At 50.3% G+C, this 57,671-nt stretch carries 54 protein-coding genes and 1 tRNA gene (2 of these 55 running past the window's edge); 39 read left to right on the top strand and 16 right to left on the bottom strand.

From position 1 onward, the window contains the following. The 7 genes from cydC to glpK all read left to right on the top strand — a co-directional run. Positions 1 to 872 carry the 3' portion of a thiol reductant ABC exporter subunit CydC gene (gene cydC, locus GOB58_RS08700; RefSeq protein ID WP_173559926.1) on the top strand. The gene continues 814 nt to the left of window position 1, outside the view, so 872 of the gene's 1,686 nt are visible here — the last part of the coding sequence; its start codon lies off the left edge, out of view; it ends in the stop codon at positions 870 to 872. Positions 873 to 980: 108 nt separating this feature from the next. Next, a complete protein-coding gene (locus tag GOB58_RS08695; protein ID WP_086555533.1) occupies positions 981 to 1,358 on the top strand; it encodes an OmpA family protein in 378 nt (125 codons plus the stop codon). 32 nt (positions 1,359 to 1,390) lie between these two features. Further along, positions 1,391 to 2,938, top strand: a complete 1,548-nt coding sequence (locus GOB58_RS08690) for a RecQ family ATP-dependent DNA helicase (RefSeq protein ID WP_242005279.1) — start codon at positions 1,391 to 1,393, stop codon at positions 2,936 to 2,938. After that, entirely contained in the window at positions 2,938 to 3,729 is a 792-nt protein-coding gene (locus tag GOB58_RS08685) for a DeoR/GlpR family DNA-binding transcription regulator (protein WP_086555532.1), read from the top strand. Before GOB58_RS08690 ends, GOB58_RS08685 begins: the two co-directional genes overlap by 1 nt. Positions 3,730 to 3,838: 109 nt before the next feature. Further along, entirely contained in the window at positions 3,839 to 5,359 is a 1,521-nt protein-coding gene (gene glpD / locus GOB58_RS08680) for a glycerol-3-phosphate dehydrogenase (RefSeq protein WP_173559925.1), read from the top strand. Between the two features lie 54 nt (positions 5,360 to 5,413). Further along, the gene (locus GOB58_RS08675; RefSeq protein WP_173559924.1) at positions 5,414 to 6,217 is read left to right on the top strand and encodes an MIP/aquaporin family protein; all 804 of its coding nucleotides are present in this window, start codon (positions 5,414 to 5,416) and stop codon (positions 6,215 to 6,217) included. Positions 6,218 to 6,261: 44 nt separating this feature from the next. Further along, entirely contained in the window at positions 6,262 to 7,752 is a 1,491-nt protein-coding gene (glpK, locus tag GOB58_RS08670) for a glycerol kinase GlpK (RefSeq protein WP_086555530.1), read from the top strand. A 52-nt stretch (positions 7,753 to 7,804) separates the two neighbouring features. Here glpK and GOB58_RS08665 read toward each other — a convergent pair whose 3' ends face one another. Further along, positions 7,805 to 8,293: a copper chaperone PCu(A)C gene (locus GOB58_RS08665; RefSeq protein ID WP_086555529.1), complete on the bottom strand. Its 489-nt coding sequence runs from the start codon at positions 8,291 to 8,293 to the stop codon at positions 7,805 to 7,807. Positions 8,294 to 8,423: 130 nt separating this feature from the next. Between GOB58_RS08665 and nrdR the strand changes: the two genes are divergently transcribed. From nrdR to thiL, 3 genes are read left to right on the top strand one after another with little or no spacing between them, the layout of a single operon-like run. Then, positions 8,424 to 8,900: a transcriptional regulator NrdR gene (gene nrdR, locus GOB58_RS08660; protein WP_086555528.1), complete on the top strand. Its 477-nt coding sequence runs from the start codon at positions 8,424 to 8,426 to the stop codon at positions 8,898 to 8,900. 55 nt (positions 8,901 to 8,955) lie between these two features. Then, a complete protein-coding gene (gene nusB / locus GOB58_RS08655) occupies positions 8,956 to 9,450 on the top strand; it encodes a transcription antitermination factor NusB (RefSeq protein WP_086555527.1) in 495 nt (164 codons plus the stop codon). Next, on the top strand, positions 9,425 to 10,408 hold the full coding sequence (gene thiL, locus GOB58_RS08650) for a thiamine-phosphate kinase (protein WP_407651747.1): 984 nt from the start codon (positions 9,425 to 9,427) through the stop codon (positions 10,406 to 10,408). The genes nusB and thiL overlap by 26 nt, the downstream gene beginning before the upstream one ends. Before the next feature lie 7 nt (positions 10,409 to 10,415). On the opposite strand, the gene GOB58_RS08645 is transcribed toward thiL, so the two are convergent. Next, positions 10,416 to 11,567: a hypothetical protein gene (locus GOB58_RS08645; RefSeq protein WP_173559922.1), complete on the bottom strand. Its 1,152-nt coding sequence runs from the start codon at positions 11,565 to 11,567 to the stop codon at positions 10,416 to 10,418. A gap of 93 nt (positions 11,568 to 11,660) precedes the next feature. Between GOB58_RS08645 and GOB58_RS08640 the strand changes: the two genes are divergently transcribed. Next, on the top strand, positions 11,661 to 12,443 hold the full coding sequence (locus tag GOB58_RS08640; RefSeq protein ID WP_233133475.1) for an SDR family NAD(P)-dependent oxidoreductase: 783 nt from the start codon (positions 11,661 to 11,663) through the stop codon (positions 12,441 to 12,443). 123 nt (positions 12,444 to 12,566) lie between these two features. Here the strand turns inward: GOB58_RS08640 and GOB58_RS08635 are convergent. Next, a tRNA-Cys gene (locus GOB58_RS08635) sits at positions 12,567 to 12,640 on the bottom strand. A gap of 237 nt (positions 12,641 to 12,877) precedes the next feature. Here GOB58_RS08635 and GOB58_RS08630 point away from each other — a divergent pair. The 4 genes from GOB58_RS08630 (at position 12,878) to msrA (ending at position 18,936) form a co-directional block, all read left to right on the top strand. Further along, a complete protein-coding gene (locus GOB58_RS08630; protein WP_086555523.1) occupies positions 12,878 to 14,305 on the top strand; it encodes a TolC family outer membrane protein in 1,428 nt (475 codons plus the stop codon). 30 nt (positions 14,306 to 14,335) lie between these two features. Beyond that, positions 14,336 to 15,514: a DUF2497 domain-containing protein gene (locus GOB58_RS13280; RefSeq protein WP_338421274.1), complete on the top strand. Its 1,179-nt coding sequence runs from the start codon at positions 14,336 to 14,338 to the stop codon at positions 15,512 to 15,514. Positions 15,515 to 15,637: 123 nt separating this feature from the next. Next, positions 15,638 to 18,337, top strand: a complete 2,700-nt coding sequence (locus GOB58_RS08620) for a valine--tRNA ligase (RefSeq protein ID WP_173559921.1) — start codon at positions 15,638 to 15,640, stop codon at positions 18,335 to 18,337. Between the two features lie 62 nt (positions 18,338 to 18,399). Beyond that, entirely contained in the window at positions 18,400 to 18,936 is a 537-nt protein-coding gene (msrA, locus tag GOB58_RS08615; protein WP_173559920.1) for a peptide-methionine (S)-S-oxide reductase MsrA, read from the top strand. Positions 18,937 to 18,951: 15 nt separating this feature from the next. Here msrA and GOB58_RS08610 read toward each other — a convergent pair whose 3' ends face one another. From GOB58_RS08610 to GOB58_RS08590, 5 genes are read right to left on the bottom strand one after another with little or no spacing between them, the layout of a single operon-like run. After that, positions 18,952 to 20,310, bottom strand: a complete 1,359-nt coding sequence (locus tag GOB58_RS08610; RefSeq protein WP_086635313.1) for an ABC transporter ATP-binding protein — start codon at positions 20,308 to 20,310, stop codon at positions 18,952 to 18,954. Between the two features lie 16 nt (positions 20,311 to 20,326). Continuing rightward, positions 20,327 to 22,084 (bottom strand): ABC transporter permease family protein, encoded by a 1,758-nt coding sequence (locus tag GOB58_RS08605; RefSeq protein WP_173559919.1) that lies wholly within the window; start codon positions 22,082 to 22,084, stop codon positions 20,327 to 20,329. Continuing rightward, positions 22,081 to 22,560 (bottom strand): dUTP diphosphatase, encoded by a 480-nt coding sequence (gene dut, locus GOB58_RS08600; RefSeq protein WP_173559918.1) that lies wholly within the window; start codon positions 22,558 to 22,560, stop codon positions 22,081 to 22,083. The genes GOB58_RS08605 and dut overlap by 4 nt, the downstream gene beginning before the upstream one ends. Before the next feature lie 21 nt (positions 22,561 to 22,581). Continuing rightward, positions 22,582 to 23,817 (bottom strand): bifunctional phosphopantothenoylcysteine decarboxylase/phosphopantothenate--cysteine ligase CoaBC, encoded by a 1,236-nt coding sequence (coaBC, locus tag GOB58_RS08595; protein WP_173559917.1) that lies wholly within the window; start codon positions 23,815 to 23,817, stop codon positions 22,582 to 22,584. 3 nt (positions 23,818 to 23,820) lie between these two features. Continuing rightward, positions 23,821 to 24,603, bottom strand: coding sequence for a class I SAM-dependent methyltransferase (locus GOB58_RS08590; protein WP_086554075.1), 783 nt, complete (start codon positions 24,601 to 24,603; stop codon positions 23,821 to 23,823). 29 nt (positions 24,604 to 24,632) lie between these two features. Here GOB58_RS08590 and mutM point away from each other — a divergent pair, with 29 nt between their 5' ends. The 6 genes from mutM (at position 24,633) to gyrB (ending at position 32,620) form a co-directional block, all read left to right on the top strand. Further along, on the top strand, positions 24,633 to 25,502 hold the full coding sequence (gene mutM / locus GOB58_RS08585) for a bifunctional DNA-formamidopyrimidine glycosylase/DNA-(apurinic or apyrimidinic site) lyase (protein WP_173559916.1): 870 nt from the start codon (positions 24,633 to 24,635) through the stop codon (positions 25,500 to 25,502). A gap of 99 nt (positions 25,503 to 25,601) precedes the next feature. Further along, positions 25,602 to 25,871 (top strand): 30S ribosomal protein S20, encoded by a 270-nt coding sequence (rpsT, locus tag GOB58_RS08580; protein WP_086554081.1) that lies wholly within the window; start codon positions 25,602 to 25,604, stop codon positions 25,869 to 25,871. A 336-nt stretch (positions 25,872 to 26,207) separates the two neighbouring features. Beyond that, a complete protein-coding gene (gene dnaA, locus GOB58_RS08575; RefSeq protein ID WP_086554073.1) occupies positions 26,208 to 27,656 on the top strand; it encodes a chromosomal replication initiator protein DnaA in 1,449 nt (482 codons plus the stop codon). 120 nt (positions 27,657 to 27,776) lie between these two features. Then, on the top strand, positions 27,777 to 28,901 hold the full coding sequence (gene dnaN, locus GOB58_RS08570; RefSeq protein WP_086554072.1) for a DNA polymerase III subunit beta: 1,125 nt from the start codon (positions 27,777 to 27,779) through the stop codon (positions 28,899 to 28,901). Positions 28,902 to 28,963: 62 nt separating this feature from the next. Continuing rightward, positions 28,964 to 30,073: a DNA replication/repair protein RecF gene (gene recF, locus GOB58_RS08565; protein ID WP_173559915.1), complete on the top strand. Its 1,110-nt coding sequence runs from the start codon at positions 28,964 to 28,966 to the stop codon at positions 30,071 to 30,073. A 105-nt stretch (positions 30,074 to 30,178) separates the two neighbouring features. Beyond that, complete coding sequence (gyrB, locus tag GOB58_RS08560; protein ID WP_173559914.1) at positions 30,179 to 32,620, top strand: DNA topoisomerase (ATP-hydrolyzing) subunit B; 2,442 nt, start codon at positions 30,179 to 30,181, stop codon at positions 32,618 to 32,620. Positions 32,621 to 32,881: 261 nt separating this feature from the next. Here gyrB and kdsA read toward each other — a convergent pair whose 3' ends face one another. From kdsA to tpiA, 4 genes are all read right to left on the bottom strand, one after another. Further along, positions 32,882 to 33,718: a 3-deoxy-8-phosphooctulonate synthase gene (kdsA, locus tag GOB58_RS08555; protein WP_086554070.1), complete on the bottom strand. Its 837-nt coding sequence runs from the start codon at positions 33,716 to 33,718 to the stop codon at positions 32,882 to 32,884. Then, positions 33,718 to 35,349 carry a CTP synthase gene (locus GOB58_RS08550; protein ID WP_086554069.1) on the bottom strand — a complete coding sequence of 544 codons (1,632 nt, stop codon included), beginning with the start codon at positions 35,347 to 35,349 and terminating at the stop codon, positions 33,718 to 33,720. Before GOB58_RS08550 ends, kdsA begins: the two co-directional genes overlap by 1 nt. Before the next feature lie 120 nt (positions 35,350 to 35,469). Continuing rightward, positions 35,470 to 35,835 (bottom strand): preprotein translocase subunit SecG, encoded by a 366-nt coding sequence (gene secG, locus GOB58_RS08545; RefSeq protein WP_086635320.1) that lies wholly within the window; start codon positions 35,833 to 35,835, stop codon positions 35,470 to 35,472. A gap of 26 nt (positions 35,836 to 35,861) precedes the next feature. Next, positions 35,862 to 36,602 carry a triose-phosphate isomerase gene (gene tpiA / locus GOB58_RS08540; protein ID WP_086554067.1) on the bottom strand — a complete coding sequence of 247 codons (741 nt, stop codon included), beginning with the start codon at positions 36,600 to 36,602 and terminating at the stop codon, positions 35,862 to 35,864. A 215-nt stretch (positions 36,603 to 36,817) separates the two neighbouring features. Between tpiA and GOB58_RS08535 the strand changes: the two genes are divergently transcribed. From GOB58_RS08535 to GOB58_RS08475, 13 genes are all read left to right on the top strand, one after another. Beyond that, positions 36,818 to 38,734, top strand: coding sequence for a peptidylprolyl isomerase (locus tag GOB58_RS08535; RefSeq protein WP_173559913.1), 1,917 nt, complete (start codon positions 36,818 to 36,820; stop codon positions 38,732 to 38,734). Between the two features lie 5 nt (positions 38,735 to 38,739). Continuing rightward, positions 38,740 to 40,275, top strand: a complete 1,536-nt coding sequence (gene trpE, locus GOB58_RS08530; RefSeq protein WP_407651746.1) for an anthranilate synthase component I — start codon at positions 38,740 to 38,742, stop codon at positions 40,273 to 40,275. A gap of 37 nt (positions 40,276 to 40,312) precedes the next feature. Beyond that, a complete protein-coding gene (locus GOB58_RS08525; protein WP_173559911.1) occupies positions 40,313 to 40,909 on the top strand; it encodes an anthranilate synthase component II in 597 nt (198 codons plus the stop codon). Between the two features lie 4 nt (positions 40,910 to 40,913). Beyond that, positions 40,914 to 42,023, top strand: coding sequence for an anthranilate phosphoribosyltransferase (gene trpD, locus GOB58_RS08520; RefSeq protein ID WP_173559910.1), 1,110 nt, complete (start codon positions 40,914 to 40,916; stop codon positions 42,021 to 42,023). Positions 42,024 to 42,040: 17 nt separating this feature from the next. After that, the gene (trpC, locus tag GOB58_RS08515) at positions 42,041 to 42,898 is read left to right on the top strand and encodes an indole-3-glycerol phosphate synthase TrpC (protein ID WP_173559909.1); all 858 of its coding nucleotides are present in this window, start codon (positions 42,041 to 42,043) and stop codon (positions 42,896 to 42,898) included. Further along, positions 42,898 to 43,380, top strand: a complete 483-nt coding sequence (gene moaC / locus GOB58_RS08510) for a cyclic pyranopterin monophosphate synthase MoaC (protein WP_173559908.1) — start codon at positions 42,898 to 42,900, stop codon at positions 43,378 to 43,380. The genes trpC and moaC overlap by 1 nt, the downstream gene beginning before the upstream one ends. 112 nt (positions 43,381 to 43,492) lie before the next feature. Then, entirely contained in the window at positions 43,493 to 44,518 is a 1,026-nt protein-coding gene (gene pdhA, locus GOB58_RS08505) for a pyruvate dehydrogenase (acetyl-transferring) E1 component subunit alpha (protein WP_233133302.1), read from the top strand. 6 nt (positions 44,519 to 44,524) lie between these two features. Further along, positions 44,525 to 45,877 (top strand): pyruvate dehydrogenase complex E1 component subunit beta, encoded by a 1,353-nt coding sequence (locus GOB58_RS08500; protein ID WP_086554059.1) that lies wholly within the window; start codon positions 44,525 to 44,527, stop codon positions 45,875 to 45,877. An 11-nt stretch (positions 45,878 to 45,888) separates the two neighbouring features. Then, entirely contained in the window at positions 45,889 to 47,133 is a 1,245-nt protein-coding gene (locus tag GOB58_RS08495) for a pyruvate dehydrogenase complex dihydrolipoamide acetyltransferase (protein ID WP_173559907.1), read from the top strand. A 14-nt stretch (positions 47,134 to 47,147) separates the two neighbouring features. Continuing rightward, the gene (gene lpdA, locus GOB58_RS08490) at positions 47,148 to 48,560 is read left to right on the top strand and encodes a dihydrolipoyl dehydrogenase (RefSeq protein ID WP_173559906.1); all 1,413 of its coding nucleotides are present in this window, start codon (positions 47,148 to 47,150) and stop codon (positions 48,558 to 48,560) included. Between the two features lie 133 nt (positions 48,561 to 48,693). After that, positions 48,694 to 49,674, top strand: a complete 981-nt coding sequence (gene lipA / locus GOB58_RS08485) for a lipoyl synthase (protein WP_086554056.1) — start codon at positions 48,694 to 48,696, stop codon at positions 49,672 to 49,674. Then, positions 49,667 to 50,146 carry a type II toxin-antitoxin system RatA family toxin gene (locus GOB58_RS08480; RefSeq protein ID WP_086554055.1) on the top strand — a complete coding sequence of 160 codons (480 nt, stop codon included), beginning with the start codon at positions 49,667 to 49,669 and terminating at the stop codon, positions 50,144 to 50,146. Before lipA ends, GOB58_RS08480 begins: the two co-directional genes overlap by 8 nt. 58 nt (positions 50,147 to 50,204) lie before the next feature. Further along, entirely contained in the window at positions 50,205 to 50,423 is a 219-nt protein-coding gene (locus GOB58_RS08475; RefSeq protein WP_173559905.1) for a hypothetical protein, read from the top strand. 9 nt (positions 50,424 to 50,432) lie between these two features. Here GOB58_RS08475 and GOB58_RS08470 read toward each other — a convergent pair whose 3' ends face one another. The 4 genes from GOB58_RS08470 to GOB58_RS08455 all read right to left on the bottom strand — a co-directional run bounded on the left by GOB58_RS08470 (position 50,433) and on the right by GOB58_RS08455 (position 54,110). Beyond that, a complete protein-coding gene (locus GOB58_RS08470) occupies positions 50,433 to 50,951 on the bottom strand; it encodes a CinA family protein (RefSeq protein ID WP_173559904.1) in 519 nt (172 codons plus the stop codon). Between the two features lie 6 nt (positions 50,952 to 50,957). Next, on the bottom strand, positions 50,958 to 51,428 hold the full coding sequence (locus GOB58_RS08465; protein ID WP_086554052.1) for a phosphatidylglycerophosphatase A family protein: 471 nt from the start codon (positions 51,426 to 51,428) through the stop codon (positions 50,958 to 50,960). Next, positions 51,425 to 53,404 carry a lytic transglycosylase domain-containing protein gene (locus tag GOB58_RS08460; protein WP_173559903.1) on the bottom strand — a complete coding sequence of 660 codons (1,980 nt, stop codon included), beginning with the start codon at positions 53,402 to 53,404 and terminating at the stop codon, positions 51,425 to 51,427. Before GOB58_RS08460 ends, GOB58_RS08465 begins: the two co-directional genes overlap by 4 nt. Positions 53,405 to 53,489: 85 nt before the next feature. After that, entirely contained in the window at positions 53,490 to 54,110 is a 621-nt protein-coding gene (locus tag GOB58_RS08455) for a YjbE family putative metal transport protein (RefSeq protein ID WP_086554050.1), read from the bottom strand. A 162-nt stretch (positions 54,111 to 54,272) separates the two neighbouring features. On the opposite strand from GOB58_RS08455, the gene purB reads away from it, so the two are divergent. From purB to purQ, 5 genes are all read left to right on the top strand, one after another. Continuing rightward, positions 54,273 to 55,622, top strand: coding sequence for an adenylosuccinate lyase (gene purB, locus GOB58_RS08450; protein ID WP_086554049.1), 1,350 nt, complete (start codon positions 54,273 to 54,275; stop codon positions 55,620 to 55,622). Between the two features lie 120 nt (positions 55,623 to 55,742). After that, a complete protein-coding gene (gene purC / locus GOB58_RS08445; RefSeq protein ID WP_086554048.1) occupies positions 55,743 to 56,495 on the top strand; it encodes a phosphoribosylaminoimidazolesuccinocarboxamide synthase in 753 nt (250 codons plus the stop codon). Between the two features lie 34 nt (positions 56,496 to 56,529). Beyond that, positions 56,530 to 56,772: a phosphoribosylformylglycinamidine synthase subunit PurS gene (gene purS / locus GOB58_RS08440; RefSeq protein ID WP_086554047.1), complete on the top strand. Its 243-nt coding sequence runs from the start codon at positions 56,530 to 56,532 to the stop codon at positions 56,770 to 56,772. Then, the gene (locus GOB58_RS08435) at positions 56,769 to 57,140 is read left to right on the top strand and encodes a Rap1a/Tai family immunity protein (protein WP_086554046.1); all 372 of its coding nucleotides are present in this window, start codon (positions 56,769 to 56,771) and stop codon (positions 57,138 to 57,140) included. The genes purS and GOB58_RS08435 overlap by 4 nt, the downstream gene beginning before the upstream one ends. Further along, positions 57,137 to 57,671, top strand: partial view of a phosphoribosylformylglycinamidine synthase subunit PurQ gene (gene purQ / locus GOB58_RS08430; protein WP_086554045.1) — the 5' portion only. 167 nt of this gene lie beyond the right edge of the window; 535 of the gene's 702 nt are visible here — the first part of the coding sequence; its start codon is at positions 57,137 to 57,139; the stop codon falls past the right edge of the window. The genes GOB58_RS08435 and purQ overlap by 4 nt, the downstream gene beginning before the upstream one ends.

Raw genomic sequence — 57,671 nt, 5'->3', positions numbered from 1 at the left:
CCGGCCTTGTCTTTTTTCATATCCAGCCACTTCCTGGCGTTGTCTGCCTCTTTCTGACCGTAGCCGCTTTTGAAAGTATCAGTGCGTTAACCAGAGCGGGGCTTCAGGCCGGCGCCATGGGAGCTTCAGCGCAGCGTGTTGTCGAAATCGCAGTTGCCCGGCCGGTACAACGGCCTGCACTTCCGCTCGTACCCGCTCCTGTTAATCCTTCAGTGTACATAAACAACCTGAAATTTCGCTGGGCAGAGGACCGGCCCTATATTTTCAATAAGTTAAACTTAACGCTCTCTGCTGGTTCTTACACGGTCCTCCTTGGGCCTTCAGGTATTGGCAAATCAAGCCTTGCAGCCCTGCTTTTAAAGGCGGCTACACCAGAATCAGGAACTCTCAGTCTCGATGACATTCCTTTTTCTGCTATCGACACAGATTCTCTGCGCCGGCAGATCGCCTGGCTGTCACAGGCAACGCATATTTTTGATGATACCATTCGCGCTAATCTGCTACTGGGCCGCCCCGAAGCAACAGAGGATGAGTTGTGGACCGCACTTGAAGAGGCATCCGTAGCTGACGTTGTTCACAGCTTACCTGAAGGGCTTGATACCTGGCTGGGTGAGGGCGGGATGAAACTTTCAGGCGGGCAGGGACGCCGTATAGCGCTCGCACGAACGCTGCTGACAAAGGCACCAATCCTGATTCTGGATGAACCCACAACCGGGCTGGATGCGCAGACAGAGCAAAGCTTTCTGATGACGCTGAATACCCTGGCTGCCAATCACACAATTCTCCTGGTCACTCACAGGCTGACTGGTGTTGAAACGCCAGACCAGATATGGCGTCTTTCAAAGGGGCAGGCTGTTCAGGAAAAAAATTAATAGTCTCAGTAATAAAAGCAATGTCATAATGATGATTGTGCTTATGGCATTAATGAGGCAAAGTTGCGCATTAGTTGATTTAGATTTCCTTTAAAGAGGATTAACTTAATGCGTCGCCTGTTTATTGCACTGGGACTATCTTTGCTTGCCGGGTGCGCAAGCAAGCCTCCTCGTAAATATGTTGTGTTTTTTAGTAACAACTCAGTTGAACTTGACAGCGCTGCTCAGAATGTCGTTTCTGAAGCTGCATCACTTGCCAGACAAAATCCTTCAGGCATTGTCAAAGTCGAAGGATATGCTGGTGTCGGCAATGATTTGTCAGCAGATTCACTTCTCGCTATTCAGCGTGCCAAGCTTGTCAGGCAGCAGATTATAGACGATGGCGTTGATGCACAACGCGTTGTGCAGATGCCTCGCCCCCCTTCAAACACAGAAGCATCAGCCGTAGGTGCACGCCGTGTTGAGATTGAGTTATCTGCTAAATAACGGATGATATCCCGGCATGTCATGACCTGGTCATGCATATGGCTTCCGGTAACTGGCAGAATCGGTTTTGTAATACGTCGCCAGAAACAGTTCTGAAGACTGTTTTTGGCCGCGACTCTTTTCGTGGCTTACAGGCCCAGGCGATTACCTGCCTGATGGAAGGCCATAATCTCCTCCTCCTGATGCCGACAGGAGGAGGGAAGAGCCTGTGTTACCAAATTCCGGCTTTGTGCCGACGTGGTATGGGGCTTGTTATTTCACCCCTCACAGCCCTGATGGACGATCAGGCTGCCAGCCTTAATCATCTGGGCATTCGGGCTGTTGCTCTTCATTCAGGCCTGACAGAAGATGATCTGGCAACCGCTCAGGAAGAAATTGTCTCTGGCCGCATAGATATTCTTTACCTTTCGCCAGAAAAGCTGCTTGCTACGCGCACTCTGTCCTGGTTGCACCAGTGCCATCTTTCCATCATTGCCATAGACGAAGCACACTGCATTTCATCCTGGGGGCATGAATTCAGGCCTGACTATCGACGCCTGTCTTTACTGCAGGAATATTTTCCTGATGTGCCACGTATTGCGCTTACAGCCACGGCTGATCATAAAACCTGTGATGATATTCGTAATATACTGGCTATACCTAAAAAATTTATTTTAAGGTCAATATGTTACCGAGGAAATATTGACCTTAAAATTATAAATGAAAAAATTCATACATCTCAGCTGATATCTGTTTTATCTGATTTTAAAAACATGACAGGCATTATTTACTGTAAAAATCGTGCCCGTACTGCGCGCATTACACATGACCTGAAACTGAAAAATTTACCGGCTCTGGCCTATCATGCCGGTTTATCTCCTCTTGAAAAGCGTGCGGCTCTTTTACGTTTTCGTTCAGGAGAGGCCTTAATTATTGTCGCGACAATTGCCTTTGGTATGGGGATAGACCGACCGGATATCAGATTTATTATTCATCTCGATATGCCGTCCTCTCCTGAAGCTTATTATCAGCAGACAGGTCGGGCAGGGCGCGATGGAAAAAAAGCTTCAGCTCTGCTGTTTTATAAGAAAAATGATATAAAACATGCTGCTTACGGTATTCAGATATCGCGTTTGTCAGAAAACGAAAAAAATAAGGCGATGTACCGTCTGGCCGCAATGCAGAAGATAGCTGAGACATCATCATGTCGTACACAAACGCTTCTGCATTATTTGGGAGAGGATTTTCCTCACCCTTGCGGACATTGTGATAACTGCACGTTTTTGAAAAAAATTTACCATAAAATCAAAAGGTTGATGCATTTTTCTATTCATAGTGTCAGCGCAGATGATTCCACATCAGACCTGTTAACTGACAATGAACCTTTTTTTGAGATACTCCGGCAATGGCGCGCAGATGAAGCCAGAGAGCAGGAGGTTCCGGCTCATGTTATTTTTTCTGACCACGAATTACGCCTCATAGCATCCGCCGCTCCGCGATCACTAACTGAATTAAAACAGATCAGGGGAGTAGAGCCATCGCGACTTTCACGATATGGAAGAGCCTTAACTGCTCTTATTACATCGGATAAAATGGCCTGATGTCGAAGTCACTACAAAGACAAAAGCACATTCTGAAACTGGTTCAAAAGCGAGGCTACGTTACCAACGAAGACCTCGCGACTGAGCTTAATGTAACGGTGCAGACTGTCAGACGTGATGTTAATTTCATGGCGACAGAAAACCTGATTAACAGGCACCATGGCGGTGCGGCGGCACTGTCACCCCTGGAGAACATCGATTATGCCGAGCGTCAGATTCTTAACTTCAAAGAAAAAGACCTTATCGGCAAAAAAGCCGCTCAGCTTATACCTGACGGATCCTCTCTCTTTATAAATATCGGCACAACAACCGAGGCTTTTGCCCGGGCCTTACGCCATCATAAATCTTTAAAAATTATCACTAATAATATTCATGTCGCTTCTCTTCTGACACCGGCTCCTGCATGTAGCCTGACAATTACAGGTGGCGTAGTGCGCCTCAGAGATGGCGGTATTATTGGCCCGGCAGCCACACATATGATTGAACAGTACCGGGCTGATTTTGGTGTCATCGGCATTAGCGGGATAGATGAGGATGGCACCCTGCTTGATTTCGATGCCGAGGAAATCAATGTCGCTCAGGCTATCATTCGCAATGCCCGGACCGTGATCTTACTGGCGGACCACACAAAATTAAAACGGCGGCCCATGGCGCGTGTTGGTCATCTTGCTGATATTGATGTACTTTATACAGACCTGCCTTTGCCGGACCACCTTAACACCATAGCCACTCAGGCCAATGTTTCGGTGCACACGACGCAGGATAAAGCTTCTTCTGAAAAGAAAAAATGAAAATAAATTATTCTTTCTTTCATCATAAGCGAAAAATTGCCTTTTTTATATTTTCGTATACGAATATACAGATGAGGAAGATACTTTAATTTTGGAACTGGATAGAAAAATGGCAAAGTCATCAACGTCCACCTCTGGCCCTTACGATGTCCTGATCATCGGAGGCGGCGTTAACGGAGCAGGGATTGCGCGCGATGCGGCCGGACGCGGCGCGTCAGTCCTGATGGTCGAGCAGGATGATCTTGCCAGCTACACGTCTTCTGCCAGTACCAAACTTATTCACGGTGGCCTCCGCTATCTTGAATATTATGAATTTCGCCTGGTCAGAGAAGCTCTGACAGAACGTGAACGCCTTTTAAAAATCGCGCCGCATATCATCTGGCCGATGCATTTTGTTCTCCCGCATTCCAAGACTGATCGTCCGGCATGGATGCTGCGGGCCGGACTGTTTCTGTATGACCATCTGGCCTCTAACATGACGCTGCCAAAGTCGCGGGCTGTTAACTTCAGCACACATTCGACCGGCGTACCTCTTAAAGGCGACTTCAAAAAAGGTTTTATCTATTCAGATGGCTGGGTACAGGACAGCCGCCTCGTTGTTCTTAATGCCATGGATGCAGCAGAACGTGGTGCTGATATTCGTACACGGACACGCCTGATTAATGCAAAACGTGTTAACGGCCTGTGGGAAGCCGAGCTTGAAGACCGTACAACCGGAGAGAATTATACAGTGCAGGCCCGGGGTATGGTCAATGCTGCGGGGCCATGGGTTGCTCGTTTGCTGTCTGACACGCTTAAACTTCCAAACTCAAAATCGGTCCGTCTGGTTAAAGGCAGCCATATTGTCGTACCACGCCTGTTTGACGGGCCTCAGGCATATATCTTCCAGAACCCTGACAAGCGTATTGTTTTTGCCATTCCCTACGAGCAAAAATTTACTCTTATCGGTACGACGGATGAAGCCTGGAAAGAAGATCCTGGTAAAGTTGATATTTCGCCTGAAGAAGTCAGCTATCTGTGCAGCAGCGTTAACCGCTACTTTAAGAAAAACATTAAAGAACAGGATGTTGTATGGACTTATGCAGGTCTGAGACCTCTTTATGATGATGCCTCAGCCAATGCATCTGCTGTAACCCGCGACTATGTTCTTGACCTTGATACACGCGACAACGCACCACTGCTTTCTATTTTTGGTGGTAAGATTACGACATACCGCAAACTTGCTGAGCATGCTCTTGAGAAACTGGCTCCGGTTCTGCCAGCTGTTGCAGGACGTTCATGGACTGCTGAAAAGGCTCTGCCGGGCGGAGATATCGGTGAGGGCGGTTTTGCTGCCGCACTTGAGCGACTGACACGGGCTGCGCCGTGGCTGCCTGAAAGCCTGGCCTGGAGGCTGATGCGTAATTATGGCAGCCGTGCTTATGAAATCATTGGCGATGCATCGTCTCTTGATGATATGGGTGAATTGCTGGGCGTAGACCTGACCTCGCGTGAAGTCGATTACCTGATTGAACGCGAATGGGCACGCTCAGATGAAGATGTTCTGTGGAGACGCAGTAAACTGGGGCTCCATCTGAACCAGGCTGAAAGGCAAAAAGTAGCGGCTTATGTCGCAGCCCGTAAGGCCTGACACAACAAACCTCTATGAATTTGCCTGATAAAAATAAAATTAACGGGGCGAAAGATGATTAGTAAGAGAAAGGCCTTCTTAGGCGAGCTGATAGCTGAGTGCATTGCTGTTTTCATTATCATCATATTCGGTGATTCTGTTGCTGCAATGTACACACTTTATGACCCCAGCCCTTACAAACAGGCCTACTGGGGGGTGTGTATCGTCTGGGGGCTTGGGGTAACGATTGCTATTTATGTAACAGGGGCAGTGTCCGGCACCCACGCCAACCCTGCGGTTACCCTGGCTCTGGCTATTTTTCGTAATTTTTCATGGAAAAAAGTTTTACCCTACTGGCTGGCGCAGGTTGCTGGTGGTTTTCTTGGCGCCGCTGTTGTCTATACTTTGTTCTCGCCGGTTATTGATCATTATGCCGTTGCGCATTCTCTTGACCGGCTACACGATGGGGTTGCGTCCGGGGTCTTCTTCACCCACCCCGGGGACTTTGTATCGCCACTGCATGCCTTTGCAGATGAAATTATTCTCACAGCAATGCTTGTTATGGGGATATTTGCCATTACCTGCGAGTACAACACCCAGGCACCACAAGCTAATTCAAGCGCCTTAATAGTCGGGCTTCTTGTCGCCGCCATTGGTGCATGTGCCGGCTACCTTGAGGCCTGGGCCATTAATCCTGCCCGTGATTTTGGCCCGCGTCTGTTTTGTTTTCTCGCAGGATGGGGCAACACAGCCATACCCGGCCCGTTAAATTACTGGTGGGTACCTATAGCCGGCCCTATGGCCGGCGGTGTTCTTGGTGCCGGGTTTTATCAGTTTCTCATCAGACCTTTTATGCCTTCAGCCAAAAGATCTGCCTGAATACTACATCTGAATTTCAAATTAGTAAAAAAGGATTGTGTTTCATGAGTAAGCAGGATTGCGTTCTCGCTATCGACCAGGGAACAACCTCAACACGCAGTATTATTTTTGATAAAAATGCTGTGGAGCTGGCCGGTGCACGTAAAGAATTTCCTCAGCTTTACCCACGGTCCAGCTGGGTTGAACACAATCCTGAAGACATCTGGAGTGATGTTCTGGCTACATCACAGGAAGCTCTTGAAAAAATTGGCGGTGCAGATCGCATTGCCGCTATAGGTATCACAAACCAGCGTGAGACCATTGTTGTCTGGGACCGTGCCACAGGTAAGCCCATTTATAACGCTATCGTCTGGCAGGATCGACGTACAGCGCAGCTTTGTCAGAAACTGCGGGAAGAAGGATATGAAACCGTAGTACGTGAGCGCACAGGCCTGCTGCTCGATCCTTATTTTTCAGCAACAAAACTGGCCTGGCTGCTTGATAATGTGAATGACGCACGCACCAGAGCAGAAAAAGGTGAGCTTGCATTTGGCACTATAGATTCCTTTATTCTGTGGCGCCTGACTGGTGGCAAGGTACATGCGACTGACATCACCAATGCGTCACGCACTCTGCTGTTTAATATTCATACGCAGGAATGGGATGAGGAGCTGCTCAGAAAATTCCGTATTCCCGCTGCAATCCTGCCTGAAGTAAAAGATAACAGTACTATTTTTGGTGAAACCATTCCGTCACTCTACGGCCGGGCTATTCCTGTTGCCGGTATGGCGGGAGATCAGCAGGCAGCCCTGGTGGGGCAGACCTGCCTGTCTCCCGGCATGGCAAAAGCAACTTATGGCACCGGATGTTTTGTGCTGCTGAATACCGGAGAAAAGCCGGTTTCATCAAAAAATCGTATGCTCACAACAATCGGTTATCGCGTAAACAATAAAACAACCTATGCGCTGGAAGGTTCAATTTTCGTTGCCGGTGCCGCTATTAAATGGCTTCGTGACGGTCTTAACCTGATCACTCATGCTTCACAGACTGATGATATGGCCACGCGTATCCCTCACAGTCACGGCGTATATATGGTGCCAGGTTTTGTCGGGCTTGGTGCACCTCACTGGGACCCTGACGCCCGTGGCCTTATCTGTGGCCTGACGCTTGATGCCACAGCCGCTCATATTGCGCGGGCAGCTCTCGAATCTGTAGCTTACCAGACACTGGACCTGATTTCTGCCATGACGCAGGATGGTGCCGGAACAACAGAGACGCTTCGTATTGACGGAGGCATGGCAGCTAATGACTGGTTCTGTCAGTTCCTCGCCGATATGCTTCAGGTTAAGGTTGAAAAACCAAAAAACATTGAAACAACAGCCCTTGGCGCAGGTTTTCTTGCGGGGCTTGCTACCGGCGTATGGAGCACACCGAAGGATCTGATAGCTGAATGGCAAAGTGGCTCACAATTTCAGCCGCAGATGTCTAACGAACAGCGTTCAAGCATGGTTGCCGGCTGGCATCAGGCAATACGCCGCACGCTCACACAAAATTAATAGCGGCATTATATCAGGGGGCAGTGCAGAGCCCCCTGTGATGTAAGTTGCTTTATTGCGAAGCCGCTGACTTTGCGACCGGAGCAACGATTGTTTTAGAAGAACCGCCAAGAAACGAAAATGTTAGTGAGATATTCTGTGCGCTGAGAAATTTCTCTGGCATATCAAGACAAACCAGATGATATCCTCCCACGGGGAACACAAGGCTGCTATGCGCTGGTAATGAAAGATTGTGGAACAGGTTGATCGTTCCTGGTGTGCTTTCCTGATCAGAATGATGACCGATAAGACGCGCACAGGCAGGCGAAGTAACATTGGTAACCAGGTGAGCGGCATCCCCGGTATTCTGAATAGTAAAATAAATCACACCGGCTGGTGGGTTACCAACAAGTGCAAAGCTGGCGTCTTTTATCAGAATATCCTTTTGAGCATCTTCCTGCCCAGGTAAATTTTCTAAGCTTTGTGCAGCAGCTGCTACTCCCGGCCAGACAAGCATGCAACATACGATAAAAGTTTTTTTGTTTAAAAAAAATTGCTTCATCGATTTTCCCAGTATTTTTAATGTGCCACATGTGCAGGTCTGTAATTTTGTCTGGCGCGCAGCCTGACGCTGCTATGCTATATGAGCAGACACTTGTTATAGTGTCTAAATTAAATAATGAAGGTATGCAATGCGTTGTCCTTTTTGCGGTAACCCGGATAGCCAGGTAAAAGACAGTCGTCCGAATGAAGAGATATCCGCTATTCGGCGGCGCAGGTCCTGCTTATCCTGTGGGCAACGATTTACAACTGTCGAACGCGTACAACTGCGTGAGCTTGTCGTTATCAAAGCTGATGGACAAAGAGCACCTTTCGAGCGCGAGAAACTTGCACGCTCCATCCGCATTGCTTTGCGTAAACGACCTGTTCCTGATAGTAGAATCGAGCAAATTGTTACCGGAATTGTTGGCCGGCTGGAAGCCTCGGGAGAAGGAGAAATTGATTCTGCTCTGATCGGCAGCATGGCCATGGATGTGCTTCGCGATGTCGATACTGTTGGCTACGTACGCTTTGCCAGCGTGTATCGTGATTTCACCGAAGCGAAGGATTTTTCGGAAATTTTAACGTCAATGGACAAAATTTCTGCCGATTTTAAGGAAAAGGACTAGACCTTGGCGCATAAAGACGCCATCAAACCGTCCTCTTTACTCTGGTGAGATAGACATGGCCGTGCAAACACATACCCCTCAAAGACCCCGGACTGCGGCCCGGCTGGCGGCCGTTCAGGCTCTTTTTCAGATTGACCAGAACGCTGACTTCGCTGACGAGGTAATTCAGCAGTTCATTATATATCGCTTCAATGCAGAACAGGCGCAGCTCTCATACGAAGAGGGATGTGTACCATCACCTGATGTTCAGCTGTTTGATTCTGTTGTTAAAAAAGCTCTTCTTCATCGGGGGAGAATAACAGAACTTCTCAAAGAGACGCTTCCTGAAACATGGCCTGTTGAACGGCTTGATCCGGTTCTTCGCGCTCTTTTCATGGCTTCCATGGGTGAGCTGCTTGAAAACTCAATACCTGCACCTGTCCTGATTAACGAGTATATGGACATCGCCCACGGGTTTTTCTCCGGGGATGAACCAAAACTGGTCAATGGTGTACTTGATACCATCACGACAAAGCTTCAGGCCGATACAAAGGGTCATAACGCTGACTGACCTCCCTCAGGAATTCTCTTTTATACGCAGGCACTTCTCAAAGCTTGCAGGCCCTGCGGCATTAAATTTACGTGATGACGCTGCTGTTTACACGCCTCCCCAGGGGCGTGAGCTTGTTATTGCCGCTGATGCGATGGTGGAGCAGGTACATTTTCTGCCCTCTGACCCGCCCGGGACGATAGGACGTAAGCTGTTACGGTGTAACCTTTCAGATCTGGCGGCTATGGGCGCCAGACCTGAAGGATGGCTGCTAACAATAGCCAGGCCACCGGGTGTTACTGAAGAATGGTTTGCAGCCTTTAGTGACGGCCTGCTGCAGGATCAGAAAATTTTTAATGTTGCGCTCATGGGAGGGGATACAACCTCGACCAGGGGGCCACTCGTTCTGTCTCTGACCATCATAGGATCGGTATTGCCTGGCCAGGCTATTAAACGGCTTGGCGCCAGGGCAGGGGATGGGCTGTGGGTCACAGGTACCATAGGCGACGGTGCTCTGGGTCTGCGCGCCCTTCAGGGGGATATTCCTGATCCGTCAGGTTATCTTGCACAACGCTACCATCTGCCACAACCACGGGTTGGTGCTGCACTTTACGGGCTTGCATCAGCAGCTATGGACATCTCTGATGGCCTGCTGCAGGACGCCGGACATCTTGCGCGTGAAAATCATCTTGGTGTTACGATTGAAGCAACATCTGTACCGATGTCAGAAGCCGCGCAGAAATGTGGTGAGACATGGTTAAAAACCTGCCTGACAGGTGGAGATGACTACGAAATTCTTTTCAGCGTTTCTCCTGAGCAGGAAAAAAGACTGGCAAAGAACCCGGTTGTGAACACCACAACAGGACCGGTTACGGTAACCCGCATCGGACATTTTCATAATACATTTTCAGGGGCAAAAATTATCGGGAAAAACGGAGAAGTATTAAACTTCTCCTCTCCCGGCTGGAGCCATTTTTAAAAAAATCTCAGGCTGTTTTAAGCCATTTTTCATACATTCTGTGCGTTTTATATGGTGTGGGAACGATGCGTTCGATCAGATTGCGAATACCGTCATTCGTTTCAAGAACCCACCCAAGTTCGATCGTACGGTAAGGCAGAACTCTGCCGCGCTGTATCAGCTCATCAATAAGCAATGCAGGGACAATTGCACCAAGGGCCGTGCCTGAGAGTTTCTTTTTAACCCCAAGTAAAATAACCCTGGCCGATGAAAAATCGTGTGTTGCTATACGAAATGCCAGCTTAGCCCAGCCAGCGGCCGAGGGAGCACCATTCAGGTCGCCTGAGACGTCATAAACATTAGGCACGACTAATGCGATCGCTACAGGTTCTTTATTCAGTTCAATAAGGACGTATTGCTCAGGCTTTAAAACTGGTTTCAGCGTTTTCAGCAAAAAATTGGTTTCTTCTGTAGTCATGGGTACATTCCCCCATGTACCTGCCCAGGCATCGTTATAAAGATCCTGCAAAATAGCTGCGTCTTCAACAAGCTTATCCTGACGCAATCCGCGGACGGTAATGTCACCCAGACGCTCACGCAGCCCCTGAGGAATACGGTTAGCCTGCTCAGCAGCGGGAGAAAGAGGCATGGAATAAGAAAAAAGATCCATCGCTTTTGTAAAGCCGGCTTTTTGAACTGCCTGATCAAGCATTTCAGGGTGCCAGGCCGTGCCAACCATGGGAGGTTCAAGCTGCCCCTCAACCATCACACCAGATTCACCATTGCTGTTAAGCGTCCATGGCCCCCTGATCACATCAATATCGAACTGACGTAACCAGGTCTCTGCCGCTTCCATCAGCGGCTCGACACACTCTGGCGTTGTCGTATCAAGAGCGCCGAAAAAACCAATTGATGGACCAGGCTGTGCAAGCGCAAGAAAATCAATCTGCGCAGCAATACGCCCTATTGGTTCTCCGTTGCGCCACGCAATAAAATACTGTGCCTTGCCATGCTGAAAGAAGGGAGACTGCGCCGGAGAGAGCATAGCTCTCGCTTCCATTTCGAGCTGAGGCACAAAGCCGGGAAGACCTGTGTAAAGAAGGCGGGGCATACGGATAAACAAAGCGAGCTGGCGTGCTCCCGACACGGGAGATATAATAATTTCATCGGTTGTAGTCATCGGCGCTCTGTACACTCCCACCTTAAGTCACCTTACGGATAGCAGACTGGTGCACCATTCTGATAAAATGTGAAAGAGAAAAGAGGTAAAAACGTGTCAACTAATCGGCCGGAACCAAAATCTATTTTAATTACAGGCGCTACCGGTGGCATTGGTGGTGAGCTGGCAAAGCGCTATGCCAGACCGGGACGAACCCTCATTTTGTGGGGCAGGGATGAAGAAAAGCTGCGAAAAATTTCAGCAGTCTGCGGCGGGCGTGGCGCAAAAATTATCTCTCGTCAGATCGACCTGGCAAAGGGGCAGGATGCACTCTCAGCTTTCTATGAAGATGATGCCATAGCTCAGTGCGATATGGTTATTCTCGGGGCAGGTCTTTCTGACATTAAAACACCGAAAGATTTGACAGAGGACCCTCAAAAGGTGCTGCAGCTCGCTCTGGTGAACTATACAGCGCCCGTTACTCTGGCTACAGCTGCGGCCCGACGTATGATTCCCCGCAAAGGAGGGAGGGTGGTGCTAATTGGCTCAGTCTCCGCTTATTATGAACTGCCTTTTTCGGCCGCCTATAGCAGCTCTAAAGCCGGCCTGGCTTCTTTCGCCAGTGCTGCCCGACTTGGATGGGAAGAAGAAGGTATAAAAGTCATTCATATCGCTCCGGGCTTTGTCGATACACAGATGAGCCAGAGACTAAAGGGCAGCCTGCCGTTTCTGGTATCAGTCGAAAACGCAGCAAAACGTATTATGAAAGCCATTCACCACAATGAAGAAGAATGCATCTTCCCCTGGCAATTTCGGATACTCCGTGTCGCTGAACGCCTTGTGCCTCAGTTTTTACGTAAACGCATCCTTAAGTCGATCAGGGCTGACCAGGAATAAAGGGCTGATTACTACACTGGCTGGCGGGGGCAAACTATGCTCCTCGCCTGGCGACCATTTTAAGTCAGAGCAACAAACTATAAAAGATTGTTCCTGACTTTATAATTTTTTATGAAATATCGCTGGAGGTCCGGGAGGGAATCGAACCCCCGTACGCGGATTTGCAGTCCGCTACATAGCCACTCTGCCACCGGACCGATGACGTGCCTGCCTTATCTCCTGACTTCCCCTTCAGGTCAAGAGTTGTTATTATAAAAAAATCGAAATTTTCATACACAGGCTGCAGCATAATAAAAAAAGGAATCCTGAAAGACTCTTTTCTTGGTGTTTTTCTTTTTTACTATCCTGATAAGCCGCAAACTATAGAAAAAATTCTCTTTGCTCATACCTGGGGAATGTTCTATCACGTTCTGATCCTGCATGGGGGGAGATTAATGAAGCGTATTTGTGGAATGGGGCTCGCTGCAGCATTGTGCAGCACGACTGCGTGGGCACAGAAGTATGATGGCAGTGGCTCCCCCGAATTTGTTCCTCATACCCTTCAGGAGGCCCTTGCCTCAGCCTATCTGACTAACCCGACACTTCAGGCTGCCCGGGCTCAGCTGAGAGCTACGGATGAGCAGGTCCCGACAGCTCTGGCCGGCTGGCGGCCGGTAGTTACAGGCAATGTCGGGCTGAGTTACTATAAAGGCCTCAATGACTATAACGGCACAGGCGCTGAGGGGGGATATCGACGTAAGTATGATACCCCTGGTTATACTGCTGGCGTTACAATAACCCAGAACATCTATACCGGCGGCAAAACAACTGCAGCCACTCATCAGGCTGTTAATAATGTTATGGCTGCGCGGGCCAACCTGATTTCGGCTGAGCAAAAAGTTTTTAAACAGGTTGTTTCAGCTTACGTTGGTGTTATTGAGCGCGAACAGCTTCTTCAGGTTAACATCAACAACGAACGTGTGTTGCAACAGCAGCTGCGTGCGACCAATGAGCGTTTTCATGTAGGGGAAATTACACGGACTGACGTAGCTCAGGCCGAATCTGCCTATGCCACAGCCAAGGCGACGCGTCAGCAGGCTGAAGGAACTCTTCAGACTGCGCAGGCGACTTACATGCAGATTGTTGGTATGGCGCCGCCACCTAATCTGGTGCCACCTCAGCCTCTCGTTCTGCCCGTTAAAGATGCTCAGACCGCAGCGAGCTTTGCAGTCCGCAATAACCCTGATGTTATTAATGCTCTTTTTACTGAAGCCGCACAGAAAGATGCAGTCTCTGTCGCAGTCGCTGCAATTTTACCGAAGGTATCGGCAACCGCAGCCTATCAGAAAAGCGTCAACCAGAGCCTTAACAACCAGATAAACGACAACAAATATGCCACCCTCAACTTTAATATTCCTGTTTATCAGGGAGGGTCTGAGTATGCTGGTGTAAGACAGGCGAAGCAGCAGCTGCAATATACTCACCGGGAAGTGGACACTCAGCGACGTGCCGCAGCACAGGATGCTGTTGCGAACTGGCAGACACTGGTTGCTACACAGGCTGCGATATCAAGCAACAGAGCGGCAATCAGAGCTGGTATCATTGCTCTTGATGGCGTCGAACGTCAGGCTATAGTTGGGACAAGCACCACACTTGAAGTGCTGCAGCAACAATCTACCCTGTTAAATGCGCAGGTTGCTCTGGTTCAGAGTTTAAGTTCGCTTGTCACGGCGTCTTACAATGTTGCCGCTGCAATAGGGCGCTTAACGGCTCTTGATCTCAACCTTAAGGTGCCGCTTTATAATGAAAAAGCCTACTACGAAGCAGTGAAAGATCGCCTGTGGGGAATCAATGACTACGCCCTTAATCAGCCAGGGCGGTAATCTCACAGACGTTGGCCAAAGGATTTGACCGTGACTTCATCTCCCTCCGATGAAACCAAGACGCCTATTGAAGATATTTTAGCTTCTATCAGAAATAAATTAAAAGAAGAGCGACCTGAATTTTTAGAGTCTCCCCTCTTACACACAGGGCTTTATGAAGATGAGGAAGACCTCGTCCTCACGCCAGAACTGACTGCGGAAAAAGAGGAAGGAGACCTCGTCCTCACGCCAGAACTGACTGCGGAGAAAGAGGAAGGAGATCTCGTCCTCACGCCAGAGCTGACCGCGGAAAAAGAGGAAGGCGACCTTATCCTCACGCCAGAGCTGACCGCGGAAAAAGAGGAAGGCGACCTTATCCTCACGCCAGAGCTGACCGCGGAAAAAGAGGAAGACCTCGTCCTCACACCAGAACTGACTGCGGAGAAAGAGGAAGACCTCGTCCTCACGCCAGAGCTGACCGCGGAAAAAGAGGAAGGCGACCTTATCCTCACGCCAGAGCTGACTGCGGAGAAAGAGGAAGAGGATTCTGCGGCCTCTTTAGCAAGTGTCATCAGGGAAGAGTTCGCAAAGTTATCACCAGAGGAAGCAAAGCCTGTTAATAGTGAACCCACTGAAAAACAGACAGAAGAACTCCGGCTGATTGATGAAGCTCCTCCGAGCATCCGTGAAATATTGCTTCAGCTCTATACTGAAAAGGCGTCTTTATCTGGACTGGAAAGTAAAAATACTATAGAAAATGAGGTTCATGAAGATCGGGCTCATACCAGCAGCAATGCTGACGAACGCGATCATAATATAGCTCAGGATTATAATGTAGTGCGGGACGATACAGGACAAAACTCTTTGCCTGAAAATGCTGTTCAGGAAAATACTGCAAGCGCTCTCTCTGTCTCTAAGCCACGAAATGTCAGTAAGGGCGGGGAAGAAGAGGGTGACTATGGTTCTCTGTCTATTCCGCTCAATGTTGAGACTATTGCAGATACTGACAGTTCGTTCGCTATTCTGCAAAAGACCCTTCAGGAAAAATATCTGCATGAACATGAGGAGAGAAGAGTGGCTGTGAATAATCAAGGTTCTCTGACAATTGAAGATATCGTACGTCAGGAAGTCCGGGTAATGCTCAAAAAATGGCTGGATGCTAATCTGGCCGGTATCGTTCAGGATTCTGTTAAAAAAGAAGTTGAGCGTCTCTCTCAGCGTAATCCCTGAGATTCATCTCCTCTGCATTGATATAACTGTATACGCTATTATAACATGCAGTTGTGAAACTCTCTCCTTAAAGGCGGAAGGCATTTTCATGCCTTCCGCTTTTTTCATGTGGCCTGGTTAATTATGACACTCAGCAAAACCTTTGATCCTACCTCAACAGAAAAACGTCTTTATGCCCTGTGGGAGCACAATAAGGCTTTTTCTGCCAACCCTGAAAACACGCAGAAACCACCTTTCAGCATTATGATCCCGCCGCCCAACGTCACAGGCACGTTGCATATGGGACATGCTTTAACCATGACCTTGCAGGACACGCTGATACGCTGGAAACGCATGCAGGGGTTTGACGCGCTCTGGCAACCCGGGACTGATCATGCCGGCATTGCAACACAGATGGTAGTTGAACGCTCTCTGTCCAGTGAGGGGCTTTCGCGTCAGTCAATGGGACGCGAAGCTTTTACCAAACGGGTCTGGCAGTGGAAGGAAGAGTCTGGCGGAGGCATTACAAAGCAGCTCAGACGCCTGGGGGCATCGCTGGACTGGCCACGTGAGCGCTTTACAATGGATGAAGGCCTGTCACGGGCCGTGAAAGAAGTCTTCGTCGCTCTCTATAATCAGAAACTTATTTACCGCGATAACCGCCTGGTGAACTGGGACCCGGTCTTTAAATCAGCGATCTCTGACCTGGAAGTAGAGAACAAAGAGGTTAATGGTTCGTTATGGTATATTCGTTATCCTGTTGACGGGCTGATAGATACCACCCTGACAGTTGCAACGACACGCCCTGAGACCATGCTGGGTGACGTTGCTGTTGCCGTAAACCCTGAAGATGAACGCTATCGCCATCTTGTCGGCAAACAGGTACGCCTGCCTTTAACCGGTCGTCTGGTCCCGGTTGTTGCTGATGCCTATTCTGATCCTGAGAAAGGAACAGGCGCCGTTAAAATCACACCTGCACATGATTTTAATGACTTTGAGGTCGGGCAGCGCCACCAGCTCCCGATGATATCGGTACTTGATGCAGAAGCACGCATCACCCTGGATGAAATTAAAGAAGATCTTCAGGCTGTTGCTGGCCTGGCTGACCCGGCCTTTGTAAACGGCCTGAACGGCCTCTCACGCGAAGACGCGCGTAAAGCCATTGTTGCAGAGCTGGACTCCCTCGGCTACCTGGAAAAAATCGAACCTCACAGACACCAGGTTCCACACGCTGAGCGTGGTGGCGCAGTGATTGAGCCTTTCCTGACCACTCAGTGGTATTGTGATGCGGCAAAGCTTGCTGGCCCAGCTGTTGAAGCTGTTGAAGACGGACGTATTACGTTTATCCCGAAACAGTGGGAAAATACCTTCTTTGCATGGATGCGTGATATTCAGCCCTGGTGTATTTCACGCCAGTTGTGGTGGGGGCATCGTATTCCGGCCTGGTATGGCCCCGATGGTCATGTGTTTGTTGCTCATGATGAAGCTGAAGCACAAACTCAGGCTGATAAACATTATGGCTGTGCCGTTGCCCTGACACAGGATGAAGACGTACTCGACACGTGGTTCTCTTCTGGTCTGTGGCCTTTTTCAACGCTTGGCTGGCCTGACAAAACGCCTGAACTTGAACGCTATTACCCAACAAGCGTGCTCGTAACCGGCTTTGACATCATTTTCTTCTGGGTTGCCAGAATGATTATGATGGGACAGCACTTCATGAATGATGTGCCGTTTAAAGATATTTTCATTCATGGCCTTGTTCGTGATGAGCGCGGACAGAAAATGTCTAAAAGCAAGGGCAACGGTATCGACCCCCTGGAGCTTATTGATGATTATGGTGCAGATGCCCTGCGCTTCACCATCTGCTCACTGACCGGGGTAGGGCGGGATGTAAAACTTGGCCGTAAAAAGGTCGAGGATTACCGCACGTTTGTAACCAAACTCTGGAATGCCGCACGCTTTTGCGAGATGAACGAAATTCGTGCGGTTGAAGGCTTTAAGCCCGAAACAGTTCAGTCTGCTCTGGGTATCTGGCTGTTGTCAGAAACATCAAAGGCGGTGGAAGACGCAACAAAGGCGCTCGAATCCTATCGCTTTGATGAATACGCTCTGACCTGTTACCGCTTTGTCAGAGGTTGCTTCTGTGACTGGTTCCTTGAGCTCGCTAAGCCTGTTTTCGCTTCAGAAAATCAGGATGAAGCCAGAGAGATCCGTCATGTAGCGGCTCATGTTCTCGGACAAATTCTTCGTCTTCTCCAGCCGGTTATGCCTTTTGTTACCGATGATCTGTGGCATGCCTTTGGCTTTGGTGAGGAGGGGTCTTTAATTTCTCAGTCCTGGCCTGAACCTGTTCAGTTATCTCAGACAGATAATGCCCGGGCAGAATGTGAACAGATGATCAGGTTAATTTCTGAAATTCGTGCGGTACGTTCTGAAATGAACATCCCGCCCTCACAAAAAGTGCCTGTCTTCCTTAAAGATGCCAGCACTGAGATTACAGAACGGGCACAACGCTGGCAGGAGGCCATTGGTCGCCTGGCCCGCGTCTCTGAGATTGATATTCTCGAAGGTGAGCTGCCTCAGGGCTGCGCGCAGGCTATTCTTGAAGAGGCAACTCTGGTTTTACCTCTTGAAGGTATTATCGACCTGTCGACCGAAAGAAAACGCCTGCAAAAAGAGCTGACCAAAGCCGAAGAGGAAGAGGCCAAAACGGTCAAAAAACTCTCCAACGAAAACTTCATTGCCCGTGCTAACCCTGAAGTCGTGCAGGAGATGAAGGACCGTCTGGCCACGCAGAAGGAAGAATGCGCACGCCTTAAAACCGCTCTGGCGCGTATTATCTAAGATATATAAAGCATATGCAGAGCCTTCACTCTGCATATGCTTCAGCAACCGGAGTATCTTATATGTCTGATCCTGTTTATGCCGTTCTGGGGGGCGGGTGTTTCTGGTGTCTTGATGCTGTGTTGCGCGATATGAAGGGTGTAAAGTCTGTCATTCCTGGTTATGCGGGCGGGCATACTACAAACCCTACATATGAGCAGGTCTGCACAGACACGACGGGACATGCAGAAGTTGTAAAAGTTATCTTTGACCCCGAGATCATGAGCTACGATGATCTGCTCAGAATTTTCTTTACCCTGCATAATCCAACAACACTCAACCGGCAGGGAGATGATATCGGCACGCAGTACCGCTCATGCATTTTCTATACAAATGATGTGCAGCAGCAATCTGCTCTGACAATTAAAAAAGAAATCGAAGAGGCTGATATCTGGGGTAACCCTCTGGTCACAGAAATTGCGCCTCTGAGCACGTTCTGGCCGGCAGAGGAAAAACACCTCAACTATTACAATAATAATCCACAAACCGGTTATTGCGCTGCTGTCATTGCGCCAAAAGTTGTTAAAATGAGAAAGCTGTTCGCAGAACGGTACCGGTAATATCCGGAAGGAAGGTTAATCTCCTTCCTTCTCATCCGTATAAAAACGATTACTTTCTTCATCATAATCAAAAAGCTCAGCAAAGCGGGTCCAGCCGATCAGCGTGTGTAAAGTCTGCCGGGCATAGTCCGGCGACATACCGGCTTCCAGCTCGCTGAGAAAGCGTGTTGCATCTGCGCTGTGTGACGGACGTTCATCAAGAACAGCTCTGATTGTTTTAATCAGAGGCACATTATGAATAAGCGCATAGCCCATAATAGCCTTACGCTCTTCATGGTCACTCAGTACAAAATGCACCCCTTCATCTGTCAGAAAAATATCGCCATCTTCAAGCTCTGCAAGTCCCAGCAGCTCAAGAGATTCACCAAGAGGGAAAAGATCATCAAGCTCAAGCTGTAATTTTTCTGCCAGCACGGGCAGATCAGCGCGGCCATTCAGGGGGGCGGCGGCGAGGGCTTCCATCATACCTGTCATCATAGCGACTGAAACCGGCGGTAAAGTCAGAACCGATGGCGCAGGTGCAGACGGTGGTTTAGGCATTATTGAGATATCAGCCTCTGAAATAACAGGGGCGCGTTGCGTCATGAGCGCATAAATATGATCAACTATCCCTCTGAATTCCTGGTCTTCTCTGCTGCGCGGATGAGAAAGCGTTACAGGCAGAATATGCGCCACACGACCCGGGTTAGACGAAAACACCACGATACGATCACATATCAGCACAGCTTCTTCGATATTATGTGTCACCATCATCAGAGACTTAACCGGGAGCTTATCCTCGTTCCATAACTCCACAAAATCAGTTCGAAGATTTTCGGCAGTCAAAATATCCAGATCAGAAAAAGGTTCATCCATACAAATCAGCTCAGGCCTGATAGCCAGCGCACGGGCCATACCAACACGCTGTTTCATGTCAGGGGCAAGTTCTTTGGGCCAGGCATTTTCATAACCTCCCAGGCCCATAAGTTCTATGGCTGCGGTTACCTGCGTTTCTTTATCTGTTTTTGAAAGTTTCTGCCCTTTCAGGCCAAGTGCAATATTTTCTTTGACGGTCATCCAGGGGAAGAGGGCAAAAGACTGAAACACCATTGCCACATCTGGCCTGTTTTTTTCGAGCTGGCGTTTCTCATTCCAGACAACTTCTCCTGAAGAGGGAGAAATAAGCCCTGCCATGATGCGAAGAAAACTTGATTTCCCTGATCCTGCACGCCCCAGAAGACCGACTATTTCACCCTCGTAAATATCGAGTGTCACATCATCAAGAACCTGCAAATCAACAGCACTATCTTTATGATAGACCTGTGAGACAGTACGGCTGCTCACCAGGACTGTTTTTGTCTCTGATATCTGGTCATTTTCAGATGAATAAGACATTCTGCAGGCAGTTCCGTCAGTTGATTTTCAGAGTACGATAGACATAACTGATCAGTGGTCGCCATAACAGAAAATTAACTGCCATGGCACAAAAGACCATCATCACTATTCCCAGCATTAAACAAGATACAGAGCGCGCCTGAAAAGCCTCTGCCAGATAAGACCCCACACCATAAACAAAAAATTCTGATGTATGCCCCGGCAGCCATTCAGCCGCCACAACGACGCACCATGATCTGGCTGCGGCTTCTGCCAGACCAGATAAAAAACCCGGGATGATGTATGGCAGAATGATAGTACGAATCAGAAAAAAACCACGCGTATGGAAAGTCTGAATCACATCTGAAAAACTATCTGGAAAAGCCATCATACGATGGACAACATGCAGCAGGATGCTCCACTGCGCGCCCGCGATCAGCAGAAAAAAACACCAGCTTTCAGGCAGAAAAGAGCCAGACCAGTACAAAGCCGGGACAAAGCAACACAATATAACAACAGGGAAAAATGATAAATAACCTGCTGTTTTTAAAATAAATTCTCTTCTTTTTGCATGCAGCGCAAGCCATATACCAAACGGAAGCCAGAGCAATGATGCAAAAAACAGCACACAGCCAATGCGCAGAAGTGTCATGACACAGCGGCACAAAACATCCAGATACTGAGTAAACTGATACAGGTGGAAGCTTACTGTAAACAGAGTAAAGCATATAACAATCGGAAGCGTGACAAAGCTTATAAAAAACAATGTTGAAAGCTGCATTTTCTTCAGAAAAATATTTTTCTTAGAAAAACAACGATAAAAATATTCGGAAAATAGTCTGAGGCATTTTTCATAGAACGAATTAAAATTTAATTTTCTTTTATTTACAGGGAGATAACTCTCTTCAAAAGAAATGAACTCAGCACCATCTTCATGAATATCCGCTCTATAATCATCAGCATAGTAGCGTGCGACCCAGCCATTAAGAGGGCGAAGCAGGATATACTCACTCCCTGCCATCAGCAGAATAATAGCAACCAGAACACACAATGCGGGCAGAAGGTTTCCCTGAAATACAGCTGAAGCAGCATAAGAACCTAACCCGGGTAAGCTGCTTTCATTATGATTCACACTGATAATCTCAGCATATAAAATCACAATAAAACCACCGGCCAATGCATTTCTTAAATCATGCAGAAACCCGGGAATAACTTTTGGCCAGTCAAGTATCAGAAGTTTCTGCCATGCAGTTAATTTAAAGCATCGTGTTACTTCACTCAGTTCTGATGGGATATTTTTAAGGGCATAACAAATATTTTCAGCACTTTTCTGAGCCATGGAAAAAACTGCGGAGAAAAGTACGGCGCCTTCCAGCAGGAATGTCACGCCTGGTGCGTATGCCCCAACAAGCAACATGGTCAGAAGTAATATACTGAGGGAAGGGACGAACCTTGTTACACCCAGGAGAGGCGGTAAAAAGCGTTCTCCAAACCTGGTTTTTGTCGCAGCAAAACCGTAACACACGGCAACGCAAAAAGATAAAATAACAGCCGAGATCAGGCGCGCCACAGTGAAGAGCGCGCACAGAAAGAACTCTCCCGGTGAGTTGATTATAAAGTATTTTTTTTCAAAAAAGCCGGGGGACGTAAGCCCTGAAATATAGTGCCCCCCCAGCAGCAGCAAACCAGACAAACAAACAAAAACAGTAAACTCTACGCTCTTATAAAGTCCGCTTTCCTGTCGGATACGGTGCACCGCATAAGAAAATGTAGTGTCTGTTTGTCCTGCTTTCATGCCGACGTTGTTCCGGTACTGCCAAAACCACCTGCACCACGCTCTGTCTGCTCCACAATCTTTTCCTCATGCCACTGCACGCACATAACCGGTGCCACAACAGCCTGAGCAATACGGGTGCCACGCTCAACGATATAAGGTTTCTGCCCCATATTCATCATAATAATCCCAATTTCACCCCGGTAATCCTGATCAATGGTACCTGGTGAATTAGGCAGGACAAGACCATGCTTCAACGCAAGACCTGAACGGGGTCTTACCTGCATCTCGTATCCGGCAGGGAGAGCCACCTTAAGGCCTGTGGGAATCAGGACCCGTTCACCAGGCTGAAGCACCACATCTTTTTCCACGGCGGCAAGAAGATCCAGTCCGGCAGCACCAGAAGTCGCGTAGCCTGGGAGCGGGAGGTCCTGCGCATGAGGCAGACGTTCAATCTGCACAGTCAGAGCATGCACAACCGGGGATAAACTTGACATATTTTTTTTCCAGAACGCGAATTATAAAAAACGAGAAAACCAGTCAGCGATCGCCACGGCCAGTTTACGGGCGACCTCTGTTTTTGAGAGTCTGGGCCAGGCGTCAGAAGTCTGAGACGTAATCAGCATAACTTCATTTTCACTTCCGCCCATGACATCAGAATTTGCACCAACGTTATTGGCAACAATCCAGTCACATTGTTTACGTTTTAACTTTGCCTGAGCGTATTGCGCGACGTTTTCGGTTTCAGCGGCAAACCCGACAACCAGCTGAGGCCGGATAGGAGAGGACTGAGATAACTCAGCCAGAATGTCAGGGTTCGCGGTCAGGGCAAGCGGAGGCGGGACATCATTACGTGATTGTTTTTTAAGCTTTTGTGTCGCCTGCGCAGCAGGGCGCCAGTCAGCTACAGCGGCTGTACAAACGGCAATATCCTGCTGTTTCAAAGCATGAACTGCTGCCTGCATATCACGTGCAGTTTCGCATCTGATCACCGCCATGCCCGCCGGGTTACGCAGCTGTGTGGGGCCACTCACCAGTGTTACATCAGCCCCTAAATCAGCAAGAGCTTCAGCAATAGCATACCCCTGCAAGCCTGAAGAACGGTTTGCAATATATCTCACAGGGTCAAGCGGTTCATGGGTTGGCCCGGCGGTAACCAGAGCGCGCCTGCCAGCCAGCGGAGCACGACCCTCACGCAATTTCTGCCTGAAAAACCCTACGACAGTATCACTGATATCCGCAGGTTCTGCCATACGCCCTGGACCAGACTCACCACAGGCCATCACACCATCAACAGGAGCAATAAGCTGTACACCACGCTGCCGGAGCAACGTAACATTAGCCTGTGTCGCTGCGTGCTCCCACATACGCACATTCATTGCCGGTGCAACCATGACAGGCGTATCAGTCGCCAGCAAAAGCGTACTGGCTATATCATCTGCCAGGCCATGTGCCATTTTTGCAAGAAAATCGGCAGAGGCAGGACACACAAGCACGAGATCAGCAGAGCGGGAGAGGGCGATATGCCCCATCTCCTGCTCGGCGGTCAGAGAGAAAAGGTCGGTATGCACCCTCTCTCCGCTGAGTGCCTGTAATGTAAGAGGCGTTACAAACTCAGCCCCGCCTTTTGTCAGTACACAGCGCACTGCTATGCCCGCAGCTCTTAGCATCCTGATCAGCTCAGGCGCTTTAAAAGCCGCTATACTGCCGGTAACAACCAGCAGAACAGAACGCACAGGCGGGATCTGGCTCATATCTTACAGACGCCAGCCTGAATGAATAGCCGCGATGCCGCCTGAGAGAGACTGATATTTAACATTCGACAAGCCAGCCTCACGGAACATCTCCGCCAGAGTTTCCTGGTCAGGGAACATTCTGATGCTTTCTGCCAGATACTGATAGCTTTCGCGATCTTTCGCTACGAGCCCGCCCATCACAGGCAGCACTTTAAAAGACCAGGCATCATAGACGGGCGCGAGAGCCGCGACCTGAACACGGGAAAATTCAAGGCACTGAAACTTACCGCCGGGACGAAGAACACGACGTGCTTCGCGGATAACAGCCATTTTATCGGTACAATTTCTCAGCCCGAACGCGATCGTGACGCGGTCGACAGACATATCTTTAAGCGGAATAGCCTCAGCATCGACCACACAAAAAGACAGGTTGGACACCAGACCTTTTTCAATAGCCCGGTCACGCCCGACTGAAAGCATGCTGGCATTAATATCCGTCATAATAGCGGGGCCACCACCACTGCGCATCCACCCGAAGGTAATGTCACCTGTGCCACCAGCCAGATCAAGCAGCTTAAGGCCTGGCGCCGGAGCTAGTTCGGTAATGAAAATACGTTTCCAGACACGATGAATGCCCAGAGACATTAAATCGTTCATTACGTCATATTTGCTCGCCACACTGTCAAAAACAGCACGCACAAGCGGCTTTTTCTCTTCTTTGGGAACAGAACGAAATCCGAAATCCGTCTCCTCAGCGCTTGCGTCATGAGAAGAAGAGGGGGGCATGGAGCTATTGTCGATCATGGCACCATTCTATACTCTGCTTTTTTGTCATGCCAGAGCTACCCGAAGTTGAAACTGTTATACGTGGAATGCAATCTGCTCTGCAGAATCGCATCATACAGACTGCCATCGTAAAGCGACACGACCTTAGACGGCAGATTCCTGCCGATTTTACCCGTCGCGTCAAAGGTAAAACTGTTAAAAATTTTCAGCGGCGCGGAAAATACATTCTCATAAGATTATCCGGTGACCTTACGATTATCATGCATCTGGGCATGTCAGGGCGTGTTACTCTCGATTCTCAGAGCCATGACGGAAAGCACGATCACGTTGTCTTTATAACAGACGATGATAAGGCCTGTGTTTTCACAGATCCGCGCCGTTTTGGTTTTGTCGACCTCATACACACAGCAGATGAAAAGCAATATTCTTCATTTCGCGCTATGGGGCCAGAACCACTTTCCTCTCAGTTTACGTGGCGAACACTTGCTGATGCTTTCAGAAATAAAAACTCACCTGTAAAAACTGCGCTCCTTGACCAGGGAAACGTTGCTGGTCTGGGCAATATTTACGTCTGCGAGGCTCTGTTTTATGCGGGCATTGACCCGCGCACGCCGGCGGGGAACCTGACAGCGCAGCAGCTGCGTCCTCTCGTTACGGCTATCCGCAAGGTTTTGAACGAAGCCATAGCCGCCGGCGGATCAAGCCTGAAAGATTATGTGCGTCCTGATGGGGGGCTTGGCTATTTCCAGCATGCATGGGCAGTGTATGGCAAAGCGGGTCAGCCATGCCCTGCCTGCCCTGGTGAAGAAGACTGCCCAGGCATACAACAGATTCAGCAAAGCGGCCGGTCGACGTTTTTTTGCTCTGAAAAGCAACATTTCTGCGAAAAAAGCTCTATTTCGCGTGATGAAGCTTGACGAGTGCCACACCTGTGGATTACAGCTCCGCTACTCTTTCTGGCTGGTCGGCCTGTCAGCCATCAGCTCCATTCTTTTATGCTGGACAACACGAAACTCATGGCAAATATTGCATCAGCCCGCAAACGTATCAGACAAACAGCAAAGCGCACTGCACGCAACACAGCTCGCAAATCTCGTATGCGTACTTTCATCAAGAAAGTTGAGCTCGCAATCACATCGGGCAACCAGGAAGAAGCACGCGAAGCTCTGCGTCTCGCTCAGCCTGAAATTCAGCGCGCTGCAAGCAAAGGTGTTGTTCACAGCAACCAGGCGTCTCGCAAAATTGCGCGCCTTTCTGCCCGCGTTAAAGCTCTTGCCACAGCCTGATTTTAAATTTTTTAAAATCAACGCAGTGAAGACTGAAAAAGCCGGATCATCCCGAGGATGATTCGGCTTTCTTTTTCAGGAAGGCATGCCCCCGGTCTCAACTATCACGAAACTGTCTTTTTTGTTGCTCGTGCACAGGCTCTGCGTTATCGTGAGCGGAGTGTTTAACGTTAAGTTGCAAAAACCCTTCTGACAGTTTTTGCCTCATCTTTTTCGGTGCAACACTCTGAAAAGAACCCGACTGATATGCCATCATGGTGTCTCGTCAGGGGCTGATATGCTTTTTCCGGGGCGTTTCCAAGGCCATTTATTTTGTTCAATCACCTGGGAGTGTAAATGAGTATCGGGGTGGACGATGACAAAAATACCCTTGCACCTGATGACGATGGTAAGGCTCTCGAAAAATCATGGCTGCGCATCTGCTCGCGCTTAAAGGGAGAAGTGGGCGAGGTTGAATATCATACCTGGCTGACAAAAATCGCGCTTGGCCCCGTTGATGGCAATGAAATTACGCTTCTGCTGCCAACACGATTCCTGCGTGACTGGGTCCGTAGTCAGTATGGTGACCGGCTTAGTGAGCTCTGGAACCAGGAAGTTTCCTCTATTCGTCATGTTGAGCTTCAGGTTGCCCGCCCTGGTGACCCGGCTGCTCCGGTCATTACCAGTGAGGTTGCGGCTGTATCAGCACCGACGCCGGCTCCGCTCTCTCCCGGCCTGCCAGCTGATGCTGACGATATCGGCCGCCTTGAAAATAAAAATGATATAGCCGCGACACTCGACACCCGTTTTTCTTTTGATAATTTTGTGGTCGGCAAACCAAATGAGTTTGCCTATGCCTGCGCACGCCGCGTTGCCGAAAAACCATCAAGCGTCGGTTTTAATCCGCTCTTTCTTTATGGTGGCGTTGGCTTGGGTAAAACACACCTGATGCACGCCATCGGTGCTGAACTGCTGCAAAGAGGCAATGTCTCTGTCGCTTATATGTCAGCCGAAAAATTTATGTATCGTTTTATCGCTGCGATCCGCTCTCAGTCGACGATGGAGTTTAAAGAGCAGCTCCGTTCAGTCGATGTGCTGATGATTGATGATCTCCAGTTCCTGATCGGGAAAGATAATACGCAGGAAGAGTTTTTTCATACATTCAATGCGCTGGTTGATGCCGGGCGTCAGATCATTGTCTCTGCCGATAAATCACCTTCTGATCTGTCAGGCCTTGAAGACAGGCTGCGCACGCGCCTTGGGTGCGGCATGGTGGCAGACATTCATGCCACGACCTTTGAGCTGCGCATTTCCATTCTTGAAGCCAAAGCTGCGGCATCAGGGGTCATTGTTCCGGCTAAGGTTCTTGAATTTCTTGCTCACAAGATTACGACCAATGTGCGTGAACTTGAAGGTGCGCTGAACCGTCTGATCGCACATGCAAACCTCTTTGGCCGCCCGGTTACGCTAGAAGCCACGCAGGATGTACTGCACGACATTCTTAAAGCACATGACCGGCGCGTGACGATTGAAGAAATTCAGAAAAAAGTATCAGAGCACTGGAATATCCGCCTCACAGATATGTCTTCCGCCCGCCGTGCCCGTGCAGTAGCACGCCCGCGGCAGGTTGCGATGTATCTGGCCAAACAGCTCACCAGCCGCTCTCTGCCAGAGATCGGACGGAAATTTGGCAATCGTGACCACACAACGGTCATGCATGCTGTGGCCCGCGTCGCAGAACTGATGGAACGTGATGCCGCTTTTGCTGAAGACGTTGAACTGATGCGCCGGATGCTTGAAAACTGATTTAAACTGATGCGCACTTTGTTTCTGGACCTCGTTGCAGAGCACTGTTAAACATCGTGGATAATTTTACTTCTCTGGCAGCATTAATGCTGAAGGGTCGTTCACAGAGACGAGGTATAAATGAAGTTTTCAGCTGAGCGGACAACATTGCTCAAGGCTTTGGCGCACATCCAGAGTGTAGCTGAAAAGCGTAATACTATCCCCATACTTGCCAACGTTCTGATACAGGCGCAGAAAGATCAGATCAGCCTTAAATCCACTGATATGGAAATTGAGGTTGTTGAGGTTATCCCTGCAAATGTTATGCAGGACGGAGCAACGACTGCTCCGGCCTCAGTGCTTTATGAAATCGTCAGAAAATTACCTGACAATGCAACGGTTGAGCTTGATCAGAGCGAAAACGAAGCCCCCCTCCACCTGAGAGCCGGACGATTCGCAACACGCCTGAATGTTCTGAGCGTTGATGACTTCCCATCTATGGGTGCAGGTGACTTTCCGTGCAGCTTTACGTTGCCTGTTGCAGCACTCAGGCAGCTTATCGACCGCACACGCTTTGCCATTTCAACGGAAGAAACACGCTATTACCTCAATGGCATCTTCTTTCATGCCATAACGGGTGAAGGCACGCCCGTGCTGCGTAGCGTTGCAACTGACGGCCATCGTCTTGCCCGCGCTGAAACCGCTCTGCCGGCTGGTGCAGAGGCAATGCCTGGTGTGATTATCCCACGCAAGACTGTTGCAGAACTCCGCAAACTGATTGATGAAGCACCGGAGGAAATCGGTGTTGCTCTGTCAGAAACCCGCATTCAGTTTTCTGTCGGGCCGGTAACCATCACTTCAAAGCTGATTGATGGTACATTCCCTGAATATGACCGTGTTATTCCCCGCAATAACACCCGTATTCTGCGTGTTGGCAAAAAGGACTTTGCTAACGCTGTGGCCCGTGTTGCAGCCATTAGTCAGGAACGCTCCAAGCCTGTTAAAATGATGCTTGAGCCAGGCCTGCTTACTCTCTCTGCCAGCAGCCCGGAGCAGGGTACAACCCGCGAAGAGCTGGACGATAAATACATCACCTTTGAGGAAGGTAACCTGGAAATTGGTTTCCAGGCGCGCTACCTTAATGACATCACCGATCAGGTAGAAAAAGACGTGGAGTTCGCGTTCTCTGACAGCGCATCTCCTACCATCGTGCGCGATGCTGACAGCCCGGAAGTGCTGTACGTTCTTATGCCTATGCGGGTCTGAGTTTTACACAGGCGTGGCTGAGCTGATCAACATCACATTCTTTGCGTGATCTGACAGTTTTTATGCCACGCCTTTTAAAACTCACCCTGACACTTTTCAGAAACTATCGCCATCTTACATGGCAGCCCGAGAATGCTCTCACCGTTCTGACCGGTGAAAATGGCAGCGGCAAAACGAATCTTCTCGAATCTCTGTCACTTTTTGCTCCGGGCAGGGGGCTACGCAGAGCTTCTTTGTCGCAGCTGGGGCATAATGAAACATCCGGCTGGGGTGTCGCTGCACGCTTTCAGCTTAATGATGAAATAATTGACCTTGGCACGGCTATCAGTGAGACCAGCAGGGGGCAACGTCGTAACTTCCTGCTTAATGGCAAGCCATTCCCTAAAAAAGAGGGGGTTGAAGATCTGCTGTCCGTCATCTGGATAACCCCCCAGATGGACAGACTGTTTAGCGAGAATGCTTCTGGCCGGAGGCGTTTTTTTGACCGCCTGGTCATGACTGTTCTTCCTGGCCATGCCCGTGAGCTGGCAGCTTATGAACGCGCCATGACACAGCGCAACAAGCTCCTGTTAACCCGCCCGACAGAGACAAGCTGGCTGAGCGGCCTTGAAAGCACAATGGCCCGGCACGGTGTCGCTATCAGTGCGGCACGTAACGAAATCGCTTATTATCTTTCATCGTTTGCACAGACACATAAATCAGCTTTTCCTGCCTCCCACGTCACTTTTGACTGTGACCTCAGTGAGCAAATTCAGAAAAAACCTGCGCTCACCGTAGAAGACTGGTTTAAAGAAAAATTAAACCTGAGCCGCAGTGAAGACCGGCAAAGGAGCCGCACCAGTATCGGGCCACATCGCAGTGACTTTATGCTTTCTGACTGGAAAACCGGCTTGCCAGCCCATACTGCAAGCACAGGCCAGCAAAAGGCTATGTTACTGGGCTTAACACTTGCGCAGACGGCACTGGTGAGAGAATACCGCAAGGCTTCGCCTTTACTGCTGCTTGATGAACCTCTTGTGCATCTTGATCGTTACAAACGCGAAGCACTGCTGGAATATTTGCCATCATTGCAAACGACAATTCTGCTTACAGGAACAGATTCCGCACCTTTTGAAAAAATTTCAGATATGGCCCGGTTTATCACCCTGAAAAATGGTTCTTTTCAGGTTTAAAAATAAGAAAACAAGCCCCTCTAATCTGGCGTCTCGCAGCCTGCCGTCGTATAAGATAGCAATGCAAGTTTTTTCACTCTTCCTCATCCGGAGTATCATATATTCATGACCGACAAAACTCAGTTTACGTCTGAAACCGGTGCGGAAGAAGAATACGGCGCTTCGTCTATTTCTGTCCTCAAAGGTCTTGATGCGGTCAGAAAACGCCCCGGCATGTATATTGGCGATACTGATGACGGCTCAGGTCTGCATCATATGGCTTTTGAAATCATCGATAACTCGATTGATGAGGCGCAGGCTGGTCATGCAACCTACTGCCTTGTCACCCTGAACGCTGATGGCAGCGTGAGTGTGCGTGATAACGGGCGCGGTATTCCGACCGATATGCATGAGGAAGAGGGGATCAGCGCAGCTGAGGTTGTTCTGACACGCCTTCATGCCGGCGGTAAGTTTAACCAGAACTCCTACAAAGTCTCAGGTGGACTACATGGGGTTGGTGCGGCCGTCGTTAATGCCCTCTCTGAAAAAATGGAAGTGCGCATCTGGCGTGGCGGGCAGGAGCACATTATCTGCTTCCGCCATGGTGAACGAGACGCTCCCCTCGCTGTTGTCGGCACATCGTCAGAAGAGCGTGGCACGCTTGTTACGTTTAAACCAAGTAGCGAGACGTTTCCTAAAACTGTTTTCGACTTCGCTATTCTTGAGCGGCGCCTGCGCGAGCTGGCATTCCTGAACTCAGGTTTGCAAATCACACTGCGTGACCACCGCACTGAAGAAAAACGTGAAGAAGTTTTTCATTTTGAAGGCGGCCTTGAAGCTTTCGTCTCCTGGCTGGATCGGGCACGTACCCCTCTGATTACACCACCCGTAAGCGGTGAAATCGAAAATGAAGACAGCGGCATTAAGGTGGAGTTTTCACTCTCCTGGAACGACAGCTACCACGAAACCATGCTGTGCTTCACCAACAACATTCCTCAGCGTGACGGCGGCTCGCATCTGGCTGGCTTCCGCCAGGCTCTGACCCGCGTTGTTGGTAAATATGCCGAAGGTATTATCAAAAAAGACTCTCTCTCTCTGACCGGTGATGACATGAGAGAAGGACTGACGGCCGTTCTCTCAGTTAAGGTGCCTGATCCTAAATTCTCCTCTCAGACAAAAGATAAGCTGGTCTCTTCAGAAGTGCAGCCTGTGGTGCACACGGTTGTTGCTGACATGCTTGGCCACTGGTTTGAAACACACCCTAAAGAGGCAAAAATTATTGTCTCTAAGGTGCTCGATGCTGCATCAGCCCGTGAGGCAGCCCGTAAAGCCCGTGAACTGACACGCCGCAAAGGGATCCTGGATATTTCTTCGCTGCCAGGAAAACTCGCAGATTGTCAGGAACGCGACGCCTCTAAAGCTGAAATATTTATCGTTGAGGGTGATTCCGCCGGTGGTACAGCAAAACAGGGCAGGGACAGACGTTTTCAGGCAATCCTGCCTCTAAAAGGTAAAATTCTCAACGTTGAGCGTGCGCGCTTTGACAGAATGCTCGGCTCACAGGAAGTTGGCACTCTGATTACCGCACTGGGTACAGGTATCGGACGCGGGGAAGTCGATCAGGGCGGGTTCTCTATCGACAAGCTTCGTTATCATCGCATCGTCATTATGACTGACGCTGACGTTGACGGCTCGCATATCCGTACATTGCTCCTGACCTTTTTCTTCCGGCAGATGCCTGAACTGATTGAACGAGGCTACCTGTATATTGCTCAGCCTCCTCTTTACCGGGCAAAGCGTGGCAATGAAGAGCATTATCTGAAAGATGATGCGGCTCTTGAAGCTTATCTGCTCGAAAAAGCGCTCAATAAAGCCACCTTTGTCTACAGCGATAAAGAAGAGCGCAGCGAAGAAGGGATTGAAGCAGACCTGCCATTTATCCAGCAGGCTACCCAGGCGATTAATCGTCTGGCAACACGCACACCACGCTGGATTATCGAACAGGCTGCTCTGGCAGGTATACTCACTGATTCACCAGCCACTCAGCGCGAAAGAGCTTCTGATCTTCAGGCCAGACTTGATGCCGCCTCAGCTGAAAATGAACGTGGCTGGTCTGTTGATATCAGTGAGACAGGCATTGAGCTTTCACGCAAAGTCAGAGGCGTAGGGGAAACTTACCGTATTGATCCCACAGCTCTTGCTGGTGGGGACAGCCGCTGGCTTACCTTACAGCTTGCGCGCCTGCAAAAGCAGTTTGGTACGGGTGTCACCCTGCGTTATGAAACGTCAGAGACAAAATTTGCTGGTCCGGCAGGGCTTTATGCACATCTTCTGGCACAGGGGCGGCGTGGTCTTGCCATTAACCGCTTCAAAGGTCTGGGCGAAATGAATAACGAGCAGCTGTGGGAAACCACTCTGGACCCGGCCATGCGTACTTTACTCCAGGTGAAAATCGGTGACGTTGAAGAAGCCGGGCAGGTCTTTACCACTCTGATGGGCGATGTTGTTGAACCACGCCGTGACTTCATTGTCGGTAATGCTCTCAGAGTGGCAAATCTCGACGTTTAATCTGACAGGCTAAGAGCATGCGTGACCCTGCGCGTGCTCTTAGCGGCCATAACACTTCATAATCATGTTATACGGAATAACAGTCAGGACTGATCAGGCTGCCTCTCGCTGCCTGACCATCTCTCTGGTTTTTATATTTTTGCAGATGACCTGACAAAACACAGGGTTTACAGCAAGATAGCTCGTAATACCGACACGTCATAAATATTAAAATCGAAGTATAAAAAACCCTCTGATTTTATAAACCAGAGGGTCTTAGTTTCAGATAAACTGTTTTACCAGGCTATCCAGTTGCCTGAACTGCTCAAAAAGCCTGGGGAGTGCTGAAATTGGCAGCATATTAGGACCATCGCTGGGAGCACGATCAGGGTCCTGGTGCACTTCAATAAACAATGAAGCGACACCTGTTGCCAGGGCCGCACGGGCCAGGATCGGAGCAAACTCTCTTTGTCCGCCAGATGAGGTGCCCTGACCACCAGGCTGCTGCACTGAATGGGTGGCATCAAAAACAACCGGGTAGCCAGTTTGTGCCATAATCGGCAGGCCACGCATGTCATTCACCAGTGTGTTATAACCAAAGCTGGTACCGCGCTCACACAGCATAATGCGCTTATTGCCTGTAGATGCAATTTTATGAGCAACGTGCTGCATATCCCAGGGAGCGAGAAACTGCCCTTTTTTCACGTTGACCACGGCACCGGTCTGTCCCGCTGCCAGCAACAGGTCTGTCTGACGACACAGGAAGGCGGGAATTTGCAACACATCAACAGCCTGTGCAGCAGGAGCACACTGCTCAGCAGTATGTACATCAGTCAGCACAGGTATCTGCAACGTCTCACGAATATCAGAGAGAATTTGCAGCCCCTCATTCATGCCAATGCCACGCTGCGCTGAAACACTGGTACGGTTGGCTTTATCGTATGAGCTTTTATAAATCAGCCCAAGCCCAAGAGCACCACAGATTTCCCTGAGAGCCTGCGCTGTTTCCTGAGCATGAGCTGCAGATTCTATCTGACATGGCCCGGCGATCAGCACAAAAGGCTGATCGTTGCCAATTTTCAGCTCACCGAGCTGAAAATTATGGGCTGAGTTACTCATTAACAAGCTTCTTTCTTCTGCAGGGCAGCGCCAACCAGACCTGAGAAAAGAGGGTGAGGTGCAAAAGGCCTTGATTTCAGCTCAGGGTGATACTGCACCGCCATAAACCAGGGGTGATCAGCATATTCAACAACTTCTGGCAAAATCCCATCGGGCGACAGACCTGAAAAAACCATTCCGGCTTTTTCAAGTTTTTCACGGTAGTGAATATTCACCTCGTAACGGTGACGATGGCGCTCGTTAATGGCCGTTGAACCATAAAGCTGTGCAATCTTTGACCCTGCGACTAACTGAGCCGGGTAAGAGCCCAGACGCATCGTGCCGCCAAGCTCTCCGCTTTCACTACGACGCAGACGTTCTTTGCCGCGTGCCCACTCAGTCATAATACCGACAAGAGGCTCCGGGGTGTGGCCAAATTCAGTTGATGACGCATCCGGCAGGCCTGCAAGATTACGGGCGCACTCAATAACAGCCATCTGCATCCCAAGGCAAATACCCAGGAATGGAATTTTATTTTCACGAGCATAACGGATAGCGGCAATTTTGCCCTCTGAACCGCGCTCACCAAAACCACCGGGGACCAGAATACCATCAGCCTGCGCCAGCTGTTCAAGGGCGGTGTCAGACTTTTCAAGCTTTTCAGCTTCAATCCAGTCCAGTTTCACCTTCGTGCGGTGGCTGATACCCCCATGAAGCAGCGCCTCATTGAGCGACTTATAGCTATCCAGCAGGGCGGTATACTTACCAACCACTGCAATACGCACTTCGCGTTCAGGGTGGCGAATAGCGTCTACAATTTTCTCCCAGCCGGAAAGGTCAGGTTCATCTTCAAATGGCAGACCAAAGTAACGCAGAACTTCGTTATCCATACCCTCAGCATGGTAGGAGAGGGGGCAGGCATAGATTGTATCAACGTCACGTGCAGCAATCACTGCTTCAGGTCTGACGTTACAGAAGTTCGCAATCTTGCTGCGTTCGCTTTCAGGAATAGGGCGGTCGCAACGACACAAGAGAATTTGTGGCTGCAGGCCAACATTCTGCAGTTCTTTAACAGAATGCTGGGTCGGCTTCGTTTTCAGCTCACCTGCTGAGGGGATCCATGGCAGCAAAGTAAGGTGGACAACCATTGTCTGGGCCATGCCCAGGTCATTACGAAGCTGACGGATCGATTCAAGGAAAGGCAGGCTTTCAATATCACCGACAGTACCGCCTATTTCAACCAGCACGAAGTCAAGATGGTCTGTATTAGCAACGACGATATTTTTAATCGCATCAGTAATATGCGGAATAACCTGAACAGTTCCACCAAGATAGTCACCGCGGCGCTCACGCGCGATCACATCAGAGTAAATTTTTCCGGTTGTTGTGTTGTCTTCCCGGGTCGCATTCACGCCGGTAAAGCGCTCATAATGGCCCAGATCAAGGTCAGTTTCGGCACCATCATCAGTGACAAAAACTTCACCATGCTGAAACGGGCTCATCGTACCAGGGTCGACGTTAAGATACGGGTCAAGTTTGCGTAAGCGAACTTTATACCCACGGGCCTGCAGCAATGCGGCAAGTGCAGCTGATGCTATTCCCTTACCAAGAGAGGAAACAACACCACCGGTAACAAATACAAAGCGAGTCATGGACAGACTTTCTACACGCACAAAGCAAAATGAGTAAAGACAGGCACAAAAAAAGGTTTTCTGTTTCCTGACAGAGCACTCTCAGCTGCCTGATACAGTATAGCGAGAGTGCTCCGGGGCTCAGTGTCCCGCCGCTGGCTGTGCAGCCTGGCCGACAGGAGCTGGCGCGGGCTTAGCCGGCGCTGAAACTGATGCGGGCGAAGCCGGTGCCGCAACAGGGGCTGGCTGTGCCAGAATATCATGACCATAACCACTGACTGAGCCACGGTTCAGTACAGCAAGAACCAGAGACAGCAGCATAAACAGACCGGCAAGTACGGCTGTGCTGCGGGTCAGCAGATTGGCAGTGCCACGACCTGACATGAACGCACCCATGCCCTGGCTGTTACCAATACCAAGCCCGCCGCCTTCACTGCGCTGAATAAGCACAACGCCAATAAGAGCGATGGTCACGCAAAAATGGAGAATCAGCAGGACTGTGGTCATATTGTCTTCCGAATAGAATATACTGCTCAGGATGCTGAAGCGGCATGAATAATAGATAAAAACGCATCAGGCTTCAGGCTTGCGCCGCCAACCAGTGCACCTGCTACCTCGGGAATGGACAGAATGGAAGCCGCATTTTCATTATTAACGGAACCGCCATACAGAATTCTGACTTTTTTTCCATTTTCAGCAAACTGACGCACCAGCTCCTGACGCAGAAAAACCATTGTCTCGGCTATTTCTTCTGTCGTTGCTGCGCGACCTGTCCCGATTGCCCAGATAGGCTCGTAAGCCAGTATACCTGAAAAATCATCCGGTAACGACCCTTTAATTTGCCAGCCAAGCACATCAAAATGATCACCACTTTCACGCTGATCTTCGGTCTCGCCAATACAGACAACAGGTGTCAGCCCGGCTTTTGCCGCTGCCACGGCTTTTTCTCTTACTGTTTCATCAAGTTCACCATGCCCCTGACGACGTTCAGAATGCCCCAGAATAACGTGTGACACGCCAAGATCTGTCAGCATCGCAGGGGAGATATCTCCTGTATAAGCGCCTGACGCCGCTTTATGGCAATCCTGAGCTCCAAGCCTGACTGAAGTGCCTTCAAGCTGTGATGCCGCCAGTGAGAGCTGCGTAAATGGCGGACAGATAACAACATCAGGACCTTCAGCCTTCACACCGCCCGAAATCGCCTGGACCAGCGCTTTCGAATCACGGGTCGTTCCGTTCATTTTCCAGTTGCCAACAATTATCTGTCTGCTCATATCAGCTTTCCTTATGCAGCGATTGCCACAACCTTCAAACAGGTGCAGCTCAGCTATATTGCCGCCTAAACCATATTTTTACCATACACAGTGAGCCATCTCCGTTTCATCTGAGAAGATGAAACGGTTGTATCTGGTCAAGAGTGTCCGGGCTGTTTATATTGCCACCTTCTGAGCGGCTTTCCAAACTCTGATTTTGTTACGGATTTTCATTTATGCTTTCATCCCTGCGTCGTATTTTTGTTGAGTCATGGCTGGGCCGCGTTATGGTCATTGGCGTGTTCCTCGCCTTTATTGGCTTTGGCGCAGGTAACATCATCAACTTTATGGGCACCGGGAATGATGTTGCTGCCAAAATAGGCAGTGACGAAATCACGACCATGAGTCTTGATGAACAGCTGAGAAAAAGCCTCCCCGATATTACAAAGCGGATTGGTGTCAGCAACCCTGCACAAATTCCGCCTTATGTCGGGCAGCAGGCCGCTTATCAGAGCCTGAATCAGCTTATTCAGCGTCAGGAACTTATTCTGGCCAGCCAGCATTCTGATATCAGGGTGCCTGATTCAGCTATTCGTGATGAAGTTTTTTCCGTGCCTGCATTTCATAATGCCGCAGGAACTTTTGACCGCACTCTGTTTAATGCTGTGCTGAGCAGCAATAACATGACAGAGCAGGGGTTTTTAAAGCTGGTACATAATGACCTTGCTATCCGCGCCGTTCTTCAGCCGGTAGAGCTGGGGGCTGGTTCTTCATCAACTGTTGCGCGCTACCTGGCGGATTACGGATTGCAGACACGGGTTGTTGATTTTTTGAGAATTCCTTTCTCTGATTTTCAGCCTCCTGCTCAGCCTTCAGAAGCAGTCCTGCATCGTTATTACAGCAATCACCCCTGGCTGTTTCAGCTTCCTGAGTATCGCCATGCCAGAATTGTTGTCATTTCGCCTGAAACGATAGCAAAAAGCATCACCGTTGAAGATAAATTGCTTCAGCGCGCCTATGACGGCCAGAAATCACATTATAATGTACCTGAAACCCGCGATGTTCAGATCATCACACTGAACAACCAGGATGAAGCTGCAAAACTTGCTGCAATGTGGAAAAACGGCACTGACTGGGTCGGTATGCAGGCGGCATCAAAAGGCAGTGCTTCGGTCGAAATGTCTGGTATCAGACCATCTGCCATTCCGTCAGAAGCACTCGCTAGTGCTATTTTTGCGTCCCCCGTTTCACAGATCGACGGTCCGGTGAAAACAGAAGCCGGCTGGGCGATTTTCAGGGTGCTGAAAATTATCCCTCCTAAAAACACATCCTTTGAACAGGCACGTGCTGAAATTCTTGAACAGTACCGCACCGCAAAGGCTCCTCAGCTGATAAGCGAACGCAGCCGTCAGCTTCAGGATGTTATTGCCAGCAATGGCCTTGATACTATTCCTTCTGATATCGGTGCCGTTGCTGCTGCCGGCAGCCTTGATGCTCAGGGCAATACACAGGATAAAGAGCCAGCCCCTCTCCCTGCATCGGGTAAATTACGCGCTGCCATTATTCAGAAAATTTTCTCTGTAAAAAAAGGAGAGCAGCCTAACCTGATCGAAGGGCCCGACAATAGCTGGTATGCCGTGCAGGTTGACGAGGTCACACCGGCCCGGCCCCGTACGTTTGAGCAGGCCCGCCAGGATGTGCTGAGCGCATGGCAGTCTGATATGATGCGACAGGCAGCCAATAAACATGCAACTGACGTTTATCTGGCAGCACAGCAGAAAGGTGGCGTTTCAGCTGCCTCAGATTCTCCTTCTGTCGTGAAAAATGCCTCTTTCTCACGCTCCGCACCAAACTCTGCCATCCCGCAGGATCTGATGGCACTGCTGATGCACATGAAAGCCGGGCAGTCTGCCATGACTGAGAATGATGACAGCTTTATCATCGCGACGGTTACAAAGGTTTATCAGCCTCAGTCAGACAAGAATGTCGTTGCTATGCAAAATATCAGACAAAGTCTGGCACGCAGCAATGCGGATGATCTTGCATCTTCTTATGTCAATGCTCTGGTCAAAAAGAGCCCTCCTCAGATCAACAATCAGGCCGTAGCAGCTGTTATTAACGCTCTTGGCTTTGGCGGAAATACACAACGATGAGTGTTATGACCCATATGCAGACCTCTCCCTCCCTGCAGGAGGTCAGAGCACGCTGGGATAATGGCCAGGCGAGTGTTGTGTTTTCTGTCGAGCCTGCCGACCTCCTTACGCCGGTCTCTGCTTATATACGCCTCAGGTCCCTCGATGCGACGTCGCAGCAGTATAGTCTGTTGCTTGAAAGTGTAGAGGGGGGGGCTGCCCGTGGTCGCTACTCTGTTATCGCTCTTAAACCTGATCTTGTCTGGACCTGCCATCAGGGCAAAGTTCTGCTTGACCGCGCACCGGAAGATGCAGACACCGCACCGGAACAGATTACCGAAGCTGCTCTGACCCATTTACGCAGCCTGATAAACGAAACTCAGCTTGATCTGCCCGATGGGCTCCCCCCCATGATAGCGGGTCTTTTTGGCTATCTCGGTTATGACATGGTGAGGCAGATGGAAAAGCTGCCGCACCCTCCTGAAGATGACCTCGATCTGCCCGAATCTGTTATGATTCGCCCCGGTTTATTTGCTGTTTTTGATACGGTCAGTGATGAGCTTATTCTTGCCGCACCAGTACGCCCGAAGACCGGGCAGAGCTGTGAAGACAGCTGGGAAAGCGCTCAGGCACTTCTGGCTCAGGCGCGTGCCTGCCTGAATGCCGGGTTACCTGAGGAAAGCATAACCCCGCCGGTTGCTGACTTTCAGCAGCCTGGATCAACCTTCACGAAAGAGCAGTTTTGTGGGGCTGTAAAACGTATCCAGGATTATATCAGGGCAGGGGACGCCTTTCAGGTTGTGCCGAGCCAGCGCTTTTCTACACCATTTACTCTGCCTTCTCTGAGTTTATATCGCAGCCTGAGGCGTATTAACCCTGCGCCCTTCCTGTTCCATCTTGATTTTGGTCGTTTTTCACTTGTCGGGTCTTCTCCGGAAATTCTGGTGCGGCTAAGCGAAGGAAAAATGACCGTTCGCCCTCTGGCAGGTACCCGCCCAAGAGGGAAAGATATTGAGGAAGATCGTCGCCTTGAGCAGGATCTGCTCAGCGATCAGAAAGAGCTGGCAGAGCACCTGATGCTCATCGACCTTGGGCGCAACGATGTCGGGCGCGTGTGCAAACCAGGCTCAGTAAAAGTCACAGAGCAGTTTGTCATTGAGCGTTTTAGCCACGTTATGCATATTTCTTCTAACGTTGAAGGCACGCTCTCTCCTGACCTTGATGCGCTTGATGCGCTGGTTGCAGCCTTTCCCGCAGGTACACTAACCGGCGCGCCCAAAATCCGCGCCATGGAAATTATTGACGAAGTCGAGCCAACCCGCCGTGCGACATATGCTGGTTGCATCGGCTATTTTGGTGCAGGTGGCGATATGGATACCTGTATCGGCCTGCGTATGGCTGTTGTAAAAGACGGCATGATGTACGTGCAGGCTGGCTGCGGTGTCGTGGCAGATAGTGTGCCTGATGCCGAATATGCCGAAACGCAACATAAGGCCCGTGCTGTTTTTAGGGCCGCTGAATCTGCCATTCTTCAGGCTCAGAAACTCTCATCTCCATCCTGAATTTGACCTCATCTCTGCACAAAGGCATCATCACGTCATGATCCTGCTTATCGACAATTACGATAGCTTTACATTCAACCTGGTTCACTATCTTGGTGAACTCGGGGAGACATGTCGCGTCTATCGCAATGATGCCCTGAGTGCCGCTGAAGCGGTTGCTCTTGCACCTGAAGCTATTGTTCTCTCACCCGGTCCGTGCTCACCGGACGAGGCTGGAATCTGTTGTGACCTGATTTCTCAGGCTGCCGGTAAAATCCCGGTTTTCGGGGTTTGTCTGGGGCATCAGTCCATAGGGCAGGTGTTCGGAGCAAAAGTTGTAAGAGCATCTGTGCCTATGCATGGTAAGGTCAGCCCGGTTTTTCATAATAACAGTGATGTTTTTAAAGATTTGCCTGACCCGTTTAAGGCCACGCGCTACCATAGCCTGACACTGGCCCCTGACAGCATACCTGATGAACTGGAAGTTACGGCCTGGACTGAAGATAATGTTATAATGGGTGTAAGGCACCGCCACTTTCCGGTATCCGGGGTGCAGTTCCATCCTGAAAGCATTGCGTCAGAGTGCGGCCATCAGATTTTACGCAACTTCATGACCCAGGCCCGCGCATGGGCTAGACAGACATCTCCAGCCTGAACGCATGACAATACATTCAGCGCAACCTGCACTATCAGACTATTGTTCTGTTTTTAAAGATTATCTTAATAATCTGTGTCAGGGAAAAAGACTAAGCCAGGCAGAAACAGAATATGCTTTCCGCCTGATTATGGAAGGGCACGTTCCTTCTGAGTGCATTGCAGCTTTTGCCGTTGCCCTGCGTATGCAAAAAGAAGATCTGCCTGAACTTCTGGGTGCCGTAACAGCCATGCGCAATGCCATGGTAGCTGTTCCCGGCGCACCAGCCGGAGCAATGGATGTCTGCGGCACGGGTGGCGATGGCTATAATACCCTTAATGTTTCCACGGCCACAGCTTTTGTTCTTGCCGCTCTTGGTGTGCCTGTTGCCAAGCATGGTAACAGGGCGGTTTCTTCTCAGACGGGCGCCTCTGATGTGCTTTCAGCCCTGGGTATTCCTCTGCTTAGTGACCCGGCGGCTCTTTCTGCGCAGCTGAAGACGCACAATCTGACTTTTATGGCAGCTCCTAACCATCACCCTGGAATGCGATTTGCAGCACAGGCACGAAAAGCGCTGGGCATTCGCACTCTTTTTAACCTGATAGGGCCACTCTCAAACCCCGCCGGCGTTAAACGACAGATGACCGGTGTTTTTTCAACAGAATGGCTCAGTATTATTGCTGATGTTCTGGCGACACTTGGAGCCGAGATGGCCTGGGCTGTATGCGGCATGCCTGATGGTGAAATACAGGGTATTGACGAAGTTACTCTTGCCGGCCCGACACATATTGTCAGCTGTGAGCAGGGTAAAAAAAATACCCTGTTACTTGAACCGGAGATGAGCGGCCTCATATCTGCACCGGTTTCAGCTATCAGGGGAGGGAGCCCCGGGGAGAACGCTCTGGCTCTGACAGAACTTTTGCATGGTGCAACCGGGCCGTATCGTGATACAGTTCTGCTCAATGCCGCCTGCGCCCTGCATGTTTCAGGCCGGGTATCTATTTTGAAAAATGATAGTTTTGACACGCGCGCTTTGCGGGAAGTTATTTCCGTTGTGAGTCGCCCGCTTGACGATGGCTCAGCTATGGCTTTGCTACAGGACTTACGTCTCTCATCGTCTGAATCGCACGTTTAAAACACCACAGGATAATTATGACCGAAACAACTACGCCATCAACCGCAACCCCTTCTGACATAAAAACATCAGATGAGCTGCCCGATGTGCTGGCACGTATCTGTGCACGAACGCGCCTGGAAGTTGAACATCGCTCAACCCTTGTCTCCCTCAAAGAGATCACGGCCAGAGCACAGGACGTAAAAGAAGCACCACGTGGGTTTTGTCGTGCATTAAAAGAAAAGTCGGCAGATCGCTCTGTCGGGCTCATTGCGGAGCTTAAAAAAGCCTCTCCTTCAGCCGGAATTCTGCAGGAGAATTATAATCCTGCAGCTATTGCTCAGGCTTATGAACAGGCCGGTGCAGCATGCCTTTCTGTTCTGACTGAAAGTTCATGCTTCCACGGCAGCAATGAGGATCTCCAGGCGGCACGTGCGGCAACATCTCTGCCGGTTTTGCGCAAAGACTTCATTATAGACCCGTGGCAGGTTTATGAAAGCCGCACCATTGGCGCTGACTGTATCCTGCTGATTGTTGGGATTCTGAGTGATGAAGAACTGCAGGAACTGGTTGACCACGCTAAAGGCCTGGAAATGGATGTTCTTCTCGAAGTCCATGATGAAGAGGAACTCAACCGGGCCCTGGCAATTGATGCCTTTTTGATTGGTATTAATAACCGCAATCTCAGAACGCTGATCACAGACATCGAGACGACTGTCGTCTTAACGCCTCTGGTGCCACCTGACCGGATTATTGTTTCTGAAAGCGGCATTAAAACGCATGCTGAAGTAACACGCCTGACTGATATCGGTGTGACAGGCTTCCTTGTTGGTGAATCGCTGCTGCGCCAGCCGGATCCGGGGCAGGCAGCTCGTGTACTTCTTGGTCGTGCCTGATGACAACCCGTCATTCCGGCCTGACACATCTGAATGATGCCGGCGAGGCGCGTATGGTGGATATTTCATCAAAAGCACCGACGCGCCGTAAAGCAGTTGCTAAAGGTCATATCTCTATGACGAAGGAAACCCTTGAGCTTGTCCTTTCCGGGCGGGCAGCTAAGGGGGACGTTCTTGCAACCGCACGTATCGCTGCAATTATGGCAGCAAAAAAAACATCGGATATTATTCCCCTTTGTCACCCTCTGTCATTAAGCAGCGTTGAGGTTGACCTCATCCCCGACGGCAGAGGAATTGAAATCAGGGCCTCTGTCTCCACCAGCGGGGCGACCGGTGTTGAAATGGAGGCACTTACGGCAGTGTCTGTGGCAGCACTGACGTTGTACGATATGTGCAAGGCTGCTGATCGTGGCATGTGTATTTCTGATATTCACCTGCTCCATAAAAGCGGAGGACAGTCAGGGGAGTATAACGCAGTCTGAAAGACCGCTATCACAAAATAGAAATCTTACCTTCTCACGTAATAAACATTATTTTCAAAAAACACGCTTTATCATAACATTTCCTTAAAATGTTGCGAACGCATCTTTAAGTATGAAGGACCACCTTATGCAGGCAGAGACCCACGGCACCCTCATTTCAGGCGGGAATGGTCCCTCTCTGACCAGAGAGCAGTTTCAGCAGGCTTTTCATAATATGCTGCTGATCCGTAAATTTGAGGAAAAAGCCGGCCAGCTTTATGGCATGGGTCTTATCGGCGGTTTCTGCCACCTTTATATCGGGCAGGAAGCCGTTGTGGTGGGCGTGCAGATGGCCCTTAAAGATGGTGACAAAATCATCACCTCCTACCGCGATCACGGGCAGATGCTGGCCGCCGGCATGAGCGCACGTGGCGTTATGGCTGAGCTGACCGGGCGTGAAACAGGTTATTCACGCGGTAAAGGCGGCTCGATGCATATGTTCTCGCGTGAGAAAAATTTCTATGGCGGTCATGGCATTGTAGGCGCACAGGTTGCTTTGGGTGCGGGGCTTGCCTTTGCTAACAAATATCGTGGCACAGACGAGGTTGCTGTCGCATATTTTGGTGATGGTGCGGCTAACCAGGGTCAGGTTTATGAAAGCTTTAACCTGGCAGCACTCCATAAATTACCCTGCATCTTTATTATCGAAAATAATCTCTACGGTATGGGAACAAGCGTCGAACGTGCCTCTGCCTCGAAAGAGTTCTGGCGCAATGGCGAGCCATGGGGCATTCCCGGACGCCGCGTTGACGGTATGGATGTTGCCGCAGTGTATGAAGCAACGGCTGAGGTCGTGGCACACTGCCGTGCAGGTAAAGGGCCTTATCTGCTCGAAATTATGACCTATCGTTATCGTGGTCACTCTGTCTCTGATCCGGCAAAATATCGTACCCGTGAAGAAGTTGAATCTGTTCGTAAAAATCGTGATCCGATTGAACATGTTCGTCATATTCTGCTCGATTCCGGTGTCACCGAAGATGAGCTCAAGAGCATTGAAAATGATGTAAAAGACACTGTTAAAGATTGTGTTGAATTTGCGCAGACCAGTCCGTTCCCTGACCCTGCCGAGCTCTACACTGACGTTCTGCAGGAAGGTTGACTGATTATGGCTACAGATATTTTAATGCCCGCGCTTTCTCCCACCATGACAGAAGGTACGCTCTCACGCTGGCTGAAGAACGAAGGTGACACCGTAGCAAGCGGCGAAATTCTGGCAGAAATCGAAACTGATAAGGCAACGATGGAAGTCGAAGCCGTTGATGAGGGCATTCTCGGTCGTATTCTGATACCGGCTGGCACGCAGGGTGTAGCAGTCAACACACCGATCGCCATTCTGGTTGAGGAAGGCGAAGCTGTTCCCGAGCATGCCTCAGCTGCTGCACCGCAGCCCTCTGCCGAGCCTGCTCAGGCAGCTGTCGCACCGGTGAGCGCACCAGCGACATATGCTGAGGGAGAAACCTATGTCGAGAAAGACTGGGGGCCGACAGCAGAAATAACGGTCAGAGAGGCACTTAATCAGGCTCTGGCTGAAGAATTACGTCATGACGAAGACGTCTTCCTGATGGGGGAAGAAGTTGGTCAGTACCAGGGGGCTTATAAAGTTTCTCAGGGGCTGCTGGCAGAGTTTGGCGAAAAACGCGTCATTGACATGCCTATCACCGAACACGGCTTTACCGGTATGGCAGTGGGTGCAGCCCTGACCGGCCTGAAACCTGTTGTTGAGTTCATGACCATGAACTTCTCCATGCAGGCAATCGACCACATTATCAACTCTGCTGCTAAAACCCTGTATATGTCAGGCGGGCAGATGGGATGTCCCATTGTGTTCCGTGGTCCTAACGGTGCGGCAGCACGTGTGGGTGCACAGCATTCACAATGTTATGGCAGCTGGTATGCTCATGTTCCTGGCCTGAAGGTGGTTGTGCCATGGTCAGCAGCAGATGCAAAAGGCCTGCTTAAAGCAGCCATTCGTGACCCGAACCCTGTCATTTTCCTGGAAAATGAAATTCTCTACGGGCATAAATTTGAATGTCCGACCGATGAAGATTTCATTTTGCCAATAGGCAAGGCCAAAATTGAACGGGCAGGGACTGATGTAACAATCGTTGCCTTCTCCATCATGGTGGGTGAAGCTCTTGAAGCGGCTAAGGTTCTGGCCGAGCAGGGGATCAGCGCCGAAGTGATTAACCTGCGCAGTCTGCGTCCGCTCGATACCGCAACAATTGTTGAGAGCGTGAAGAAAACCAGCCGTCTGGTGACCGTTGAAGAAGGCTGGCCATTTGCAGGCATTGGCGCTGAAGTTGCTATGCAGATCACCGAACATGCATTTGACTGGCTGGATGCCCCACCGGTTCGTGTGGCTGGTGTTGATGTACCCATGCCTTTCGCTGCCAACCTTGAAAAGCTGGCACTGCCCCACGCTGAAGATATTGTAAACGCTGTGCGTGGCATGGTCTGAGGAGAAGCAAAATGGCTACTGAAATTCTTATGCCCGCGCTCTCTCCGACAATGACTGAGGGCACACTGGCACGCTGGCTTAAAAAAGAGGGCGACACCGTATCAAGCGGTGACGTTCTGGCTGAAATCGAAACTGATAAAGCAACGATGGAAGTAGAAGCCGTTGATGAAGGCATTCTGGGGCGTATTCTGATCGAGGCCGGGGCGCAGGGCGTTGCTGTTAACACACCGATCGCCATTCTTGTAGAAGAAGGCGAGGCTGTGCCTGATCAGGTTACAAAATCTGCGCCACCGGCACCAGCCGCTGCTCCGGCAGCTTCCGTTGCTGAACCGGCAAAAAAAGCTGCTGCAGCACCAGCCCTCACACCTGCGAAGGTCGCTCCTGCTCATGGTAAAGATCGTATTTTTGCCTCTCCACTGGCACGTCGCATTGCGAAGCAGAACAACATCGACATCTCGAAACTGAAGGGAAGCGGCCCGCACGGCCGTATTGTCCGTCGTGATGTTGAAGCTGCGGCCTCTGCACCAAAAGCACCTGTCCAGGCCGCTGTGGCAGCAGGCGAGACCCGCACTGTCCCGCATTCTACAATGCGTAAGGTCATTGCAAAACGTCTGACCGAAGCCAAAAGCACCATTCCTCACTTCTACGTTTCTGTTGATGTTGAGCTTGATGCTCTGCTGGCTCTGCGTTCACAGATTAATGCTCTGGCAGCATCTGAAGGCGAAGAATCTTTCAAAATTTCCGTTAATGACATGCTGATTAAAGCTGTCGCTGTGGCTCTGAAACGCGTACCTGCTGTCAACGCCTCTTATACCAATGAGACGATGATTCTGTATGATGATGCCGACATTTCAGTCGCTGTTTCTATTCCTGATGGTCTGATCACGCCTATCGTCAGACAGGCTGATAAAAAAAGCCTCCGACAAATCAGCCAGGAAGCGAAAGATCTGGTCAAACGTGCCCGCGAAGGCAAGCTGAAGCCGGATGAATTCCAGGGGGGTACATTCTCCGTCTCCAACATGGGTATGTATGGCGTAAAAGATTTCTCAGCTATTATTAACCCGCCACAGGCTGCCATTCTGGCTATTGCCGCAGGTCGCAGGCAGCCTGTGATTAAGGGCAGCGAGATCGTACCAGCAACTGTTATGACCGTGACCCTCTCAGTTGATCATCGTGTAATTGATGGCTCAACCGCAGCAGAATGGCTGTCAGCCTTCCGTTCTGTTGTTGAATCTCCTCTGAACCTTGTTATCTGACTGAGAGACTCATCATGAGCCAGACAAATTTTGATATTATCGTTGTCGGGGGCGGACCTGGCGGGTATGTGGCAGCACTGCGCGCTGCCCAGCTGGGGCTTTCTGTTGCTGTAGTTGAAGCAAATCATCTGGGCGGTATCTGTCTGAACTGGGGATGTATTCCCACCAAGGCATTGCTCAGAGCATCGGAAATTAACCATCTTCTGCATGATCTGCCTGCTTATGGTTTTAAAGCTGATAACATCAGCTTTGACTTTAAGGCTGTCGTTGCCCGCTCACGCGCTGTATCCGGTAAGCTCTCAGGCGGTATTGCTCACCTGCTTAAAAAAGCCAAAGTGCCTGTTTTTAATGGTTTTGGTAAACTTGGCGAGCTGGCAAAAGACGGCACACGCAAGGTGCTGGTGCACGAGAAAGATGCGGTTACGGCAACACTGAGCGCACGCCATGTTATTCTGGCCACGGGTGCCCGGGCCCGCAAACTGCCAGGACTTGAGCCTGATGGTAAGCTGGTATGGTCCTACCGTGAAGCACTTGTGCCTGAAGAACTGCCAGCCCGCCTGCTGGTTATTGGTTCAGGTGCTATTGGCACTGAATTTGCTTCATTCTACCGTAATATGGGTTCAGAAGTCACACTGGTTGAAGTTGCGCCACGCATACTGCCGGTCGAAGATGAAGAGATCAGTGCTATTGCTCAGAAATCTTTCGAGAAACAGGGCATTAAAGTTATAACCAGTGCAAAACTGGGGGCTTTGAGCAAAACGGCCAGTGAAGTTTCTGTTCCTGTTGAAGCCGGTGGCAAAACACAGACAATCGTTGTTGACCGGGTGATTTCAGCCGTTGGCATTGTGGGTAATGTTGAAAATCTCGGTCTTGAAAACACAAAAATTGTTGTTGATCGTACCCATATTGTAACTGACTCCCTGTGCCGCACAGCTGAACCTAGTATTTATGCTATTGGCGATATTGCCGGCGCACCATGGCTTGCCCATAAAGCCAGCCACGAAGCTGTCATGTGCGTTGAGGCAATTGCCGGCAAAACCGTTCATGCTATTGACCCGACAAAAATTCCTGGCTGCACATATTGTCGCCCTCAGGTAGCTTCTGTTGGCTATACAGAAGCAAAAGCCAAAGAAGCCGGTTATAAAGTGCGGGTGGGCAAGTTCCCTCTGGCAGCAAACGGTAAAGCACTGGCCATGGGCGAGCCTGAAGGTCTGATCAAAACCGTGTTTGATGCCAAAACCGGTGAGCTGCTTGGCGCACACATGATTGGCGCCGAGGTTACGGAAATGATTCAGGGCTACGTTATTGCGCGTAGCAGTGAGCTGACGGAAGCAGAGCTGATCGAAACGATCTTCCCGCATCCAACCATCTCAGAATCAATGCATGAAGCTGTACTTGCAGCTTATGATGGTGCGCTGCATTTCTAGAGTTTACACTCTGAAATGTGTATTGTGCAGAGGTAATACCTGATCAGAGTGAAGGAGCACACTTCCTGCCTTGACGCAGAGGGCAGGAAGCTCCAGTTCTGATGATGGTTTCAGAACAGGCAGAACCAGATATATGTCCACTCGTGTATTGATCGATCACCGCAAAGGTGGCGCAGAGAAAGTCAGACATCCGGAAAAAGCACACCGGCCTGACAACCCTGTTGCCCGTAAACCGAGCTGGATCCGTGTGAAGGCTCCGGTTGATCCGGTCTATCATGAGACCCGCAACCTGATGCGCGAGAACAAACTCGTCACAGTGTGCGAAGAGGCCGCATGCCCCAATATTGGTGAATGCTGGTCACAGCGTCATGCCACCATGATGATCATGGGCGAAATCTGCACCCGTGCCTGCGCGTTCTGCAACATTACAACAGGCATGCCAAATGCGCTGGATGATGACGAACCCGCCCGTGTTGCCGATGCTGTCGCCAAACTTGGCCTGCGCCATGTCGTGATTACCTCGGTTGACCGTGATGACCTGGCTGATGGCGGGGCAAAACATTTTGCACGTGTGATCACGGCTGTGCGTGCCGCATCACCAGAAACAACTATTGAAATTCTGACACCGGATTTTTTACGTAAGCAAAATACTCTTGAAGTGATTGCTGAAGCAAAACCTGATGTATTTAATCACAACCTTGAAACTGTACCACGCCTCTACCCGACGATCAGGCCCGGTGCACGGTACTATCAGTCCTTAAGGCTGCTTGACCGTATCAAACAGCTTGATCCTTCCATTTTCACCAAGTCAGGCCTCATGCTCGGCCTGGGTGAAGAAAAAATGGAGCTCGCACAGGTTATGGATGACCTGCGTATTGCTGATGTTGATTTTATCACCATGGGACAGTACCTTCAGCCTACCGTTAAGCACGCTGCCGTTGACCGTTTTGTTACCCCTCAGGAATTTGAGGAGTATGGCGCTATGGCCCGTGCCAAGGGTTTTTTACAGGTAAGTTCCAGCCCTCTTACCAGATCATCTTACCATGCCGACGCAGACTTCGCGGCTCTGAGGCAGGCGCGCTCAGAACGTCTGAAAGGAAGTCAGAATGCCTAAACACGCAGAAAAGCGTGTTCTTGCTTATCCGCCAGAACAGATTTTTGACCTTGTTGCTGATGTTGCACGCTATCCTGAATTTCTTCCCTGGTGTGTTTCATCGCGTATACGCACAAAGACACAAACCGAACTGGTTGCGGACCTGGCTATTGGTTTTGGCCCTTTCCGGGAAAGTTTTACCTCTCGCGTAACGCTTGAGAGACCCTCGCGCATCCTTGTTCAGTATGAGCAGGGACCGTTTAAATACCTCAAAAATGTGTGGACTTTCACACCAGACCCCCGTGGTTGCCAGGTCGAATTTTTCGTCGACTTTGAATTTCGTTCTAAAATTCTGCAAGCCGCAATTGGTGTCGTGTTTGCTGAAGCTGTGCGTCGCATGGTCACAGCGTTTCTTAAACGTGCCCGTGATATTTACGGGCCACCCCAGGCAATATATCTCACACCTGGTAAAACGTCAGCAGCTTTGCAGTAATAGTGATACTCTGCGAGGCTTATGAAGTAATAATCGTCTCACGCAGGGTAATCATTTTATGAGCTTAATACGTAACGCGACTATTTTAGTGACAATCGCAGCACTGACTGCGGGCTGCAGTACACCTGACAAGCACAAAAAAGACCATAAAGCAGCTGCTCCCGTAGCAGCTAAAGCGCCTGTACAGCCGCAGCCGGTCATAATCGCTCCGGGAACGGGAACGACAGCACCACCGTTCCCTGATGCACCAGTCATGCCTTCTTTCAGTAAAGACTAAGGCGCGCTCTTACTCGTCATATCCAGCGATAAGCTGTAATGCATAAAGGGCAGCCTGCCAGCGTATTTCGGTACGGCTGCCCTCAAAATTCTGACTTGCGGCTTTAATTTTTTTACCGTTCACCGCCAGACCGAACCATACAAGACCAACAGGCTTTTCATCAGACCCGCCACCTGGCCCAGCAATACCAGAGACAGAAACTGCAACTGTTGCCCTGGCTGCAGCACACAGCGCGCCTTCAGCCATTTCTGTCACAGTCTCTGCACTCACAGCGCCAAAACGAGCCAGTGTCTCGTCCCTGACATCAAGAGCTGAGTGTTTTAGCTGATTAGAATAAGTAACAAACGCTCCCTCAACACAGTCAGATGCACCGGCATGATGCACAAGCAAGGCTGAAACAAGACCACCAGTGCAGCTCTCTGCAGTTACAACACGCTGGCCTGACTGGCTGAGACGCTCCATGACAGCTTTTGCTGTCAGCAGACCTTCTGTCAGCAGGGCATCAGAGGGAGCGGTGAGGGAAAACATCAGATCTCAGGCCTTTTTAAAAAAGCCGGCAGCAGTACGCAGTACTTTAATGCAGAGCGCAGCCATTATACCGGCAACAACATCATCGCCCATAATGCCAACCGCATCATGGCGTCGATCCATATAGCCAACAGGCCCGGGTTTTTTAATGTCAAACAGGCGAAATAAACCAAAAGCAACTAAAGGCCACAACCAGCCCGCTGATTTCTTTTTATCGACGGCAGCACACGCCAGAAGGCTGATCCACATTCCGGCGACTTCATCAATCACAATCCAGCTGTGATCTTCACCGTCACCGGCTTTGTGTGAAGCCCACAAACCAACACCTGTTGCCGCAACAGCGCTCAGCAACAAAACCTTTGGCTTTTTAAGCAAAGGTAAACCAGCAATGAGTGCTGCCAGAGACCCGACCGTGCCCGGCGCTTTAGGTGCAAGCCCACAGCCACCAAAGGTCGCAATAATACGTGCAATCGTCATGTGTTTTTCCCCAGAACGCTATATATCGTCATATTTTCCCACACACGCTGCACGTAATTACGTGTTTCGCTGTAAGGAATGGTTTCAATCCAGTCGATCATGTCATCCTGACTGGCCTGACCTTCAGCAGGGTTGCCCTGTGCACTCAGCCAGCGCGCCAGGCGGTTTGGCCCCCCGTTATAAGATGCGGTGACATAAGGTACGACAGAGGCAAACCGCCCCTGCAGATAAGACAGATAGGCCATGCCAAGACGCATGTTATTATCGGGGTTATGCAGCCCGCCTGCAGTTGCCGCAGAGGCAGGAAGCCCCGCAGACTGTAACATATCATGCGCTGTGCCTGTCTTAAGCTGCATCAGGCCAATTGCGTTTGAGGGACTGACAGCATCCGGGTTAAAGCTGCTTTCCTGACGGATCAGCCCCTGAACAAGAGCGGGAGAAACAGCCGTGCCTGTCGGCAGAGTATAAGGCTGTGGCCAGCCTTCACGCAGCAGGAAGAGACCATCTCTGCCGGCATAGCGCGCAACCATAACACCTGTATCAGGAATTTGCAGACGGGTTGCCAGATGCGCAATGGCTATTTTTTCACGCAGAGACCTGGCTCTGATAAGCATCAGGCTCAGAAAATCACGGGCATGAGGCCGGTCATTCCACGACACAAGAATTTCGGCAGCACGGGCAAGATCATTCCCTCCGGGACTATCCTCCGCAGCAGAAAGAGGCATGGGGTTTTGCCATGCACGCAGACTTCTGGTGACAGCGGCTGGTATAATATCGGGATTAAGCAGGGTAGGGCGCTTACCATCAAGTTCAGCCGCTGCCATCTGCCCGTAAAATGTGCCTGCATACCCGGCAGCACGGGCGTAGTCTGCCTGTGCCGAAGCGGTTTGGTTCAGTCTGGCATGCGTGCGCCCCAGCCAGTAATAACCGCGGCTTTTTGTAATTAAAGAAGAGGAATCTGCCAGGCTGCGAAACAATGGCTCTGAAATAGAGGGCATATTCAGCTTTTGCAGAGCAATCCAGCCACTCAGAAAAGCCGCATCAAGACGGTTTACACCGGTTGTTATTTTGTCATCAGCGACCCAGAACGCTTCAGTATTCTGATTATTTTGCAGGAAATCACGCGAGAGTGCATCACGTTCACGCCAGAAAGCACTCAGGTGCGTTTTTTCCTCTGCCTGTACACCGGCATTTTTCCATAAAGCCAGAGCTTCGTCATCACGCTTTTGCAGCCGCAGCCAGTGCAGCCTGTCATATACCAGTGTGGTATCAGCCTGATCAGAAGCAGAAAGTCCTGCAAGTGTCGCTTCTGCGCCAGGGTCTCCCGCTCTGAAGGCTAAACGGGCCTGAGCCAGGGCCTGCGCTGAGGGCGCAAGATAAGTAAGGGTCTGACGTGCTGCAACAAGCTTACCGCTGGTCTCTTCACGGTTAAAGCGTTTCCACGAGGTCTCGGCCGTTACCGCCTGAGGGAAGGTCTGCGCCAGTGACACCGCAGCCTGTGCGGAATCTGTGCCATTAATCCAGGCCTGACGCGCCTGGGGAAGGAGTTTGCCAGCCAGAGAGGGTATCGTCGTTACGCACTTAACCAGGGCGGGGCTATAAGTCAGCGACTGAGACGCACAGAGCTGCTGCAAAACGCTTGTATCAGTCTCTCGCGTCAGAGCCTGCTGCATACGTAACTGAAGCAAACTCCACCGTGGCCATACAGGGCGTGTCTGCAAAAAGTTTGCATATTCCTGCGCGCTGGCATGCGATGAGCCTGTCAGGCTAAGCCAGAGAGTAAGACGGTCAGCGACAGAGGTCTCTCCCGAACTGACCGCAGCAGACTGTGCAGCGGGCTGAATAGCAGGAGCATTGACCGGACCGTCATTTGAAGCTGACTGTGTTCTCCCATGAGAAGAGCAGGCCCCCAGGCACAGAACAATGAGCGGTGCTGCAACACGACCACGCAACACCGAAGACAAAACAAAAGACATTATGCCTCAATATGAATATGACATTTCGTTCACTCTGACAGGCTCACCAGGAACAATCAACCTGGCACAGGACAGGCCAGCCTGATTACGACTTAAAAAACGGAACATGCGGCCAGACTTCAGCAGAGCCTTTATAAATCAGCTCAAGGGCAACAAACAGCACGATAAGCAGCCCCACCCATGACAGCCATTTATAACGATCAAGCAGGCGTGCAACATAAGATGCCGCGACCCCCATCAGAAGAACAGAGAAAACAAGCCCTGCCACAAGAATATAAGGATGCCGGGCTGCTGCTCCCGCTACAGCGAGAACATTATCAAGGCTCATAGAAAGGTCAGCCAGGAAGATACGGAAAATAATTTTACCCATACTGCCCTGAGCGGCAGCCTCAGCATTGTCATCATGCTGAACGGCGCACATCTCGCGGTACATCCGCCAGCATACCCATAGCAGCAAAATACCACCGGCAAGTGTAAGCCCTATAATTTCAAGCAATCTGGCGGCGACAAGGGCAAGGATAATACGCAGAACGGCAGCAATACCAATGCCTGCAAAAATGGCCTTTTTTCTCTCAGCAGGTGAAAGAGATTTAACCACAAGCCCGATTACAACAGCATTATCGCCCGCCAGAGTAATATCAATCAGAATAACCTGACAAAACGCGATAAGAGCCTGAAAGCTAAAGCCATCTAGTAAACTGTTCACAAAAACTCCGATTCGATAATAATCCGCGCGGGTATAATACGAAGCCCGCTCAGATTAATGCACGCATTCTGGTCAAACTTTTATGAATTTGGTGGCAGACGCACAGCACGAAATCAGCTAGAGAGGCGGCATGTTTCTGTAAACTGAAGGAGTGTTGCAGTTATGGTGCCACGTTATACCCGTCCCGTCATGGCCGCGATCTGGTCTCCTGAAAACCGCTACCGCATCTGGTTTGAGATTGAAGCCCTGGCCTGTGAAGCAATGGCTGAATACGGTGCTATCCCCAAAGATGCTGTTAAAGTGATCCGCGAGAAGGGCGACAAAGCTCTGGCTGCTTTCTCTGCTGCAGATCTCGCCAGAATTGACGAAATTGAAGCTGAGACCCGTCACGACGTTATTGCCTTCCTGACCTGGCTGGCAGAAAAAGTCGGCCCTGAAAGCCGTTTTGTTCATCTGGGAATGACCTCATCTGACATTCTCGATACCTGCCTCTCTGTCCAGCTGGTGCAGGCAACTGACCTGCTGCTGAAAGACCTTGACGAAGTTCTCTCTGCTCTGCGCGTCCGTGCATTTGAGCACAAACACACCCTTACCATTGGTCGCAGCCATGGCATTCACGCTGAGCCGACCTCTTTTGGTCTGAAGCTCGCTGGCCATTATGTGGAGTTTGAGCGCAACAAAGCCCGCCTGCTGGCTGCACGCGCTGAAATTGCAACCTGTGCGATCTCTGGTGCTGTCGGCACATATGCGCATCTTGACCCTCGCGTTGAGCATTATGTCGCTGAACGCCTTGGCCTGCAGGCAGAGCCTGTTTCAACACAGGTTATTCCCCGTGACCGTCATGCAGCCTATTTCTGCACCCTGGGTGTGATTGCAAGCGGCATTGAACGCATTGCAACCGAAATTCGTCATCTGCAACGCTCCGAAGTGCGTGAAGCTGAAGAATTCTTCCACCCTGGGCAGAAGGGGTCTTCTGCCATGCCGCATAAGCGCAACCCTGTGCTGACTGAAAATCTGACCGGGCTTGCCCGTCTGGTTCGTTCAGCCGTTGTCCCGGCACTTGAGAATGTTGCCCTGTGGCACGAGCGTGACATCAGCCATTCTTCTGTTGAACGTAATATCTGCCCTGATGCGACCATCGGCCTTGATTTTGCGCTTGCCCGTCTTTCAGGCCTGATCGGCAAACTGCTGGTTTACCCTGAACGTATGGCAGCAAACATCGAAAGCCTTGGTGGTGTTGTTCACTCAGGCGAAGTTCTGCTTGCACTTGCACGCGCTGGCCTGTCCCGTGAAGATGCCTATCGCATCGTGCAGCGCAACGCGATGGAAACCTGGACAAAGCTCGGTACACCTGAAGGAAAATCCTTCCGCGAGAATCTTGATGCTGACCCCGAAATTGCCGGGCGCATTTCAGCTGATCTGCTTGATTCTGCTATGGATAGCCGTCAGCACCTGAAAGCCATCGACGCCATCTATGAAAAGGTCTTCGGTGAAGCAGGCCCCGCTGCCTGAAAGACTGTTTCTTCAACTTTAAAACCCTGTTATAGCTAACACCCAGGCAGGGCCGCACAAGCTGGCCCTGTATGCAGCGATCGCAGGGATAGACTTCCAGCAAGACAGGTAAGGACAATCATGGCCCGTCGTCGCCAGCTTTACGAAGGTAAAGCCAAAATCCTTTTTGAAGGCCCTGAACCCGGCACAGTAGTTCAGTATTTTAAAGATGATGCCACAGCAGGCAATGGTGCCAAAAGTGCTGTCATTACCGGCAAAGGCGTTCTGAATAATCGCATCAGTGAGTATCTGATGCTGCGCCTTCAGGAAATCGGTATTCCCACCCACTTCATCCGCCGCATTAATATGCGTGAGCAGCTGGTAAAAGAGGTCGAAATTATCCCTCTCGAAGTTGTTTTACGTAATATTTCAGCCGGCAGCATTGCCAAGCGTTTCGGGTTGGAGGAGGGCGAACGCCTGCCTCGCACGGTCGTTGAGTTTTATTACAAAAACGATGATTTGGGTGACCCTCTGGTTTCAGAAGATCACATCATCGCTTTTGGCTGGGCCACACCGCACGACCTGGAAGAGATTACCGCTCACGCTATGCGTGTGAATGATTTTCTGTGTGGTCTTTTCACCGGCATTGGCATTCAGCTTGTTGACTTCAAACTCGAGTTTGGCCGGGCATGGGACGGGGACGATATGACCATCGTTCTTGCTGATGAAATCTCTCCCGACAACTGCCGTCTGTGGGACAGTCAGACCAGAGAAAAACTTGATAAAGACCGTTTCCGCCGTGACATGGGCGGCGTGAAAGAAGCTTATCAGGAAGTCGCCCGTCGCCTGGGCATCCTTCCCGAGGAAGCAAACGGCACCGATACCGACCAGTAACTCTCTCTCGTTCAGTAAACAGGAATTTCAACCAATGAAAGTACGCGTAACCGTCATGCTTAAAGAAGGTGTGCTTGACCCCCAGGGTAAAGCCATCGGGCATGCCCTGCACACTCTTGGGTTTCCTGGCGTGGAAGCTGTGCGTGTCGGCAAAATTATTGATCTGGACCTGAAAAGCACCGACGCACAGGCTGCCCGCGCAGAAGCCGAAAAAATGGCCAGTGAACTGCTGGCAAACCTGGTCATCGAAGACTTCACCGTTGAGGTTCTGGGATGAAAATTTTCTCTCTCACACTTGCTGGTGCATTACTGCTCGCCTCACAGGGCGTAGCACATGCTCAGCGTGTGACGCCGATGACCGCGGGCAGGTTTGGCAAAATATGCTCAGCTGCCTCCGGTCACGCATTGTGTGATGCATATATTTCAGGCATGGCTGACTCTGTCGCGCTTGCCACGCTGAGTGCCCGTAATGAAGGGCACAATGAAGCGGCTGACTTCTGTATCCCGGTCAGTGAAGATGCAGCCTCAATGCGCAGCAAGGTAGTCGCATGGCTCAAAGGTCATACCGATACTCTCTCCCGGCCGGTTGGCGAAGGTGTCTTCCGTGCTTTGCATGACTCTTACCCCTGTAGTGCAAAAAAATGAAAGCAGCTATTGTCGTCTTTCCAGGCACCAACCGTGAACGCGATATGGCCATTGCCCTCAGACGCGTTACGGGTAAAGCGCCTGTCATGTTATGGCACCGGGACACTGAACTTCCCGATGTTGACCTTGTCGTTCTGCCAGGTGGCTTCAGTTACGGAGACTACCTGAGATGCGGTGCCATGGCCGCTCATTCTCCTATTATGTCTGAAATCCGTGCCTATGCACAAAAAGGCGGGCATATTCTCGGTGTCTGCAACGGTTTTCAGATCCTGACAGAAACCGGCCTTCTGCCTGGCGCATTGCTGCGCAATGCCGGTCTGCGCTTCCTTTCTCAGGACTGCACACTGCGCGTTGAACGTAATGACACCGCCTTTACCCATAAATGGAAAAAAGGCGATGTGTTCCGCACACCTATGGCACATGGTGACGGAAACTACACCGCTGATACCCGGACACTGGAGCAGCTTGAAGGTGAGGGGCTTGTTGCCTTTCGCTATGCTTCAGCCACCGGCCAGGCTGATGAAACTGACA

This window comes from Acetobacter thailandicus (assembly GCF_011516655.1).
Taxonomy (GTDB): Bacteria; Pseudomonadota; Alphaproteobacteria; order Acetobacterales; family Acetobacteraceae; genus Acetobacter; species Acetobacter thailandicus.
This window is presented reverse-complemented; position numbering and strand designations above follow the sequence as displayed.

Bases quoted from the DNA above. Each gene is read 5' to 3' on its own strand.
- GOB58_RS08695 (WP_086555533.1), top strand. From the start codon at position 981: ATGCGTCGCCTGTTTATTGCACTGGGACTATCTTTGCTTGCCGGGTGC.
- GOB58_RS08690 (WP_242005279.1), top strand. From the start codon at position 1,391: ATGCATATGGCTTCCGGTAACTGGCAGAATCGGTTTTGTAATACGTCG.
- GOB58_RS08685 (WP_086555532.1), top strand. From the start codon at position 2,938: ATGTCGAAGTCACTACAAAGACAAAAGCACATTCTGAAACTGGTTCAA.
- glpD (WP_173559925.1), top strand. From the start codon at position 3,839: ATGGCAAAGTCATCAACGTCCACCTCTGGCCCTTACGATGTCCTGATC.
- GOB58_RS08675 (WP_173559924.1), top strand. From the start codon at position 5,414: ATGATTAGTAAGAGAAAGGCCTTCTTAGGCGAGCTGATAGCTGAGTGC.
- glpK (WP_086555530.1), top strand. From the start codon at position 6,262: ATGAGTAAGCAGGATTGCGTTCTCGCTATCGACCAGGGAACAACCTCA.
- GOB58_RS08665 (WP_086555529.1), bottom strand. From the start codon at position 8,293: ATGAAGCAATTTTTTTTAAACAAAAAAACTTTTATCGTATGTTGCATG.
- nrdR (WP_086555528.1), top strand. From the start codon at position 8,424: ATGCGTTGTCCTTTTTGCGGTAACCCGGATAGCCAGGTAAAAGACAGT.
- nusB (WP_086555527.1), top strand. From the start codon at position 8,956: ATGGCCGTGCAAACACATACCCCTCAAAGACCCCGGACTGCGGCCCGG.
- GOB58_RS08645 (WP_173559922.1), bottom strand. From the start codon at position 11,567: ATGACTACAACCGATGAAATTATTATATCTCCCGTGTCGGGAGCACGC.
- GOB58_RS08630 (WP_086555523.1), top strand. From the start codon at position 12,878: ATGAAGCGTATTTGTGGAATGGGGCTCGCTGCAGCATTGTGCAGCACG.
- GOB58_RS08620 (WP_173559921.1), top strand. From the start codon at position 15,638: ATGACACTCAGCAAAACCTTTGATCCTACCTCAACAGAAAAACGTCTT.
- msrA (WP_173559920.1), top strand. From the start codon at position 18,400: ATGTCTGATCCTGTTTATGCCGTTCTGGGGGGCGGGTGTTTCTGGTGT.
- GOB58_RS08610 (WP_086635313.1), bottom strand. From the start codon at position 20,310: ATGTCTTATTCATCTGAAAATGACCAGATATCAGAGACAAAAACAGTC.
- GOB58_RS08605 (WP_173559919.1), bottom strand. From the start codon at position 22,084: ATGAAAGCAGGACAAACAGACACTACATTTTCTTATGCGGTGCACCGT.
- dut (WP_173559918.1), bottom strand. From the start codon at position 22,560: ATGTCAAGTTTATCCCCGGTTGTGCATGCTCTGACTGTGCAGATTGAA.
- coaBC (WP_173559917.1), bottom strand. From the start codon at position 23,817: ATGAGCCAGATCCCGCCTGTGCGTTCTGTTCTGCTGGTTGTTACCGGC.
- GOB58_RS08590 (WP_086554075.1), bottom strand. From the start codon at position 24,603: ATGATCGACAATAGCTCCATGCCCCCCTCTTCTTCTCATGACGCAAGC.
- mutM (WP_173559916.1), top strand. From the start codon at position 24,633: ATGCCAGAGCTACCCGAAGTTGAAACTGTTATACGTGGAATGCAATCT.
- rpsT (WP_086554081.1), top strand. From the start codon at position 25,602: ATGGCAAATATTGCATCAGCCCGCAAACGTATCAGACAAACAGCAAAG.
- dnaA (WP_086554073.1), top strand. From the start codon at position 26,208: ATGAGTATCGGGGTGGACGATGACAAAAATACCCTTGCACCTGATGAC.
- dnaN (WP_086554072.1), top strand. From the start codon at position 27,777: ATGAAGTTTTCAGCTGAGCGGACAACATTGCTCAAGGCTTTGGCGCAC.
- recF (WP_173559915.1), top strand. From the start codon at position 28,964: ATGCCACGCCTTTTAAAACTCACCCTGACACTTTTCAGAAACTATCGC.
- gyrB (WP_173559914.1), top strand. From the start codon at position 30,179: ATGACCGACAAAACTCAGTTTACGTCTGAAACCGGTGCGGAAGAAGAA.
- kdsA (WP_086554070.1), bottom strand. From the start codon at position 33,718: ATGAGTAACTCAGCCCATAATTTTCAGCTCGGTGAGCTGAAAATTGGC.
- GOB58_RS08550 (WP_086554069.1), bottom strand. From the start codon at position 35,349: ATGACTCGCTTTGTATTTGTTACCGGTGGTGTTGTTTCCTCTCTTGGT.
- secG (WP_086635320.1), bottom strand. From the start codon at position 35,835: ATGACCACAGTCCTGCTGATTCTCCATTTTTGCGTGACCATCGCTCTT.
- tpiA (WP_086554067.1), bottom strand. From the start codon at position 36,602: ATGAGCAGACAGATAATTGTTGGCAACTGGAAAATGAACGGAACGACC.
- GOB58_RS08535 (WP_173559913.1), top strand. From the start codon at position 36,818: ATGCTTTCATCCCTGCGTCGTATTTTTGTTGAGTCATGGCTGGGCCGC.
- trpE (WP_407651746.1), top strand. From the start codon at position 38,740: ATGACCCATATGCAGACCTCTCCCTCCCTGCAGGAGGTCAGAGCACGC.
- GOB58_RS08525 (WP_173559911.1), top strand. From the start codon at position 40,313: ATGATCCTGCTTATCGACAATTACGATAGCTTTACATTCAACCTGGTT.
- trpD (WP_173559910.1), top strand. From the start codon at position 40,914: ATGACAATACATTCAGCGCAACCTGCACTATCAGACTATTGTTCTGTT.
- trpC (WP_173559909.1), top strand. From the start codon at position 42,041: ATGACCGAAACAACTACGCCATCAACCGCAACCCCTTCTGACATAAAA.
- moaC (WP_173559908.1), top strand. From the start codon at position 42,898: ATGACAACCCGTCATTCCGGCCTGACACATCTGAATGATGCCGGCGAG.
- pdhA (WP_233133302.1), top strand. From the start codon at position 43,493: ATGAAGGACCACCTTATGCAGGCAGAGACCCACGGCACCCTCATTTCA.
- GOB58_RS08500 (WP_086554059.1), top strand. From the start codon at position 44,525: ATGGCTACAGATATTTTAATGCCCGCGCTTTCTCCCACCATGACAGAA.
- GOB58_RS08495 (WP_173559907.1), top strand. From the start codon at position 45,889: ATGGCTACTGAAATTCTTATGCCCGCGCTCTCTCCGACAATGACTGAG.
- lpdA (WP_173559906.1), top strand. From the start codon at position 47,148: ATGAGCCAGACAAATTTTGATATTATCGTTGTCGGGGGCGGACCTGGC.
- lipA (WP_086554056.1), top strand. From the start codon at position 48,694: ATGTCCACTCGTGTATTGATCGATCACCGCAAAGGTGGCGCAGAGAAA.
- GOB58_RS08480 (WP_086554055.1), top strand. From the start codon at position 49,667: ATGCCTAAACACGCAGAAAAGCGTGTTCTTGCTTATCCGCCAGAACAG.
- GOB58_RS08475 (WP_173559905.1), top strand. From the start codon at position 50,205: ATGAGCTTAATACGTAACGCGACTATTTTAGTGACAATCGCAGCACTG.
- GOB58_RS08470 (WP_173559904.1), bottom strand. From the start codon at position 50,951: ATGTTTTCCCTCACCGCTCCCTCTGATGCCCTGCTGACAGAAGGTCTG.
- GOB58_RS08465 (WP_086554052.1), bottom strand. From the start codon at position 51,428: ATGACGATTGCACGTATTATTGCGACCTTTGGTGGCTGTGGGCTTGCA.
- GOB58_RS08460 (WP_173559903.1), bottom strand. From the start codon at position 53,404: ATGTCTTTTGTTTTGTCTTCGGTGTTGCGTGGTCGTGTTGCAGCACCG.
- purB (WP_086554049.1), top strand. From the start codon at position 54,273: ATGGTGCCACGTTATACCCGTCCCGTCATGGCCGCGATCTGGTCTCCT.
- purC (WP_086554048.1), top strand. From the start codon at position 55,743: ATGGCCCGTCGTCGCCAGCTTTACGAAGGTAAAGCCAAAATCCTTTTT.
- purS (WP_086554047.1), top strand. From the start codon at position 56,530: ATGAAAGTACGCGTAACCGTCATGCTTAAAGAAGGTGTGCTTGACCCC.
- GOB58_RS08435 (WP_086554046.1), top strand. From the start codon at position 56,769: ATGAAAATTTTCTCTCTCACACTTGCTGGTGCATTACTGCTCGCCTCA.